Source organism: Flavobacterium taihuense (assembly GCF_019351435.1).
Classification (GTDB): domain Bacteria; phylum Bacteroidota; class Bacteroidia; order Flavobacteriales; family Flavobacteriaceae; genus Flavobacterium; species Flavobacterium taihuense.
Map to the genome: position 1 here is coordinate 115,344 of NZ_JAHWYN010000002.1, position 57,671 is coordinate 173,014.

Consider the following 57,671-nt stretch of genomic DNA (forward strand, 5'->3'; position numbering starts at 1 on the left):
GGTGGCCAATACTGTTTACACGGATTATTTCATGATGTTAATTGGACCAGCTTCTATTTTGTATCTGTTGTATGAGATGAAAAACTTTTCGGCTACCGAAAATAAAAAATTATTTGCCGCATTGATATTCATCATATTCTCGATTTTCTTTTGGGCATTTTTTGAGCAAAGTGGAGGATCTTTGAGTTTGTTTGCAGTGAATAATTTAAATAACACCATTCTTGGAGTGTCATTAAGTCCAAATGGAGTGAACAATTCAGCTAATTCATTTTTTGTAATCGGGTTTGCAGCCCTAGTGGGATTGGTTTGGTTGTGGATGGCCAAAAGAAAAATTGAGCCTAATACCGTTATTAAATTCGGTTTGGCATTTTTATTTTTGGCGGCTGGTTTCTGGATTTTTTATTATACTAAATTCTTCGCAGGAGCTGATGGTAGAACATCTCTGGGATTGTTTACTTTCGGTTGGTTTATCATCACTTTTGGGGAACTTTGTTTGTCACCAATTGGTATGTCAGCAATGACAAAACTTTCACCTTTAAAAACTCAAGCCGTAATTATGGGGATGTGGTTTCTGGCTAGTGCATATGGTCAGTATTTTGCTGGATTATTAGGCGCTAATATTGCTGAAGCTTCAGAGCATGCCACTAATCTTGAAAAATTAAATGTTTATGCTGATGGGTACAAGCAATTGGGTGTTTATGCTTTGATTGCGGGAATAATTTTAATAGCAATTTCTCCTTTGGTTAAAAAATTAATGCAAGAAGTAAAGTAGCCGACATATTTTGGTATTATTTTTGTTTAAATTTGTAAAAGACAAAAACATTAGGGGGCATGTAAAATCAAGATTTTAAACTTTTTGCAATCCTTTTGACTTAAAAACTAATAAACACTAAAGATGAAAAAAATAATTTTAGTTGCATTTTTCTTTATTGGGCTAAGTGTTTCTCAAGCTCAAGAATTAAAATGGTACACCGATGTAAAAGAAGCAATAACAGTTTCAAACAAAGAGAAGAAACCGTTGATGTTATTTTTTACCGGTAGTGATTGGTGTGGATGGTGTATTCGTTTGCAAAAGGAAGTGCTCAAAACGCCTGAGTTTAGTAAGTGGGCCAAAGAAAGTGTTATTCTAGTGGAATTGGATTATCCTAGAAGAACAGCTCAATCGGATGAAATTAAAAAACAAAATAACGAGTTGCAACAAGCATTCGGAATACAAGGATTTCCAACTGTTTACTTCGCAAATGCAACAGTTAAGGACGGAAAGGTGAATTTTGAAGGTTTGGGAAGCACTGGTTATGTAGCTGGTGGACCGACTGCTTGGTTGGCAGTTGCGGACCCTTTTGTAAAAAAACCGGTTTTGAGTCCAGAACCAGCAAAAACAAAAAAATCTAAAAAAGCTTAAGAAAGTACAATTAATTAATTTTATAGAATCCCTTTTCACTCGTTGCGTGAAAGGGGATTTTTTGTTGGTCACAAGTCATTTTCCATCTTTTTTGAATTGATTTGTAATTGGAAGCATCAGCAACAACAATTTTGGGTTTTATGGTTTGTAATAGCCTATCGAAGTTCATTTTTGGGGATTGGGTTATTATTAAAATATCGGGCCGTATGCTTTTCGGATATGCCATTGAACTGTCGATCAAAAGTATTTTGTTTCCTTTAAAATACATCAGATTATTCAGTCTATGTTTTTCTTTCAATGTACTAAAGTTGGCTGTGAGATAGGAAGATAGTAGCATATTTTTTTTGGAATTTTTCAAAAGACTGTCATTGGCAAATAATGTTGCTGCAGTTCCATTTCGTTCTACGAGTTGGGTGTTTTTTGAAGTATTTAAAACAATAAGTTCGTCTTGATTTTGAACTTCCCATTTTGTTACTAGTGCCGATAATTGTAGCATTATGGTAGCCGATAGTGCCCAAACTAAATTTTTGAAACGTTTCTCTTCGAATGAAATAATGGTCGTGATAATTACTAAATAACTACTTATTAAGAGTGGCGCGTTTAAAGGAATGTCTTTGATAATGAATTGTTCCAATGAGGCAATGGAACCGATTATTTTGTCCAAATAAAAAATACTTATTTCCAGAATTTTTGCTAGATAAAAAGGAACCCAGTTGAAAGAAGCAAAAACCATTACCAGACATCCAACTCCCATAATAATACTCAGGAAGGGAATCACAATGACATTTGTGACAAAGAACAATCCTGGAAACTGATGAAAGTAATAAATGCTAAGAGGCAAAGTGCCAATCTGCGCCGCAAATGAAACGGTTAAGATATCCCAAAAGTAGTTAAGGATTTTGTTTTTTGGTTGCCAAAGTTTTGCCATCAAAGGCTGCAGCCAAACGATAAAAAACAGGGCAACATAACTCAACTGAAAACCAACATCGAATAAGAATGAAGGCTGAAATAGCAAAATAAGTAAAATCGATACAAGAAGTGTGTGATAAATATTGACGCTTCTTCTCAAATATTGCCCAATCGCAACAAAAGAAAACATCGTTACCGAGCGTACCACCGAAGGAGCCAAACCTGCTAAAATTCCAAAAAGGAGCAAGGCAGCGAGCGTAATTAGGAGCTTGATAAAAGCGCCTTTCCGGGTGTTTGGAAAAGGTTTTAGCAGTAAAGTAATAAACAGTAATATAAATCCAATATGCAATCCCGAAACCGATAAAATATGTACCGCTCCAGCATATTGATAATCTTGTATGATTTCGGGGTCAATCTCTTGTTGTTGTCCCATAATTAGGGCAACAGCTACGTTTAGTTCCTTATTGTGGAATTTGTTTTTTTCTAAATTTTTAATAATTCGACTTCTCAATTGTGCAGTATAATACCAGATGTCTTTGACTATTTCTGAGCTGAGCTGTATTTCGCTTGGTTCAGCATAGAGTTGGGCATATATTTGTTTGTTTTCAAGATATTTTTGGTAATCAAATTGGTTTGGATTTTTTTGCGGAGTATTTTTATATAATGATGCATTGATTTTTAATTGATTGCCAATGGCCAAAGAATGTTTTAAACTGTCTTTGCGTATGTTGAGTATAATTCGGCCAGTAAATTTTTCTTGGTCAATAGAATTGATAATGGCAATATAGCGTTCATTAAAAGCAGAGTTTTTTAGTTTTTCTCTTAATGTGAGTGTGAAGGTGTAGTTTTGATCAAAAATGTTTCGGCAATGGGTGTAGTTGTTTTGTTGATAGGAATCGGTATGGACAGTTTGTGTAATATTTCCGATGGAAAAGGCTAGGAGATAAGTTGCTATGCCAAAATGGAATTGGAACTTTGTATTTCTCTTATTTGAAAAATATGCTGCTATGAAAATAGTAACTGGTATCGCAAGAAAAACAAACAAAATAAAAGGAGTTAGTTTTAAGAAATAACTAAACAATATTCCTGTAATAAAGACAATTGTAATTCTGGTAAGAGGGAATTGAAGTACTTTCATAAATCTAAAGTACAATTATTTTGTAAGAAATGTGCTGTTTTGTAAATATTACAAGTTGCTATTTTTTGATCGTGTTACGTACAAGGATTACTTCACTATGCTTTTTTTTATAGACTTCAATGAATTTAATTTGTATCAAGCTACCCTAGTAGGCTGATAGCCTTATCAAATAAAGGAAAAGGCCCGACTAAGCGGTTTGCAAAGTTGGGCCTTTTTTTTATAGGACTACGCCACACGAGTTTTTTAGCGAACAGGCGAAGCAGACTATGTTTAAATTATTTTAGGGCACCAACAATTAATTGTGCTGTTTTTTTACTGGCTCCTATTCCGCCGAGTTTTTCTTCTAGTAAATCGTAGTTTTCAAGAAGTGTTTTGCGGTAATTGGGTTCCAGAACTTTGGTTAATTCTTCTCGAATGCGTTTGGTTGAGCAATCGTCTTGAATTAATTCGGTTACGACTTCTCTGTCCATGATTAGGTTTACGAGTGAAATGTATTTTAAAGTGATGATGCGTTTGGCAATTTGGTAGGAAGCCCAACTGCCTTTGTAGCAAACGACTTCGGGAACTTTGAAAAGCGCCGTTTCTAGTGTTGCGGTTCCTGAGGTCACCAATGCTGCGGTCGAATTGCGCAATAAAGCATAAGTTTTGTTCGAAATGAATTTTATGTTTTCGCCAGATATGAATTGTTGGTAAAATGATAATTCCTGACTTGGTGCTCCCGCAATTACAAATTGATAATTGGGAAAATCGTTAACAACGCTTAGCATTACGGATAACATTTTGCTGATTTCCTGTTTTCGACTTCCTGGCAAAATAGCAATAATTGGTTTTTCGGACAGATGATTTTCTGCTCTAAAAGTATCAGCATCAACACCCGATTGATTGTGAATGGCATCGATTAATGGATGGCCTACAAATTCAACTGGGAAGTTATGTTTGACTTCATAGAAATCTTTTTCGAAAGGTAAAATCACGTACATTTTATCAATGTCGTGTTTGATGGCTGTGATTCGGTTTTCTTTCCAAGCCCATATTTGTGGAGAAATATAGTAATGATTTTTGTAGCCGGTTTGTTTGGCCCATTTGGCAATTCGCATATTAAAACCTGGATAATCAATATAAATGATGATGTCTGGATTGAATTGCGTAATGTCGTTTTTGCAAATTTTAATATTATTTAAAATAGTTTTTAGGTTGAATGCTACCTCAATAAATCCCATAAAAGCTAACTGACGATAGTGTTTCACCAAAGTACCGCCTACATTTTGCATTAAATCACCACCCCAAAAACGGATGTCAGCCTTTGGATCTTCTTCATAGATTGCTTTCATTAAATTGGATCCGTGTAAATCTCCTGAAGCTTCTCCTGCAATAATATAGTATTTCATTTGTATGATTTTTTTGGTGAACAAATATAGTATTTATTCTTTTTTAAAGGAACAAAGTGACTATAGTGAGCATTATGACTGCCAAAACGACACCTCTTGCCATAAGTTCTTTATTCATTTTTAGTAAAACACCAAAGATGATTAAATCAAGTATGGAACCTAGGGCGACTATTTTTCCTAGGTGGCCTTCGCTTTTCATGGATTGAATCCCAGTTATAAACTCGGAATGGACAACAAGAGTAATGTAGAGAAACATTCCCAATAGAGAAGCCAAGATTCCTATTACGAATCCGAAGAGTAAGTCCATTTTATTCATATATTGATAATATTTGTTTTTATTAGAGCATGGTATCGACATCCTTTCAGAATTTATTTATGTTTTGGAATCATGTCGATTTAATTCCAATCTCTTTTGGTTAAGTTTTGTATGGCGTGGTGCGCAGTTAGGTCAAATTGTACTGGGACTATAGAAATAAATCCATTTAGCAAGGCCCATTCATCAGTGTCTTCGCCTTTATCCTGGTTCACAAATTCTCCAGTAAGCCAATAATAATCTTTGCCTTGTGGGGTTTTTCGCTTGTCAAATTTTTCCATCCAAAGTGCATTCGCTTGACGACAAATTTTGATTCCTTTAATTTCTTTTTCCTTTAATTTTGGGAAATTAACATTCAAAATAACGCCTTCTGGAAGTTTATTGTTTAAAACTTCGAGGGTAATGGTTTTGATGTAGGATTTGATTTGTTCGAAATCGGCATTCCAATCGTAGTCTAATAAAGAAAAACCAATAGCTTGAATGCCTTCGATTCCTGCTTCTACAGCAGCACTCATCGTCCCGGAATAAATCACATTTATAGAGGAGTTGGATCCATGATTAATACCCGATACGCAAAGATCCGGTTTTCGTTTCAGAATTTCATTTACAGCAATTTTAACGCAATCAACAGGTGTCCCAGAGCAACTGTATTCTTGAATTGTATCCTTTTCTTTTGAGATTTTATTAAGATGTAAGGTATTGTTTATGGTGATGGCGTGACCCATAGCACTTTGAGGTTTGTCTGGCGCGACAATAACAACATCTCCTAATGTGGCCATTACTTCAATTAAAGCTCTTATTCCCGGAGCAGAAACTCCATCGTCATTTGTAATTAGTATTAAAGGCCTTTCATTTTTCATTTGATAACTGTTAAAAAAAAAGAATTGTTGTTAATTTTTGTCTTCGTAAACAAATGTACTAACACAAAATCTTATATTGCGAACAAATAAAAAATATTTTTTTTGAGTTTTTTTTTAAAACTCAAAAAAAGACTATTTACTACCTTTAACAAAAAATTATGTAGCATACTAGGGGGCTGGCATAGTTTTTAATGTAACTTAGTTAAAAAAAATTGATGAATTCTATTATTAGCTTTATGAAAAGAAATTATAAAATACTCATAGCTGTGGTATGCCTTTCGGTGACCTTATTTGCCTTTAATATTAATTCAAAGAAATCAGTCGATCCAGAAAGAGATAAACTGCTTTTGGAGTTGTTGACATTTGTAATTGAAAAGGGACATTATAATCCTGCAGTTATCGATGATAATTTTTCGAAAGGGGTTTACAAAGATTATATTGCTGCACTAGATCCGTCTAAGCGTTTTTTCCTGCAGTCTGATATTAGTGAGTTTTCCAAATTTGAATTGGAATTAGACGATCAATTGATTAATAAGGATTTAACGTTTTTTAACCTTACCTATGATCGTTTGATGCTTCGTATGGAAGAGAGCAAAAAAATATTTAAAGACATTTTAAGCAAACCCTTTGACTATAGTGTTGATGAAGATTTTAATGTTGATTATGATAAAGCTCCATATGCTAAAAATACTGCTGAACTGAAAGAAAGATGGAGAAAGCAAATAAAGTTGTCTACATTGTCATCTTTTACAGATAAGAAAAAAAACGAAGAAGATAGAAAAGAAGGAAAACAAGTTGTGTTTTCTGGTTCTTCGTCTGCTATTGATAAACAAAAATTAGAGGAGGACAAAAAGATAAATGATTCTCAATATGTTATGAAATCTGATGAAGTCCTAGAAAAAGAAACAAGAGAAAGCTCTTTGAATTCATTGAATGAATCCTTTGGATTTATGAATGAACTAAAGAGAGACGATTGGTTTACATTATATATTAATTCTATCATGTCTCGTTTTGATCCTCACACTACTTATTTTGCTCCAGAAGAAAAAGAAAGATTTGACGTGAGTATGAGTGGTAAATTGGAAGGTATTGGAGCTAGGTTGCAAAAGAAAAATGATTATACCGAAATTTCAGAATTAATATCAGGTGGGCCAGCTTGGAGAGGAAAGCAATTGGAAGCAGGTGATTTAGTGATGAAAGTAGCTCAAGGTAATGGTGTTCCTGTAGATGTTGTAGGGATGCGTTTGGATGATGTAGTTAAAAAAATTAAGGGACCTAAGGGTTCTGAAGTTCGTCTTACCGTTAAAAAAGTTGATGGAACTATTCAAGTTATTTCCATAATAAGAGATATTGTAGAAATAGAAGAAACATATGCTAAATCTAGCGTTGTAGATAAAAATGGTTTGAAGTATGGTGTTATTTATTTGCCTAAATTCTATATCGATTTTGAAAATAAAGATGGAAGAGACGCAGGTAAAGATATTGCACTAGAGGTTGATCGTTTGAAAAAAGCGGGTGTGAAAGGTATTGCTCTAGATGTACGTGATGATGGAGGAGGTTCTTTGTCAACGGTAGTGGATATTGCTGGTTTGTTTATAGAACAAGGTCCAATTGTTCAAATAAAATCAGCGGGTAAGAAAAAAGAAATTTTGTACGATACCGATAAAAAAATCGAATGGGATGGTCCATTGGTTATTATGGTTAATGAATTTTCTGCTTCTGCTTCAGAGATTTTGGCAGCTGCAATCCAAGATTATAAAAGAGGAATTATTATTGGAAGCAAACAAACCTATGGAAAAGGAACAGTTCAAAATGTGATTGACTTAAATCAATTTGTTCGTAACAGTTCTGCAGGAGATTTAGGAGCATTGAAAACCACCACTCAGAAATTTTATAGAATTAATGGTGGTTCCACTCAATTAGAAGGAGTAAGTAGTGATGTCGTAATGCCGGATCGTTATGCTTATTTAAAAATGGGAGAACGAGATGAAGAGAATGCAATGCCATGGGATAAAATTGATCCAGCGCCTTATACCGTTTGGAATAATACTTCAAAATTTGATCAAGCGATTATCAATAGTAAAAAGAGAATTGAAAATAATATTCAATTTAAATTGATTGAAGAAAATGCTAAATGGATTGATAGTAGAAGTGCCGAAAACAACTATAGCTTAAATATTGATAAATTCAAAATAGCACAAAAGCAAATTGAAGAGACCGCTAAAAAGTTTAAGCCAATTTTAGATTATAAAAACAGTTTGAAATTCACTTCATTGCCATATGAATTAGATGGTATGAGCAAAGATCCCGTTTTAAAAGAAAAGAGAGAAAGATGGCATGAAAGTTTGGCTAAAGACATTTATGTTGAAGAAGCTTTGAATGTGTTGGATGATTTACAAACAAAATCAATTGTAAAAACTAGCCTTCCAGGTGATAAAAAAGGGAAGTTAGTTAAGTCATAAAATTTTTCTTTATTTTTAAACAATAATAAACGAACGCTTCAATATATTTTGAAGCGTTTTTTATTGGTATTAATTGTTAAATAATGGGGTAAACAGTTTTCTATCAATTGATTTGTTTAAGTTGATAAAACTAATTTATATCTTTAGAAAGTATTATGTGGAAACTTTATGGCGATATAGATTTTAATGTGTTTTAAACCTATATATTAGCCTTATACAAGTAAAAAATCAGTAAATAAGAATTGGACAGCAACTGTACAAATGGCGATCAGGGAAATTAAAAATAATATATCTACTTATGAAAAATAATTATAGAATACTCATAGCGGTAGGATGTCTTTCAGTTACTTTATTTGCCTTTACAGCTAATTCAAAAAAAGCAGTGGATCCAGATAGAGATAAATTGTTATTGGAATTATTAACATTTGTAATAGAGAAAGGACATTATAACCCAGCAGTTATAGATAATAATTTTTCAAAAGGAGTTTACAAAGATTATATAGCTGCTTTGGATCCTTCGAAACGTTTTTTTTTGCAGTCAGATATCAATGAATTTTCAAAATTTGAATTGGAATTAGATGATCAACTAACTAATAAAGATTTGACTTTCTTTAATCTTACTTACGATCGATTGATGCTTCGTATGGAAGAAAGCAGTAAAATATACAAAGACATATTAAACACCCCTTTTGATTATAGAATTGAAGAAGATTTTAATGTAGATTATGATAAAGCTTCGTTTGCCAAAAACACAGCAGAGTTAAAAGAAAAATGGAGAAAACAAATAAAGCTAACTACTCTTTCATCACTTACTGATAAGCAAAAATTAGAAGTAGAAAAAAGAATAAAAAATCCAGTCTACGTTATGAAATCGGACGTAGTATTGGAAAAAGAAACAAGAGATAGCTCATTAGAATCATTGAATGACTCTTTTGGATTTATGTATGATTTAAAAAGAGACGATTGGTTTACATTGTATATCAATTCTATTATGTCTCAATTTGACCCGCATACATCTTACTTTGCACCCGAAGAGAAAGAACGTTTTGATACCAGTATGAGTGGTAAATTTGAGGGTATTGGTGCGCAATTACAAAAGAAAAACGATTACATAGAGATTTCAGAACTTATATCCGGAGGCCCGGCTTGGAGAGGAAAGCAATTAGAAAAAGGAGACTTAATTATGAAAGTGGCTCAGTCAAATGGTGTTGCTGTAGATATAGTTGGGATGCGTTTGACCGAAGTTATCAAAAAAATAAAAGGACCAAAAGGCTCTGAAGTTCGCCTTACGGTAAAAAAAACAGACGGAACTATACAAGTCATTTCTATCATAAGAGATATTATTGAGATCGAAGAAACGTATGTAAAGTCAAGTGTTGTTGAGAAAAATGGTTTGAAATACGGAATTATTTATTTGCCAAAATTTTATATTGATTTTGAAAATAAAGACAGAAGAGATGCAGGAAAAGATGTTGCTTTAGAAGTAGATCGTTTGAAACAATCAGGTGTTAATGGTATTGTTTTAGATGTTCGCGATGATGGCGGAGGGTCTTTGTCTACAGTTGTTAATATTGCAGGTTTGTTTATTGAAGAAGGACCAATAGTTCAAATAAAAACAGCAAGTAAGAAAAAAGAAATTTTGTATGATACCGATAAGGAGATAAAATGGGATGGTCCATTGGTAATCATGGTAAATGAATTTTCAGCATCGGCTTCAGAGATTTTGGCGGCAGCTATACAGGATTATAAAAGAGGTATAATAGTCGGCAGTAAGCAAACTTACGGTAAAGGAACGGTTCAAAGAGTAATTGACTTGAATCAATATGCAAAGAATAGTGTATTCGGGGATTTTGGGGCTTTGAAAACAACTATTCAAAAGTTTTATCGAATTACTGGAGGTTCTACTCAGCTTGATGGTGTAAGTAGCGATATCATTATGCCAGATCGCTATGCCTATTTAAAGATGGGAGAACGTGATGAAGCACATGCATTGCCTTGGGATAAAATTGATCCAACTGCTTATACAGTTTGGAATAATACTTCTAAATTTGAGCAAGCGATTATTAACAGTAAAAAGAGAATTGAAAAAGACATTTATTTTCAACTGATTGAAGAGAATGCTAAGTGGATTGATAGCAGAAGTGGCGAAAATAACTATAGTTTAAATATAGATAAATTTAAAGGAGCCCAAAATCAAATTGAAGAAACGAGTAAAAAGTTCAAACCAATTGTTGATTATAAAAATAATTTAATATTTACTTCATTGCCTTATGAATTAGAAGGGATGACTAAGGATCTGATTTTAAAAGAAAAGAGAGAAAGATGGCATGAAAATTTATCAAAAGATATTTATGTTGAAGAAGCTTTAAATGTATTGGATGATTTGCAGCCAAAATCAATTGTAAAAACCATTATTCCTATAGATAAGAAAGGTAAGTTAGTTAAAAGGTAAAAGAACTGTTCCTGTCTCTGACCCTGAAAAATAGATAGAGATTAATAAAAACCAAAATGATAGTGTTTCAACTTATAGAGTTAGTGAAATACGATCTTTTTGGTTTTCAATATCAATACTAAATTAGGTACTCGTCTTTTTGAATAAGTTGCTAATTCGTAGCAAATTGATTGTAGTCAAACACGCCATCCCATAGTTCGTCTATTTTAATGAGTGCCTTATCCAAAGGAATAACTTCCCATTTGCCATTGGTCTCTGAGCCAAGACCTGTATTTTTTAATTTTATCAGCGCCTCTTTTACATCAAAATCAAGGTCGGTATTGTGCTTTTTTTTGAACCAAGATTCAATTTGATGATCAAGTTCTGCTTCTGTTAACGGGGTTTTGCTTTGGCTTAAAAAAGAGTAAGCCAAGATGGTTTCTTTAAGTACTTCTTCTTCCGAAGAGTTCAACAAAGAATAAAAAGCGCCACTATTATTTCCCAAATTCTTAAAATAAAGGCTGTCCGAAAGCATTTTCGAATATTTGATCTTCTTGTTTACAAAGTTATTGTACTGACGAAACAAGTAGGCACCCAAAAATCCAAGGGCAATTAAACCTTGATTTAACGACGTTTTACTGTTTAGCAAATCGATTGTTTCGCCAGATTCAACAGCTGATTGCATTTTAATCAGTGCCGGAATTACTTTGGCACTCAATAGTGAAATACCACCCACAAGACCTGGTACCCACAATAATAATTTGTCGGTTAGCGACATTTTAGGAATCGCATTTGGGAATATAGTTTCAAGATCGTTTTTTGGAACGCGTTTGAAGATTTTTAATACGATAGTGCCCGGCTCAATTGGCCTTTTGTCTTTAGGAGTCTTCTTTTTTTTATAGTAATTGGCATCATGATATTTGAGATAAATCATTACACGATCATAGTATTCGACCTCAATTTTTTTCTTCCAAAAAAAGAATTTGCTGATTTTTTCGGTCGTGGTATGTTGACCTCTTACATATATTTCATAATCATCATACGTTTCCAAGTCAATGGCTAATTTTAAACCAATCAAATCAGAGTATTTAAACGCTTTGTCTAATGTTTCTTGATTGACCCGACTATAATTACTTAGTTCGAGAACTTTAAGTAAGGTTTCTTTGAAAAGGGAAAAGTTGCTTTTGTCTCTAAAAGTTGCTCTTTCTTTTGGATTTAAATCAGGGTCAAAAAAAGCGTAGTTCTGTTTGATATTACGAATTAGGTTAAAAGCTTCGTTATGGTAATAATGTTCAATGATATCGAATAACTTTTTGAAATCTTCAACTTTCTTTTCATCTCCAGAGAATTCCGCCAGTTGTTGTTCGAGCAAGAATTCCTTATCAAATGGGATGTAATGTTCTCGTTTCATAATAAAATTGGGACCTTTAACTTTAATGAAATGTTCTTTTTAAAAGTTTGGCAAAGGTAAAGCACAAAAAGGGAAATCTTTTGTTTTTGAATATCAATTCTTTTTTTGTTTTAATTTTTTTTGACACAAACGATTTCTAAATTATGAGATTCTAAAGGCTCTTGATTTCCTGATGCCCGCGTAAAGGATAGGAGTAAGCTACCGAAGTAGAACGGATTCCCGATAGCTATCGGGAGACTGCATTAGGGAAAGGGGCCAAATAAACGCAAAGTAGGGAAGGCCTCTTTTCCCTAATGGGGTTACGCCCAAATCATTTTAATATCAAAGTTCTTTGAAACCAAAAAACCACTCCATTCTAATAGTTAGAAAGGAGTGGTTTTTTATATTTTTGAGTTGGATTCGGATTTATTCTTCCGTTACGATTCTTCTGTTTTTTCGGTCTCTTAACCAATATTTAGTTCTTTTCACCAAATAGAACATTACGGGTACCATTACCAAGGTTAAAACCGTTGCATAGGTCAATCCGAATATGATGGTCCAGGCCAATGGACCCCAGAAAACAACATTGTCTCCACCCATGAAGATGTGCGGATTTAAGTCGGTTATCAAAGAGAAGAAGTCAAAATTCAATCCAATGGCCAGCGGAATCAATCCCAATACCGCCGTCAAAGCGGTTAACAATACTGGACGCAATCTGGATTTTCCAGACTCGATGATTACTTCTTTGATCTCCTCAATGGTTAGATCATCATGACTTTCTAAATGCTTATCTGCTACTTTTTTGTCCAATAATAAAACGAAGAAGTCCATTAATACGATTCCGTTTTTCACCACAATACCCGCCAGCGATATGATTCCCATCATGGTCATCAGTATTACGAAATCCATGTTGGCAATGACGTATCCGTAAAACACTCCACTGAAACTCAGGATTACTGTAAATAGGATTACCATAGTTTTGGATACCGAATTGAATTGCAAGACAATAATAATGGTAATTCCTGCCAAGGCTAAAAATAAGGCATACAATAAGAAACTTTGGTTTTTGCCTTGTTCTTCCTGTACTCCCGAGAAGGAATAGGTAATTGTTTTAGGTAATTGATATCCTTTTAAATCGGCTGCGATTTGTTTGGTGATTTCATCGGCATTGTAACCGGTCAAGACGTTGGAGTAAACCGTCATGATGCGTTTTTGATTCTTTCTCTTGATTTGATTGTAAGTGCTGGTTTTCTGTGTTTCGGAAACAGCAGAAATAGGCACTTGCATCATTTGCCCATTGTTCTGGTTTCGGAACGTCAAGGACTGATTGAATAATATGTTTTCGTTTTTGCGTTGGTCGTCTTGCATACGCATGGTGATGTTGTAATCGTCATCGCCTTCTTTGTAGGTCGAGATTTCTTGTCCATAAACGGAACGACGCAAATTGAATCCCAATTGTCCTGTCGAAACACCCAAACTTCCCGCACTTACACGATCGACTTTTACTTCCAATTCCGGACTTTCTTTATTGACATCAATGCTCAATCTTTCGATTCCGGGAATGTTTTTGGCATTGATAAACGTAATCATCTTATCTGCTTCTTTCAGCATTTCGTCATAATCGATTCCTGTCAGCTGAATGCTGATTGGATAACCTGCAGGTGGCCCATTGGCGTCTTTTTCTACCGTTACTGTGGCACCGGCAATTCCTTTTACTTTTCCTCGAATTTCTTCCAAGATATCGGAGGTGTTGATGCCTCTTCTAAATTTAAATTCCGAGAAATTCACCGTCACTTTCCCTTTGAAAGGAGTTTCAGAAGCCGATCCCGCATCTACGTTTGGATTCCCTGCACCAACACCCACTTGTGAAACGATTGATTCGGCTAAGAAATTTTTGTTTGTTTTTGGATCTACGTATTTGTTTAAAATAGAAATCACCTGTTTTTCTACAAATAGGGTAGCCTTATTGGTTTTTTCGATATCGGTTCCTTGTGGGTATTCAATATAAGCGATTACCTGATTGGGGATATTATCTGGAAAAAACAATACTTTTCTAGGGAATATTCCCAAGAGGATGAATGAGAAAAACAACAGACCGATAATTCCAACCAAAGCATACCAAGCTCTTCTTTTGGTTAAAATTTTGGCTAAAAAGCTTTTGTATTTGTCTTCCATTCTTGGGAAAAAACTGTGTTGGAAATCTTGTGTCCATTGGTACAGTTTTAACTTGTACAACCACATTAATCCTAATGAAATGATGGCCAAGTGACCAATGGCTTTTGCGAATTTGGAATCATAAATATTTCCGAGAAGCACAAAAATAACCGCAATTATGGTAAAAATGATTGAATACATTTTTGCTGATTTTTTGGTCACATTTTTGTCTTCAATTTCCATCGATCCCCCCGTCATAGCCGCATTGACAACCATCGCGACAAATAAGGAAGCCGATAATGTAACGGTTAATGTCATTGGGAAATATTTCATGAATTTACCCATTGTTCCAGGCCACAAGGCGAAAGGCAAGAATGCCATTAAAGTGGTAGCGGTTGAGGCAATTACAGGCCAAGCGATTTCGCCAATTCCTATTTTGGAAGCCTGAACACGAGGCATTCCTTTTTTCATATTGGCAAATACATTGTCGACCACCACAATTCCATCGTCCACCAACATTCCCAGTCCCATAACCAATCCGAAAAGCACCATTGTATTCAAGGTCAATCCGAATGCCGAAAGAATACTAAACGCCATCAACATCGATAATGGAATAGCCGCTCCCACAAACAAAGAATTTCTAAGTCCCATAGTAAACATCAAAACGATCATTACCAACACAATCCCGAAGATGATGTGATTCGACAATTCATCTACTTGGTGTTCTACACGTGAAGATTGATCGTTCGTCAATTCAATTTTTAAATTGGATGGTAAATACGATACTTTGGCTTCTTCTATTTTTTCTTTTACCTGTTCGATTGCCGAAATCATGTTTTGATTCGAACGTTTCTTTACGTTCAACATCACAACTTCAGATCCTTTCTCACGGGCATAGGTTGTTTTTTCTTTTTCTTTGAAACTAACCACAGCAATGTCTTTCAAGTAAACGGTTCCTCCATTGTGTTTTACAATGATATTTTCCAATTCTTTCGGGTCTTTGATTTCCCCTACAATTCGGATGTTGTTTCTGGAACCTTGTGAAATTAAATTTCCTCCCGAAAGCGTCATATTTTCATATTTCACGGCATTTTGAATGTCATCAAAAGAAACTTGGGCTGCCGTCATTTTGAATATGTCAACGGCAATTTCCACTTCTTTATCATCAACACCCAGAATATCCACTTTTTTCACTTCGGGGATTTCCTCAATATCGTCTTGAAGCAATTCTCCGTATTTTTTAAGTTGTTGAGTCGTGTAATTCCCTTGTAAATTGATGTTCAGAATGGGCACTTCCTCCGAAATGTTCAATTCGAATACGCTTGGTTCCACTTTACTGCCATTGTCAAGATTAGGCCAGTCGGTATCTGCTTTTACGATATCAACTTTGTCCTTAATCTTGGTTTTAGCATCCAGAATGGTAACTTTATCTTCAAACTCAACGATAATCATCCCATAATCTTGGAAAGAACTGGACGTTATTTTATCCACGCCACTAATGTTCTTGATTTCCTTTTCAAGAGGTTTGATGATTAATTTCTCTACATCTTCAGCTGAGTTTCCTGGGAAAACGGATGAAATGTAAACCTTGTTTTCTATAATTTCCGGAAAATCCTCTCGAGGCATCGTAACGTAGGCAATAACTCCCGTGATTACAATCAATAAAGTCAAGATATATACTGTAACTCGATTTTCGACAGCCCAACTTGATATTCCGAATTCTTTACTTTGGTGTGACATATTTTTAAAAGTTTATTGTTTATTGTTGATGGTTGATAGTTCGTGGATTACCATAAACTTTCAACCCTCAACCATCAACTTTTTTAGAAGTTAAGTTTCATCCCATCGGAAATGGTGTTCATCCCTTCGGTAACTATTATGGCATCAGTGTCTAAACCGCTCAAAATCTCGGTTACATTATCCGAAGATTGCCCGGTTTTAACAATCACTTTTTTGGCAATGCCCGTTTTTCCATTCGAGTTGGCCACTGTGTATACAAAACTGTTTTTCTGAGAATCTTGTTGAATCACATTCGTAGGAACAACCACAGCATTTTTGCTCACGTAATCAATCACTTTTAGTTTTGCGACTTGGTTCGGGCGCAATAAATTTTCTGGATTGGGAACGCTAACTTCGATTCCGAAACTTCTGTTGTTAGGATTGATGAAGTTCCCTATTTGACGCACTTTTCCTTTGTAGGTTTTGCCTAATGAAGTTAAGTAAACATCTACTTCAGTACCAATTTTTAATTTACCAATATACGTTTCAGGAATAGACGTAGAAACATACATATTCCCTAAATTCACAATACGCATTAATCCTTGCGGACTTGCAGAAACTACTTCGCCTTTTTCTACGAAAACTTCGTCAATAGTTCCAGAGAACGGTGCTCTGATTACTGTTTTTGCTATTTGTGCTTTGATTTGTGCCACTCCTTTTTGAGCCGAAATCATTTGTGTTTGTGCTTGAAGATATTGTATTTCAGATCCAATTTTTTGACTCCATAGGTTTTTTTGACGTTCAAAAGTAGTTTTGGCAAGCGCATATTGATTTTCGGCACTAGCTAGTTGTTGGCTCATACCACCATCATCGGTGCGCCCTAAAACTTGTCCTTTGCTTACTTTTTGCCCTGCTTTTACATTTAATTCGACTAAATTTCCTGGAAATTCAGGTTGAACTAATACATTTTCATTGGTGTTGATGCTTCCTTGTACTTCAAGATAGTGATTGAATAGGGTGTCTTTCAATTTCACAGCGGTAACCAATGCTTCTACTTCCTTGTTTACATCCAATGTTGCTAACGCTTCATCAATTTGTGTGAGTTGTAATTGCAGTTCTGCTTTTTTTGCAGTTATCGCTTTTACATCTTTGGATGCAATAATGCTGTCAATCGATTGATTTTTTTCAGATGAATTACAGGCAATCAGCACAATGGAAAGGATGGTTAGGATAATTATTTTTTTCATAATTTGGCTATTTAATAGGAGTCGTTATTTAGTGATGATTTTTTCTAAGCTGGCTTTTTTGTTTACGATGTTAACCATCGTTTGCAAGTATTTTTGTTGAGCGGTGTATAATTGACGTTGCGCATCATTAAAATCAAAACTGGTTGAAAGTCCTTCGGTGAATTTAATTTGTTGTTTTCTCTCGATCCTTTCGGCCAGATTCAAATTACTTTTGGCAGTTTCATAATCGGCGATGCTGTATTCATATTCGCTTTTTGCTGTAGCGTATTGCAATTTCAATTTTTGTTCGGTTTCACTTAACTGTGTTTTGGCTTGGTCTAAAGCAATTTTGGCTTGTTGTGTTCTAGAACTTCTCGCCAAACTGCTAAATATGGGGACATTTAAGCTTACTCCAACATTAGAGTAATTGAACCAGTTTTGATTTTGTGTAAAAAATTGAAATTCATCTTTGAAAGCGGTGTATCCAAAATTGACATTAGCCGATAAAGAGGGCAATGCTTTACTTCTTTCAAGTTTGTATTCTAATGTTCTTTGTTCTTCAAAATTGGTGGCTATTTTATAAGTGATATTACTGTTTACATCAAATTCCGATTTTGAAAAAGCAAGATCCATGTTCTGGATGGTCAAATTGTCCAAATTGTCGGTTAAAGTGATTTCATCATTGATGTCGATCCCCAAATTAATTTTCAACATTTTATAGGTAATATCCAATAAACGCTTGTTATAATTTAAAGTGCTTTCAAGTGAAGCAAGAGTGATTTCCAATTGTTCAACGCTTTCTTCTTCGATTAAACCATTTTTGTAAATGGCTTTAGTATCGTTTAATGTTTTTTGTAGGGAAGCAATGTTTTTTTCTAAGATGGCAATATTTTCTTTGGCCAATAAAACATTACCATAGGAGTTGACAACCATTTCTTTGATGTCAATATCGGTTCTTTGTTTAGCGTTTTCGTAATATTTCAAATAGGTTTTCGAAGCCTGAAGTGCTACAATATAGGAACCGTCAAAAATAAGTTGGCTCAAAGTGGAATGGGCCACCATATTGTATTTGGTTCCAAAAGCCACTTCGGCATAAGTTCCGGGTTCACCACCAAAAAATTCTGCTGGAACAACCGATTTTTGTAAAACAAAATTATCTGTAAAATCTACTCCAGCATTAATTTGGGGTAACCCCATAGCGGTAGTTTCCCATTTTTTTTCTCTGGCGGCTTCGATATCACGTCCTGAATTGATAGCTGAATAATTGTTTTCTAGCGCATGGTCAATAGCTTGCTGCAATGAAAAGGAGTAACGCTTAGCAGAGTCTTGTGCATTGACGCTCAAAGCCAAAAGTGTTAGGGTTAGAATGAATATATTCTTCATTATATATTGGTTTTAAGTAATTGTTTTTCAAGCTCGGCTATTCCTTTTGGAGTGGCCATTGCTCTGGTATGGTATTCCAATGCCTGTAATTCTAGCTTTGTTGATTCTCTTTCGGAAATAGTGTTCTCTTTGATACTAAAAATTAACGAGTAGTAAAATTTGACATAAACATCAATATCGAGATCATTTCGGTATAAATCTTGTTCAATTCCTTTTTCGATATTTTGTTTAAAACACATATTGCATTCGTTCAATTCTCTATTCATTACTTTTTGATAAATCTCGGGATAATGTTTTTTTAATTGGTATAAGGGAGAAGTGTCTGTGGCCTGAAACATTTCCTTAAACATTTTTCGAATCTCAAAATTCTCTTCAATCGCATTGTAATTTTTGGCAACAATAGTATTTATAACTTCATGAACGGTTTTATGGACCAATTCAGTGCTTTCTTCAATCAGGATTTCTTTATTGCAAAAGTACTTGTAAATGGTTTTTTTCGAAATGCACATTTCGCAGGCGATATCATCCATAGTGACACTTTTAAAACCAAGTTTTAAAAATAAATCACTTGCTTTGGATATGATTTTATCTTTCATTTTTATTGTAACGTATTGTTAGTTAATTTGTTGCTGTAGGTGTAAATAGTAAATGTCTAATTTCAAATCATTCCCTTATTGTTTTTTATGACAAGTAAATTCATAATTAGGAATCGGTTTAACTCCAACAATCTACTGTTTTATATTCGGTTGCTTGTTTTTGTAATAATTTTGTAGTGCAAATATAGCAAGGAAACGTTAAAAACAAAATGAGTTTCCTTAGTCTTTTTTTTAGATTGTATTTATAATTAAGTAATTAGCTTTTTAAAGCGTAGTATATTGCATTTAACTCCGAAAAAAAAATAACTTCCAAATTATTGAAAGCTCTTTTTCTATTGTTTCTGAAAAAACATTTCAACCCTATGCTTCGGATTAAAATCAACCTCGCTTCGTTCTTTGTGATCGGGAACCATTTCTTTTTGCTTTAGAAAGCACTTGATTGCGCGGTTTTATGGTTTAAATCCACGCAACCAAGACATTATTTTTTTCTATTGATGTTCTTTTTGTAGTTTTTTACCATTTTCCCAAAAGCCTTGTCTTTTTTTCGCTTTTCTTCAATGGTTGATTCAAAATGTTTTTTTTCGCTTTCTATTTTTAAATAATTTTCGTACGAATCTTTTTCTAGTTCTCCATTCTTGATTGCTTCAAGAATGGCGCAGCCTTTTTCGATAGTGTGTGTGCAATCTTTGAATTTGCAATTATTAGAAAGTTGGACAATCCTATCAAAAGTAGTTTCAAGTCCGCGTTCCGTATCTGCAATACCAATTTCTCTCATCCCTGGGGTATCAATTAAGATTCCGCCATTTTCAAGAACTATTAATTGTCTATGACTTGTAACGTGTTTTCCTTTGTTTGTACTTTGGCTTATTTCATCGGTTCTCATTAAAGATTTTCCCGAAAGATTATTTAAGAGTGTCGATTTTCCAACGCCAGAAGATCCAAGCATGCAATATGTTTTTCCTTGCTCAATGCATGAATTTATTCTTTCGTATCCATTCTTTGTTATATTACTGATTGGAATAATGGGTGTGTTTTTAATTCTTGTTTTAATCCTGTCCAAAATTTCATTGATTCGGTGCTCATCAATTAAATCTGTTTTGGTAAGTACAATTATCGAATTGATATTAGATGAATTGCATATTGTTAAGTATCTTTCAAGTCGATTGATGTTGAAGTTGTTATCAACAGCTTGTATTATAAAAGCATAATTAATATTTGTTGCAATAATTTGAACCTCTCCAAATTGACCAACAGCTTGACGTTTAATTATTGAGAACCTCGGGAGTATATTGTGTATTATTGCAAAATCAAAATCGTTTGTAGTTAGTGCTACCCAATCGCCTACTGCTGGGAAATCTTCGCGACTTTTTGCAGTGAAACGGATATTTCCAGTTATCTCAGCTTGAAATTCTCCCTTTATTGTTTGGACAGTATATCGTTCTCTATGCTCAGAAGTAACGCGACCTATTTCTAAATTGTTCAAGTCGTGTTCAATTCTGAACTTTTCAAGAGTATCATTATATCTTAAATCCTCTAACTTCATTTTGATATACGATTGAAATAGTTTTTTTAAATTCTCACAGGAGTCTTTTAGCTTGATTATTAGTGTTCTACCACTAAATTAAGCTTATTTTTGGATTAATCAAATTCTCATAAATACAAAAGCAACTTTTATTAAGACAATTATCCGTTCTCTGAAGGGGTTTTTTGTAAGCGCTCCGCAAATGTTTCATAATCATGAAAACCCATCCGAAGCTCGTATCAGGGCATCGTTTTTTCTTCAGATGCCTTATTTTTTTGGGCGGAGCATAAAAATTCGTAAAATGAACAGGATTTACACTTTGTAGGTTTGTGACTATTATTTTTTATATTTGGGAAAAATACTATAAATAGGTATTCAGGGTAAAAATTGGGAGACTTTGCCACAGCCTGGAATTACTTTTACAAACGAAATATAAAATAGGAGCAATGAGATTATCATTCCAGACGAAATTATCAGCAGTAAAATTTATTTGATAAGAGAACAAAAAGTGATGCTAGACAAGGATTTGGCAGAGCTTTACGCAGTAGAAACCAAACAACTCAAAAGACAGGTTCGTAGAAATATGGAACGATTCCCTGAAGATTTTATGTTTGAACTTAGTCCGCAGGAGTTTGAAATCTTGAGGAGCCAATTTGGCACCTCAAACTGGGGAGGCACAAGATATATGCCAATGGCATTTACAGAACAAGGCGTGGCGATGTTATCGGCTGTATTAAACAGTCCGATAGCTATAAAAGTAAGTATTCAAATCATTCGGGTATTTACCAAAGTAAGAGAAATGCTTACTGATAGTTTGGGAGTGAAATTGGAAATCGAAGAAATTAAAAAGAAACTCACCAATCACGGTAAAAATATAGAACTGGTATTTAGCTATCTCGATGAATTGATTGATAAAAAAGACAATACAGAACCAAGAAAAAAAATAGGTTACAAATAGAAATCAAGGAGCTGAAAATGTTCCTTTTTTTATGTTCAAAAATTAAGTTTCAAAAGAAGCATTAAGGTAAACAAACAGCAGCAGAGACGGAAGCTCGTATCAGGGCATTGTTTTTTCTTTGGATGTTCTATTTTGTTGGGCGGAGCGTAAAAAAGGTTGAAATGAACAAAATTTACACTTTGTAGGTTTGTAACTATTATTTTCTATATTTGGGAAAAAGGTATAAAGAAGCATTCGTCACACAAAGAAACCCGAATTAGGATCGACTGTAGTGATTTTGCCACACACACATAAATAAGTTATGCAAAATGCTTCCAAACAACAACTGAAGTTTACGATTTATGAATTTCGAAAAACCAAAAATCATTTATAAATATTGCTCATTAAATGTGGCAGAATCCATAATAAAAACTAATACAATAAAGTTCTCAGATCCTGCCAGTTTTAATGATCCTTTTGATTGCGATGTTGACTTATTAGAATTCAAACTCCCGAACAAATTGGACGAACACACAATTTATGAACTAGAGACAATTAAAGGAATGTTTCAAAATTATCCTGGATTTGATGATTTGATTAAAGAAGAAGGTTTTATTGAAGAAATGTATCGAAAAGCACAAATTGAAAAAGTAAAAGGTGCAAGAGTATCTTGTTTTTCCTTAATTGAAAATAATATTTTAATGTGGTCACATTATGCTGACAAACATAAAGGAATTTGTTTAGAGTTTGACAGCGATTTAACATCGCATGGATTCACAAATTTGGCTGAAGAAGATATTACCGAAGGCGAAGTTGGATATACAGAATATGAAAAAACAAACTATTTAAGCTCAAACAGGATTTTCGCAGTTTATAAAATGTTTTTATGTAAATCTAATGCTTGGAGTTATGAAAAAGAATTCAGGTTAATTACGTTAAATAAAAAGCCAGAATTACAGGAGTTTAAAAAATCATTTTTAAAATCAGTATATTTCGGTTTGAACATGACGCCTTCGGAGATTGCGAAGTTCATTTCATTATGTTCAGAATGCAATTATGAAACGCTGATGTTTTTCAAAGCAGAAAAAATAAATTCGTCTATTGAGTTTAAACAACTGTAGTAGCACTTCGCATAACAGCTGCTATTGCGGCTTTGGGGAATTAGTTTAATGGAAAGTTGGTTTTGTATTTAGAATACATACCTGTCTCTTTCAAAAAAAACACATAAAAAAAGGGCTTTCAAACATCTTGAAAGCCCTTTTTTGAATTAGTAAGCAACCTATTTTAAACTGTATGCTTCGGATTGAAACCATCCTCGCTTAGTTCTTTGTGGTCATAATCGGCAATCATTTCTGCTTCATAATCCACTTTTTCTCCTTTAGATAATTTGGCTTTGATTTTCTCCATGATTTCATAAATCACAGGAACAATAATCAAGGTTAGGAATAATGATGAAATCAATCCACCAATAATTACCCAAGCCAAACCATTTTTCCATTCGGCACCAGCTCCAGAAGCCAATGCAATAGGGAACATACCGAAAACCATCGCAATTGTCGTCATCAAAATAGGACGCAAACGAGCGTGATTCGCCTGAATCAATGCTCTTCTGATAGATTCTCCTGCGGCTCTTCGTTGGTTGGTGTAATCCACAAGCATAATCGCATTTTTACACACCAGACCAATCAACATAATGATACCCAAAATGGTAAATATATTCAAAGTATTATTCGTCAAGGCCAAAGCCAGCATCGCTCCAATAAACGAAAGTGGAATAGCAAACAATACCACAAACGGGTGCATAAAACTATCATACAAACCAACCATTACAAGGTAAACCAAGACAATAGCGGCCAATAAAGCGATTCCTAAAGTACCAAAACCTTCGCTTTGATTTTCTTGGTCTCCACCCCAAATGTAATTTACTCCAACTGGTTTCTTCAATTTGTCAAGTTTGGCTTGCCATTGTGTTACAATTGTTCCTGTTGGAACCCCAACGTTTTGACCTTGCACCGTTACCGAAGCTGATTTGTCACGACGCTCCAATTGGCTAGGTCCTGAACCTTCCTTAATAGCTGCAAATTGAGACAATTTAATTTGTTGACCCGCATTGTTGATGAAAATTAGATTACTAACGTCAGTAATATTTTTTCTGTCAAAAGCATTGTATTTAATATTGATGTCATACTCGTATTCACCGGCTCTAAACTTTCCATCAGTGTTACCGCTATAAGCAGTTTGCATCGTCATACCCACTGTTTGAAGTGTTAGTCCTAATGCAGCCATTTTATCACGATCCACCTGTACATTGATTTCAGGATTTCCATCTTCAACGGTCAATTTGATTTCGGTTGTTCCCGGAATGGTGCGCAATTCAGCTTCGGCTAATTTGGCGAAAGCCATAGCAGCTTCAGTAGAAGGACCTGTTACGATCAATCCAAGTTTTGCATTTTCGGCAGTACCTAAGATACCAACCGGAACTGTTTTTACTTTGGCTCCAACCAATACTTTCTCCAATTTACGTTTGATTTTTGCAGCATATACTGAAGCATCATCAGAACGTTCTGCTTGGTCAATCATTTTTACGTCAATCTCCGCTTTGTAGGCAGTAGCTTGGGAAGCACCCATACCTTCACTGGTTTGTCCTACAGTCGTAATCTGGCTATGAACATACTCTTGGTTTTTCAAGAATGCTTCTGCTTTTTGAGTCATAAAGTTGGTCTGTTCCAAAGAAGCGTCTTTTGGCATTTCAATTTGAACTAAGAACTCCCCACTATCTGATGAGGCAAAGAATTCTCCACCAATAAAACCACCACCCATTAATCCGATAGTTGATCCGAAAAATAAGACTAGTACAACAGCAATTGTTTTGAAATAATGATCCAAACACCAGTTTAATAATTCGGTAACCCAGTTTGTAAAACGAGTTAATAAACTTTCGAATCCAAGTATAGATTTTCCGAACAAGTTTTTCCCTTCAATATGTTCCAATTTTCCAAAACGAGAAGACAACCACGGAATAATAGTAAACGAAGCCAACAATGAAAATAAGGTTGAAATAATTACCGTAACACAAAATTGCGTAATAATATTCGATACCAATCCAGAACTCATTGCTATTGGTAAAAACACCACCACAATTACTAAGGTAATAGAAGTTACAGTTCCACCGATTTCGGCAGTACCGTCAAAGGCGGCACGAACACGGCTTTTACCCATTTCCATGTGCCTGTAGATGTTTTCAAGAACCACAATCGCATCATCGACCAGAATACCAACTACCAACGATAGTCCTAATAAACTCATCAAGTTTAGCGTATATCCCATTAGGTAAATCCCAATAAAGGTGGCAATTAACGAAACAGGAATCGAAACCATTACAATCAATGAGTTTCTAACACTGTGCAAGAAGAACAACATTACAAATGCAACCAATACTACCGCAATCATTAAATCGTGAATTACAGAATCTGCAGCTTCTAGGGTATAAATTGTACTGTCTTTGGCAATTGCCAGCTTTAAATCTTTGCCTTTATAATCGCTTTCTAATTTATTAATACTTTTGTGCAATAGTTCACTTACCGCAACGGCATTCGCATCTGATTGTTTAATTACCTGTAAAATAATAGCGCTTTTTTGATCGACACGAGATATTTTCTCGGCAATTTTTTGAGCGTCTTGTACATCGGCAATGTCTCTCAAACGAATTTCAATTCCGCCTTTCGAAGAAACAACCAAGTTTCTTAGTTCTTCAACATTCTTGTATTTTCCGGCAAGACGAATTAATATTTTTTGGTTACGCGTTTGAATGTTTCCGGTTGGGAAATCCAAGTTCGAAGTCAGAATAACTTGTTGTACCTGCGGAACCGAAAGTCCGTAACCTTGCATTTTTACGGCGTCAAGATTCACTTGAATCTCTCTTTCCTGACCACCAATAATGTTTACCTGTGCAACACCGGTTACACGGGATAAAACGGGAGCGATTTTTTTATCGATCAAATCATAAAAAGCAGCTTCGTCCATTTTTCCGTTGGCACCAATAGTCATAATCGGTAAATCGCTCAAAGAGAATTTAGATAATGACGGTGTTTTGGCATCATCGGGTAAATCACTTATCAAAGCATTGATTTTTCGCTGTGCGTCATTCATCGAAATGTCCACTTTTGCTTGTGTTGTTAATGTAACCGTAACTACAGACAAACTTTCGTATGATTTGGAATCAATTTTTTTGATGTTTTCCAAAGAGGCGATTCCGTCCTCAATTTTTTTGGTAACCGTATTCTCGACCTCACTTGGAGAAGCTCCAGGATAAACAGTCGAAATGGTAATTACGTTTTGTTCGAATTTAGGAATCAATTCATAGCCCAATTGGCTATAGCTGAACAGTCCGCCAAGGGTAAGAATCGTAAACAATACAATTATCAACGACGGACGTTTTATGGATATTTCTGCTAATTTCATATGTTTTTATTGTTGACTATTAAAATCAATTATTTAATAATTTCTACTGTATTACCGTCTTGCAAGTTAATTTGCCCTGTAACAATTACAGTTTCTCCATCAGATAATCCGTCAACTATTTCTACTTGTTCTCCTATAATTCTTCCAGAGGTTACTTTTTTCAATTTAGCGATACCGTTTTCTACAACAAAAACCTCATTACTGCTCACACTTCCTACGAAAGCATTTCTAGGAACTACTTTTAATTGTTGTTTTTGTTTAGAACCAAAATTGGCAGTTCCGTACATTCCCGCTTTTAAGCTTTTATCAGCGTTGTTTTCGATTTCAAGTTCCACTGGGAAATTCAAACTTTCATCAGCTTTGGCAGCAATAAAAGTGATTTTACCTGCAAATGTTTTATCAGGAAATACACTTGAAGTAACATTAATAGTGTTTCCTAATTTTAAACTGGCTACTTGACTTTCGTTTACGGTAACTTTTAATTTCAATTTAGAAACATTCACAATGTCAAACATTGCTGTAGCTGGCATTCCTGCTAAAATAGAACCTGGCTCAATGTATTTTTTATTGATGAAACCTTTAATTGGTGCTTTTACTTTGGTATCTCCAACGTTGATGTTTGCTTGCTTCAAGTTGTTTCCGGCATTGGTCAAAGCCAATTTTGCCTGATCCAGTTGTTGTTTGGTAACACCACCTGATTTATAGGCATTTTCATAACGGTCATAATCCGATTTTGCATTGTCATAAGTTGCTTTTGCCGTTTGGGCATTTACGTTTATAACGTCGCTTCTAACGATTACCAATGTTTGTCCAACATTTACATAATCACCTTCTTTTACCAAAACACTGATTACTTTACCTGATTTTTCAGCAGAGAAAGTCAATTCTTGAATTGGTTCAAAACTTCCGTTGGCTAAGAAATCCAATGAAACATCTTCGGTTTTTACCTGTGCAGTTTTTACGGATACAGCTGCATTTTTTTCGGCAACAATATCAGTTTTAGCTTTGTTCTCCGCTTTATTCTTATTTAAAGTAAAAGCAATAAGTCCTAATGCTCCTAAAATTACGGCTATGGTTATTATATTCTTTTTCATCTTGTTTTAGTTTAATAGGGTTTTAAGTTCTCCTTTTGATTTGATTAATGATATTTCTGCTATTTTGTAGGCTAGTACTGCTCTGGTATAATTGTTCTGTGCTTCAAGTGATGCGTTTTCGGCATCCAATAAATCAGTTAATGATGCTAATCCTTGTAGATAATTGTTTTTGGTGTTTTTCAAAATCTCTCCAGCCAAACGCATATTTTCTTTTTGATTTCCGATGGTTATAATGTTGTTCTCGATTTGAGTTTTTGCATTTCTGTAATCTAAATCAAGGGAAAGCTGTGTGTCTTTAATATCTTCTTGAAGTGTTCTGATGTCAACATCAGCTTGTCTTACTCTGGCGCGGGTTCCAAAACCGGTAAAAATAGGTACTCTCAAATTCAATCCAATTGCAGAGTAATCCGACCAATAAACACCATCAGCAGGTTTTGCGAAAAGCGGCATCTCTGGTCCTTGTCCTATGTAGTTGTATCCAGCCACCAAAGAAAGTGTTGGGTAATATTCGGCTTTAATGGCAGTTTTTTGAAATTGCAATAATTCTTCTTGTTTTTTCAAAAGCAAATATTCCGTTCTGTTTTCAGTATTTGGTGCTTCAGATAGTGCTGCAGGGGTTGCTTCAAATTCTGTTTTTGGAATCACGATTTCAGTTTCAATAGGCATTCCCATAAAAAACTTCAATGCATTTTCCTGTAATTGAATTTGGTTTATGATTTGTTGACGATCCGTATCAATGTTTGACATTTTTACAATGATTCGGTCCAAGTCAATTTTTTTAGCCAAACCATTATCAAATTGCCCTTTTACAATGTCGCGAACCTTTGAGGTATTCACATAATTGCTGTCCAATAAAGCCAATCTTTCGCGTTGTACATAAACAGAGTAGTAATTGTTGGCTACTTTTTCAATTACCTGTTCTTCCGTTAATTGATTGTTGATTTGATAAAATTCACGAGTGGTTTGCGCCGCTCTCAATCCTGTAAAAACAGATTGGTCAAAAATCGTTTGGCTCAATGAAACTCCTGCACCGGATGTCCATTTTTGACCAAAAGAAGCCTGAATGGTAGTTCCTGGTGCGCCAAAAGCAGATCCGTCGATTACATTGGTTTGTAAAATAGGATTATAGGTTAAGCTTCCGTTTGCATGTATTTGTGGTAAAGCTCTTGAACGAACTTCTTCGATTTGGTATTCACTGTTTTCAACACTTAATCTTGCTTTTTTAGCATCGGCTTTGTTCTCAAGCGCATAGGTAATTGCCGCTTTTAACGTAAGCGGATTTGTTGCTGTTGTGCTTACCACTTGGGATTGTGCAGTGAGAGCAAAGGTTAAGAATGTTAATAAAAGTATTCTCTTCATGATAAAGTTGGATTTTGTAATTGTTTTTCTAGTTCTATTATTCCACTAGGTGTTGCCATTGCTCTAGTGTGATATTCTAATGCTTCTAATTCTAATTTCTGTGATTCTTTTTCGGAACTCGTCATTCCGTGAATGCTGAAAATAAGGTTGTAATAAAATTTAACATAGATGTCGATATCCAAATTTTCTCGGTACAAACCCTGTTGAATTCCTTTTTCAATGTTTTGTTTAAAGACCGTGTTGCATTCGTTTATTTCCCTGGACATTACCTTGTCATAGATTTCAGGGTAGTGCTTTTTCAATTGATGCGCAGGCGAAGCTTCTCCAGATTTAAACATTTCCTTGAACATCTTTTTGATTTCAAAATTTTCTTTGATTGCATTATAATTTTTTGCTGCGATCGTATCAATGCTTTCATGAATTGTTTTATGGACCATCTCAGTGCTTTCCTCAATCAGAATTTCTTTGTTACAAAAAAATTTGTAAATCGTTTTTTTTGAAATGCACATTTCACAGGCAATATCATCCATGGTCACACTCTTAAAACCAAGTTTCAAGAAGAGTTCTGTTGCTTTAGAAATAATTTTTTCTTTCATTTTATGGGTAACTTATTGTAATTAATATTTTGAAATAATACAGGAAAAGTTAGTTATCAAATGAGACTTAGTTTGTTATTATGCTTTATAAGAACTGCTTATTCTTAATGTGAAAATTCCAAGTTGGCAATAAGTTTAATGTCTCTGCCGATCGGGTGACCCCCATTTGGTGAAAGAATATTGTAATTCAGTCCAAATTCTTTACGGTTGATGTTTCCCGTAATTTCAAAAGAGGCTTTTTGAACACCATTGTAATTATTGAATCCAATAAACTCAGTGTCCAGTTCAACAACTTTCGTAATGTTCTTAATAGTCAAAAAGCCTTTTAGAAAATTGATGTTTTTATTGATTTTCTGGAAAGAGGTCGATTTGAATTGAATTAAAGGAGTTTCATCTTCTTCAAAAAGGTCGGTAAATTTTGGATCTTTATTTTTTTGAATCGAATTGGATTCTTTGTCATTTACATTTAATGAAAATTCAATGGAGGCGTCTTCCACTTCGTCGTTTTGTATCGCCACGTGTCCTTTGAAATTGTTTTTGTTTCCAGGCATGTACCCGATTAGAGAATGTCTAGATTTTATTAATACGTCTGATTGGTTTGAATCAATTGCCCATTCATTTTCCATGGTTCTTATTTTTAGTAATGTTATTTCCTGATGTTTTGTTTTATAAAATTTTGATAGTGCAAATACAATGGAAACTTTAAACACTAATATAGTTTCTTTTGTTTTTGATATCGCAAATGTAAGTAGGAAACTTTAAATACCAATAAAGTTTCCAATGTTTTTTTATAATTATTTTATAAGGAAAAACTATGAGGTAATTTTTACACTGATTTGCAATCTGATAATTAAGATTTGAATTGTATCTTTGAGCCTTTATATTCGAGACAAAAGACTACGAAAAAGTAAACTAGACCTTATTTTATGCACGCTATTCATCAGTATCAAGAATTTTTTATAAGCTATTTAGAAAATCAAAAGATTAATAAAGAACCCAAAAATCTATACGAACCTATAGACTACATATTGAGTTTGGGAGGAAAAAGAATGCGTCCAGTCTTGACATTGATGACTACTGAGGTGTTTAATGCCGATTATAAGGAAGCACTTCCAGCTGCTATGGCTGTCGAGGTTTTTCATAATTTTTCTTTGGTACATGATGATATTATGGATGGCGCACCTTTACGAAGAGGTTCACCAACCGTTCATGAAAAATGGAATACCAATACAGGAATACTTTCGGGTGATGCCATGTTGATTTTGGCTTATCAATATTTTGAGCAATATGAGCCAGCTGTTTTTAGGGACTTGGCTAAGTTGTTTAGCAAGACAGCTCTCGAAGTTTGTGAAGGTCAACAATGGGATGTCGATTTTGAAATTCGAAAAGATGTTACCATTCCGGAATATCTCAAAATGATAGAATATAAAACGGCTGTTTTGGTAGCGGCAGCGATGAAAATGGGTGCTATTATTGCCAATGCATCCGAAGAAAATGCCAATTTGATTTATGATTTCGGACTTCATCTGGGATTGGCTTTCCAATTGCAGGATGATTATTTAGATGCTTTTGGTGACCCGGAAACTTTTGGAAAACAGGTGGGAGGTGATATAATCGAAAATAAAAAAACCTATTTGTATTTGAAAGCAGTCGAGTTTTCGGATTCCAAACAGGCGCAGCAATTGAATGATTTATTTGCAGTTCATTCTGATGACAATGACTCAAAAATAAACGAGGTTAAGACTATTTTTAATCAATCTGGAGCATCCGCAGCTACGCAAGACGCCATAAAAGAATATACCTTTAAAGCATTTGAAACTTTAAAAAAAATGGATATTGAACTTTCTAAAAAGCAGATGCTAAGAGCTTTTGGTGAAAACCTAATGGGAAGGAAGGTCTAGGATTTAAGATTTTAGAATGCAGATTTTAAGATTTTTGAAATTCTGCATTTCATTAAGCGAAATTATTTTTAAATCATAAATCGTCACAACGAGCCTGAAATGCGAATAGGCGAAACAATCATCATCCTGAAATCTGCATTCTAAAATCTACAATCTAAAATCACCATGTTTATAGAACCAAAAAATACTGATTTACTACTCCAGGAAGCGGAGAAAGAAACGCTTTATGTTAATTTGATTGTTCAATTGAATAAGGATTTTAATTTGGCAAACGAAGCAGTGGATTTTCCTGTAAGTCTGAGTCCAGACGAATTAAAAATACAATTACACGAGAAGGTATACCGACTTATTCAGTATAAATTCGCAGAGTATCTCAATTTGCTATACATCATTGATGTTTCTGAAGAAGAAGTTAAAAAACTCGATGGTTCTGATTTAGTCATTCTTGCAGAACAAGTCGCTTTTTTAATCTTAAAAAGAGAATGGCAAAAAGTATGGTTCAGGAATAAATATAAGTAAAGATTCTAAGTTGTTGCTAAACTGAGATTATAAGAGTTTGAGAATGATTTGGTCTTAGGAACTCAGTATCTCATAACCTTAGTTGTTTTTTAATATACCGTTAGTACTTTAGTGCTTCAGAATATCAGCAACTTTCAAAATTAAAAATAAGCTCTCACAAAAGGCATAAGAGCATCGCCATATACATTGTCATTTTCGTCGTACAATACATTATAAGCAAGCCCTACTGTTACGTTTCCAGTACGATAACCCGCTCCAAGAAACAAAGCAGTATTCCAAAACTGATCAGTAAAACCACTTTGTCCATAATAGGATTCATAATGATTGTTAACGTAGGATTCATTCAGGTTTATTGAAAATTGGATTTGTGGAATCGGATTAATGAAGGTGAGTATGCTCGCACCATAGATTCCTGAATCGTAATAATTTTTAGAAGAAACATAACTGCCTTGAAGGCCTAAGCCAGTAGCCAAGTATGGATTTACATTATAAATGGCACTCGGAGCGACAGAGATTTCGGTATACCCACTACCAAAACTTAACCCTAATCCACCACCAAATTGTACATTTTCCCAAAACGGACTCCTCGATTGTGGAGTTTGCTGGTATTGAGCTATTACGTTTTCGTAAAAAAACAAGGTGAAAAAGATGAAAAGGTACTTTGTTAGGGAGGAAAAGGTTGATTTTTTCATGCTAGAAGCTTTTTTTAACAAATTTTTACGTAAAAGTACGTAAAAAAATAGATTTAAATAATTTGCTTTATCGTATTTTTGCCGGACTATTTAACAAAAGTATATTCAATAACAATATTATGGATAGGTTTTCATTTTTAAACGCAGCTCATACCGAATTTTTCTCGCAATTATACGATCAATATTTAGAAAATCCAGATAGTGTAGAACCTAGCTGGAGAAGTTTTTTTCAAGGTTTTGACTTTGGAATGACGACTTATAATGATGAAAATCAAGTTGCCTATACTACAAACGTTGCGCCGAGTACAGCAGTTTCAAGTGCAGTTGAATGCGCTCCAATTTCGGATAAACTTCAAAAAGAATTTAAGGTTATTAAATTAATTGAAGGATACCGTAGTCGCGGTCACTTATTTACAAAAACCAATCCTGTAAGAGAGAGAAGAATATATTTGCCTTCACTTGATCTTGAAAATTTTGGCCTTTCAGATTCTGACTTAGATACTGTTTTTGATGCAGCCAAAGTAATTGGTGTACAACCAACAACGTTGAGAGATATTATCGGACATTTGGATACGATTTATTGTCAACACATTGGAATTGAATATATATACATTCGTAAGCCGGAAGTCGTAGAATGGATTCAAAAGAAATTGAGAATCAACGATAATAAACCAAGTTTTTCTGCTGAAGAAAAGAAAGCTATTCTTTATAAATTAAATCAAGCAGTTTCTTTTGAGAACTTTTTGCATACTAAATATGTAGGTCAAAAACGTTTCTCGCTAGAAGGAGGTGAATCTATAATTCCGGCACTTGATGCTTTAATTGAAAAAGCTGCCGATAAAGGTGTAGAGCAATTCGTTATGGGAATGGCTCACCGTGGTCGTTTGAACGTTTTGGCCAATATTTTCGGAAAATCAACTCAAGACATTTTTGGTGAATTTGACGGTAAAGATTATGATCAAGAATATTTTGATGGTGACGTAAAATACCACCTAGGTCTTACAGCTGATAAAGTAACAAGATCCGGTAAAAAAATCAACATTAATTTGGCTCCAAATCCTTCGCATCTTGAAACAGTGGGTGCAGTTATCGAAGGTATTACAAGAGCAAAACAAGATAAATATTTTCCAGATGATTTTTCCAAAGTTTTACCTATCGCCGTTCACGGAGATGCTGCAATTGCAGGACAAGGTATTTTGTATGAAATCATTCAGATGGCTCAATTGGATGGGTATAAAACCGGAGGAACCATTCATATCGTAATTAATAACCAAGTTGGTTTTACAACTAATTATCTTGATGCACGATCCTCTACTTATTGTACCGATGTAGCCAAAGTAACTTTGTCACCAGTATTACACGTAAATTCAGATAATGCAGAAGCTGTTGTTCATGCCATGGCGTTTGCGTTGGATTTCAGAATGGAGTTTGGTCGTGACGTATTTATTGATTTATTAGGATATAGAAAATACGGTCATAACGAAGGGGATGAACCTCGTTTTACGCAACCGGTATTGTATAAAATCATTTCAAAACATCAAAATCCACGAGATATTTATGCCGAAAAATTATTGGCAGAACGTGTTATAGATGCTTCTTATGTAAATGCATTAGAAAAAGAATATAAAAAAGATCTTGAAGAGAACTTAGAAGCGTCCCGTAAAAAAGATTTGACTATTATTACTCCATTTATGAAAAATGAATGGAACGGATTTAAACAAGTTACTGATAAGAAAATGCTTGAAAAAGTGGATACTTCTTATCCAAGAGAAGAGTTGACTAAGATTGCAGATGTAATTTGCAACTTGCCAGCCGATAAAAAGTTTATCAGTAAAATCCAAAAATTAATCAACGATAGAAAAACAATGTTTTTTGAAAGCAATAAGTTAGACTGGGCTATGGCCGAGCATTTAGCTTATGGTTCATTGTTGAAAGAAGGGTACGATGTTCGTATTTCGGGACAAGATGTCGAGCGTGGTACTTTTTCACACCGTCATGCGGTTGTAAAAGTAGAGGATTCTGAAGAAGAAGTTACATTATTAAGTAATTTAGAAGGTGCGACAGGTAAGTTTCATATCTTCAATTCACTATTGTCGGAATATGGAGTTCTTGGTTTTGACTATGGATATGCTTTGGCAAGTCCAAAAACCTTGACCATTTGGGAAGCACAATTTGGTGATTTCAGTAATGGAGCCCAAATTATGATTGACCAATACATCTCTTGTGGAGAAGACAAATGGAACAATCAAAACGGAATCGTATTGTTATTGCCTCACGGTTACGAAGGGCAAGGAGCAGAACACTCCTCAGCAAGAATGGAGCGTTATTTGCAACTTTGTGCCAGACAAAATATGTATGTTGCCGATTGTACAACACCTGCGAATTTCTACCATTTGTTGAGAAGACAAATGAAAACCAATTTCCGCAAACCACTTATAGTTTTTACACCTAAGAGCTTGTTGCGTGATCCAAGAGTAGTTTCGCCAGTAGAAGATTTTGCCACTGGAAGTTTTCAGGAAACATTCGATGATGTGACCGTAAATAAAGCGGATGTGAAAAGTCTAGTTTTCTGTACAGGTAAATTCTATTATGATATTACAGCCGAACGTGAGAAAAATGGCCGTAATGATGTGGCTGTTGTTCGTATCGAACAGTTGTTCCCATTACCAGTCGAGCAATTAAAAGCCATCATCGCACAATATCCAAATGCAGACGATTATGTTTGGGCTCAAGAAGAACCTAAAAACATGGGAGCTTACAGTTATATGTTAATGAATTTTGATTTGGTAAAATGGAGATTGGCTTCGCTAAAAGCCTATGCTGCACCAGCTGCAGGAAGTTATACCAGAGCAAAACGCCGCCAGGCTGATGCTATCAGAATGGTATTTGACAAGAATTTATTTAGATAGAAAAAATTGTTTCAGGTTTAAAGTTTCAGGGTTAATAACAATTTGAAACTTTAAACAATTTAAACTTTTAAACAGAAATTGTATGATTTTAGAAATGAAAGTCCCATCACCAGGGGAATCAATCAAAGAAGTAGAAATTGCAACTTGGTTAGTAAAGGACGGAGATTATGTAGAAAAAGACCAAGCTATTGCTGAGGTTGATTCAGACAAAGCAACTCTTGAATTACCAGCAGAAGTAAGCGGAATTATCACGCTAAAAGCGGAAGAAGGAGATACTGTTGCTGTTGGAGCAGTAGTTTGCCTTATAGATACTGACGGAGCTAAGCCAGCGGGTGTCACACCAGTTGCTGAAGTTGCCAAAGCGGTGGAAGCACCAAAACCGGAAGTAAAAGCAGAAGCGCCAAAGGCGGCTCCTGTTGTAGCTTCTTACGCAGCGGGAACGCCATCTCCGGCGGCTAAAAAAATATTAGAAGAGAAAAACATTGCTCCAGCTGCTGTTACAGGAACTGGAAAAGCAGGAAGAATCACCAAAGAGGATGCGGTAAATGCAGTACCATCTATGGGAACTCCTACTGGAGGATCTCGTGGTACCGAAAGAACGAAGTTATCTATGTTGCGTCGTAAAGTAGCCGAAAGATTAGTGGCTGCCAAAAACGAAACAGCGATGTTGACTACTTTCAACGAAGTAAACATGACACCTATCAATAACTTGCGTAATGAATACAAAGATGCGTTCAAGGCAAAGCACGGTGGTGTTGGTTTAGGATACATGTCATTCTTTACCAAAGCGGTTACAAGAGCATTGCAATTGTATCCAGACGTAAACTCTATGATGGACGGTGATCATAAAATTGCTTTCGATTTTTGCGATATTTCCATTGCGGTTTCAGGGCCAAAAGGATTGATGGTTCCTGTAGTTCGTAATGCCGAAAATTTGACTTTCCGTGGAATTGAAGCAGATATCAAACGTTTGGCTATCAAAGCGCGTGACGGACAAATCACAGTTGATGATATGACTGGAGGAACATTCACGATTACCAATGGTGGTGTTTTTGGAAGTATGTTATCTACGCCAATCATCAACCCTCCTCAATCAGGAATTCTTGGAATGCATAATATTATCGAGCGTCCTATTGCCGTAAACGGAAAAGTGGAAATTCACCCAATGATGTATGTTGCACTTTCTTATGACCACAGAATTATCGATGGTCGTGAGTCTGTTGGTTTCTTGGTTGCTGTAAAAGAAGCTTTAGAAAACCCAGTAGAATTGCTTTGTGATAACAATCCTAAAAAAGCATTTGAATTGTAATTCAATAAATTCATAAATAGCAAAAACCGTTTAGAAAATTTTCTAAACGGTTTTTGTTTGTTTATTTGTCTTAACTAACCAATTCTATTTATGGCATCAAATAAAAAACAAGCCGCTATCAGCTTTATCTTCATCACAATGTTAATCGATATTACGGGTTGGGGAATTATCATTCCGGTCATTCCAAAATTGATTAAAGAATTAATACATGGAGATGTTAGCGAAGCAGCAAAATACGGCGGTTGGTTGACATTTGCGTATGCGATAACCCAATTTATGTTTGCGCCTTTAATTGGTAATTTAAGTGATAAATTTGGGCGAAGACCCATAATCTTGATTTCGCTTTTTGCTTTCTCATTGGATTATTTATTGTTGGCATTTGCTCCAACGATTACATGGTTATTTATAGGAAGAATAATGGCAGGATTAACAGGTGCAAGTATTTCGACTGCTTCGGCGTATATAGCCGATGTGAGTACGCCGGAGAATAGAGCCAAAAACTTCGGAATGATTGGTGTGGCTTTTGGACTAGGATTTATAATCGGACCCGTTGTGGGAGGTGTTTTGGGGCATTACGGATCTAGAATCCCGTTTTATGCTGCGGCAGTTTTGTGCTTGCTGAATTTCTTGTACGGTTATTTTATTTTACCCGAATCATTATCAAAAGAAAATAGAAGATCGGTGAATTTAAAAAGAGCTAATCCAATTGGGGCCTTTATGAATTTAAAAAAATACCCTTCGTTATATGGACTATTAATTGCTTTGTTTTTGATTTATGTTGCATCACATGCAGTAGAAAGTAACTGGAGTTATTTTACAATGTACAAATTCAGTTGGGACGAAAAAATGATAGGAATTTCACTTGGTGTTGTTGGCGTTTTGGTTAGTCTTGTTCAAGGAGGATTGATACGATGGACAAGTAGAAAATTAGGGAATGAAAAAAGTATTTATATCGGAATGGTATTGTATACGATTGGAATGTTTTTGTTTGCTTTTGCTTCGGAAAGCTGGATGATGTTTCTTTTTTTGATTCCATATTGTCTTGCAGGAATCGCTGGCCCTGCATTGCGAGCTATAGTTTCAAATCATGTTTTGCCAACAGAACAAGGCGAAATCCAAGGAACAATTGCTAGTTTAATGAGTGCTGCAACCATTATTGGGCCACCCGTAATGTCAAGTCTTTTTTATTATTTTACTCATAAAGGTGCACCTTTTGAATTTGCAGGAATGCCATTTATTCTTGGTGCTTTTTTGATGATGATTAGCGGTATTATTTCTTATTTTTCGTTGAAAAAATACGCTGCTTCAAATACAAACAATTATTGAAATAATCAATGATCCCTTTTCCTTTCATTAAAACATCGGCACCAATGATGCCATGTACTGGTTTTACCTTATAATGATTTAAGGCTTCATTGACGTGTGATAAATCAAAGATGACGAGATCCAATTTATTATTTTTCCATTTTCCCAATTGGAGTTGGTTCTTAGAAGACATTTGAGTCAGCATGCCCGTCGCTCCCGCACCAGAAGCTTTGGTTTTGGATTTTTTAGCATCTAATGTAAAATATTCAACACTTTCAAATCCGACACAACTATTGGAAGCACCGGTATCCAGTATAAAATTTCCCTTTACCCCATTGATTGATGCTTTGATCAAAAGGTGTTGTGTTTTGGTAATTTTAAACTTAACTTTTTTGTAATCGGCCTTCTTTAGTTTTGCGTGTAAGTTTTTCATGTTGAGGAGGAGTGTTTTGCGTGGTAAAAATAATGTTCTTACGGATACTTTTTCTTTTTCGACTTTATTTTTTTATTCGCTTAGTAATCAATTTGAATAATAAAAAGCCACCAATAAATGTTGTGAAAATTACAAATCCTATTAGTAAGTAGTTAGTTTTTTCTTTGTTTTCCAAACTGCCATAATAAACAAAAGCGGCCCAATAATATGGCGATTTTTTTGCGTTTGATATGTTTTTGTTTTTTAAAAAATCAAGTTTGGCTTTGGCATTGGCTTCAAAATAGGAGTCGTTTTTCTTAACGTATTTGTAGAAATCCCCCATGAATACCGATGTCGTGTAATCATTTACTTTCCATAAAGAGAATAACAAGTTTTGAGCTCCTGCAGATTGAAATCCTCTGGCGACACTCATCGCTCCCTCGGATTTATAGAGTTTGCCAATGCCTGTTTCGCAGGCACTTAGAACAACTAAATTTGGGTTTATGTTAAGATGGTATAACTCGGAATAAAGCACTTCGCGATCGTAAAATTTGATACTGGCAGGAATGTCAATATTGCCGGCAGTGGCATGGGTTGATAAATGCAATATAGAATAAGCGGCAGCGTTATTTTTGAAATTTTGAAAAGAGGCAGAATCAAATTCAAAAAAGCGTCCTTTGAAACTGTTTTTTATAGATTGTAATTCGGTTTTAGAATAGGTTAAAGCATAATTTGTTTTTTCAAATACAGGAAAAATACCTAAAACTGTTTTTTCTTTGGGTGAAAAGGGCTTGGCATTCAGATAAAAGCTTGCCGAATTGTTGTAGACAATGTTGAAATCACGTAATAAATAATGCATTTTTTCAAAATTGCTAGTGTTGGATTCTTTGGTTATTAGGGCTTCAAATGGCAGAAAGTCGAGCGCACCATCGGGAATAATAATCAGATTTTTAAATGAGATTTTTTGAGGTAAATGTAACTTGTCATAGGCTATTTTCCCAAAATGATTGTATCCTTTTATATCATTGGTAATGGCATTGGCATCATTAAAATAGCGAATAAATTGCCAAAAATAAACAGAATAATGTGCATCATTACTAAAGGAGTTTAAAACTATTTTTGGGTTTTGACTGCCACCCAAAGTGAAATAGTACATTTTCTCATAACCTGAAAAATAATATATCATTAGTGCATTGTCTGATTCGAGTTTGGAATACAATGCATTCAAATCTAAAGGTTCTTCTTTAAAACTGTTGTAACTAGCCTGAAGTTCTTTTAGCAAAAGCATGGTTTCGTTTTGTTTTTTTATTGCTTTGTTGATTTTGTAAATATTGGCTAATTCACCTTTCTGCTGTTCTTTTACAATTTCATTATTCCAAAATTGCAGTTCTTGAATTTTTTGTTTTTCTTTTTTTGAAGCGCTTCGGTTTCTGGAAAGCGCACTTTTTAAAACACCCGATTTAGTTTTTTCCGCGAGTTGAAAAGCTTTTTCTATATAAATGATTTTGTTTTCTTTTTTATATAAATTAGCATAAATGGCAATACATTTTTCGGTTCGATTGCTCATTCGCAACTGATTGATAATTTTGGAATTTTCAAACAGCAACAAACTGTTCATTATTTCTTCGATAGGAAAGCATAGCGAATAAACCTGTAATGCCTTTTGAGGTAGGTTTTGCAGGTTATAAATGTCTGCCTGTAAATCTAGCGCGTCGAGTAAAACCGTTTCGGCATACAAGGATCTTTGTAATGGAACATTTCTTTTTTGACTGCTGTACAACGGAATTAAGGTTTGATAAACGTGTTGTATGGATTGAAGCGCTTGAGGCATTTTCTTTTGTTTGAAAAGTAAAAGGGCTTCTTCATAATATAATTTTGCAATGGCACGAACTCCTTTATTTTTCGAGGAAAAGAAAAGAGTTTTTGCTTTTTCGAAATAGCTGTTTGCTTTTTCAAAATCGCTTCTTTGTCCATTAAGGGATGCTAGGTTTCGATAGCAATTGGATAAAGCTTCAGACTGACTTTTTTCATTTTTTAAAAGCTGAATGGCTTTTTCATAACTTTCTTCGGCTTTGTAATATGTTTTTGGATAATAGCCCAATTCTTTAGCACTAAGCAAATAATTATTCCCCAAATTATTCAATAGACTTCCTTTTTGAATCGAGGAAAGTTTGGTTGTTTTTAAAGTGTTTTCTAATAAATTAATGGCTAAGGTATTCTTGCCAGAACTTTGATAAACATTAGACAAATTGAGAATGGCCGCTATTTTGTTGCTTTCATTTTTTTCTATATTGGCAATGAAATAATAGTGCTTGATGGTGTTTTCGGCATTGTCATAATCGCCTATTATGGTGTAGAGATTACCCAATGGTTTTAAGCAATATTCGACAATGTCATAATTAGTGAGTTGGTAGGTTTGGTATATTTTCCAAGCTTTTTCATAACTGGTTATGGCTTGGTTTGTTTTGCCGAATTCATTTTCGAAATAAGCTTTATTACAGTCCAAAACTACAATGGACATCAATTCCTCTTTTGATTTTTTGTCTTGATTTTTCCAAAAACGGGCTTCAATGGTGTTGAGTTTTTTTATTCCTTCTTGCGACGGATTAGCAACAAAATAATCTATGGCATTATAAGTGATGTCTTCTGAGAGGTTTTTTTTTTGCCCAAACACTGTTAGAGATGCAAAGAGGTAAAAGAAAATAATATTTTTTAGCATAGCATTTTATCTTACTTGTATTTGCTGAGATTTTTTAAAGTTGAAAGAATTAGATAATGAAACTGTACCTTTCTTAAGGTAGGCTCTAAAACTTCCAAATACAATACAACTGAAAATAATTAAAATTATTGTCAAAGTTAAGCACATAACGCGCTCCCAAGCTAGGGCCAATTCGTGCAAAACCAGCTGTAAAGTCAAATAGTAATCCTGATTTTAGTTCGGGTGAAGCGTTTTTTGTTGTGATGCTAGAGTATTCTGTTCGTAATAAAAGTTTGTCGGATGTTCCTTCGTACACATCAGTTTTTATGTTTTGTGTTTGTTCTTCGGAAATATTCATATTGACCTGAAAACCTGCCCCGACGCCAAAATAAGTTGAAATGTTGTATCGGAACAATACTGGAATTTCCCAGTTGATATTTTTGTTCTCGATGGATGTGGTGATTTTTTTTAAATTCACTGTGCCTGCACTTTGGTCAACTTTTTCTGAGAAAGTAGTTGCTCCATCATAAGAAGTAAAACTATTTAAAAATTCAGCTTGCCCATAATAGCGATACGATTTAAAAGGGGAAATGGTTGCGCCTACAAAATAGCTTTTGGAATTGTCCAGATTTGGGTAAAAATTATAACCCGCTTTGGCTCCAATGGATATACCGGGAGTGAATCGGGTAGTAGCATAATTGGTGATAATGGGGTCGTTTTTGTCAAAAATAATAGCAGTTCTACTTTTGGTTTTTACTTTGTGAAAGTCTTCATTGAATTTCATGGAGTATTTTACAAAACCTTTGGTACTGTCAATTTCTTTTACGTTTTTTTGGTTGGTTCCGGGCAAATAGATATTTCTAAAAACAAAAAATATTTGGGTCTCTCTCTCGATAACGTCCAAACAACTGGTTGTGGCTACTTCGCCTTTGGGACAAATAGGACATTCGGGATACATACTCTCAATTTTCAAAGAGGTTTTGTCGAACATATCCGGAATATCAGTTTCAAGCTGAATTTTTCGGGCTGGTCCTTCACCGTTGTTTTGGAAGCTGGTTTTGAATTTGACTCTTTTGTAACGTACCAATCTATAATTCATAAAGCTTCCGTTGGAACCCATTTTGTTGGGATCGTGGGAAGTGACGATTTCCATTTCCAGACTTTTTATTTTATGATTTTTAAAAGTTCGGTTAGGAACATAAATAGAACGCATGGTGATTGTCGCACTCGTGTCTTTGATCATTTGCGGAGTGGTTTTGAAAGTGTAAAAAACATTTCGGGTTTCTCCTGGATTATGGTCGTCTATTTCCAAAATGGAAACATCTTTATACATGTTTTTTGCTGCTAATAAAGTCGAATCCAAGTCGGTTTCGTTGGTTGTTTCTCTATATTTTTTGGCGAAAGCCAAAGTGTCATTCGATGCCAAATAACGGTTTGAATTATCGATATCATCTGCTGAAACAACATTGTTTTCTTTTACGGTTCTTTCATTGGCATAAGATCTTACTTCCTGTAAATCGAAATTGTTGTTTTTGAATTGCTTTTCATTGAAAAAAAGATAGAGTTTTCCGTTGGTTACATAGTTTTCCAAATTTTCATAACTCACCACTACTTGTATTTCCTGTTCCGGGATGGGATCGCAGTTTTTGAAAATTGACAATCCATTTTGATCGGCAATCGATGCAATGTCTTTGTAATTGGTGTCTTCAATATCGTTTATAACTACTTTTTTCGGACGGGTAGCTGGTGGTTTTCCGTTGTCATAATTGTTGGTTACAGCAAGTCGTGCAGTATAAACTCCTTTGTTTTTATAGACATGTTTGGGTTCGGCTTCTTTGCTGTAATGGCCATCCCCCAATTCCCACAAATAGGAGTAACTTGGTTTTGGTGCTCCTGCAATAGGAATCAATGGTGGCGGTTCAGGCTTGAAACTGACTAGATTTCCTTTTTGGTTGTATCCAATATTAGCTCTTCGGGTAATGGTGTCTTTTACTTTTACCTGTGCATAAAAAGGGAATGTAATGATGAGAAAAAAGACGACTAACGATTTGTTCATAATTGGTTATTTGGTTTAGTCAATATAGCTTTGGGAACGTTTTTAAACGCAATTTTGATTCAAATTATTTTTAAATGTAGAAAAAAGCGGTGAGCAAATCACCACTTTTTTTTATTTATTTGAATTTGTAACTTATTGAATAGCATTGATTGCGGCTATTAATTGTTCTTCGGTGCCTACTGTTGTTTCGGCTAATGTGAAAGTGTAAACATCATTTGCCGCGACTGTAACTGCTTTGATTGCCCATCGCCATTGTCCGTTGTCTTCGGTGGCAAAAATTATGTGACAAGCCAATCCAATTGGAATTTGACCGTAGTGCTCACTGAATAATCCTGCGGCAGTATATGTGTCTAGTTTGGCTAGAGCGTTTTGACCTTCTCCATCGTAAGATAGATAAATGGCACTGTTGGTGTTGTCGTAACCTTCAGGAGCGTCGGCAAGAATGGTAGTTTTTGGTCTTGGATCACTGTAGAATTTATCTACGTTTGTCCATCCAAAGTTTCCAAAAGAAACATAGTAATTGTTTCCTTCTCCTTGTACTCCGCCTTTTCCGCCATTGGTGCCAGCCGCATCAGCAACGTTTTTCCAAACTAAGTTTTCTGGGTCTTCTAAATTACCTGTCCAAAGCAGCATTCCTGTTTCAAGACCGCCGGTTAAGCTTGCTGGGACAAGAAGGGTCATTGTGGCTAACGATTCAAGTGCTACTCCGTCTTGGGTTGCTTTGATGTAGAATTCTCCGCCAGAAATCAGTAGGTTTTTCTTTCCATCTGTTGTTAATCCCATGGTTGGTTTGTTGGCCGCCAGCATGTGTCCTTTGTCAAATAATTCAACATATTCGATGTTGATAGCACCGGTCACTGCGGCTCCATTTTTTCTAAGGTAGTCTCTGTTGATTATTAATTTCACCCCTTTCACGGAAGTTAAGGTTACTGATCCAGAAGCTTCTGTGATGGTGAATGTTTGTTTTAATTTAGTTAGCGCTTCGGTTCTTACATCTTTCAATTCAGAGGCCGTTGGTGGAATATTTTGAATTTCATTGTCATCGGTAGTGTTGTCGTTTGTACAGCTTACCATTGCAATTGTTCCTAAAAATAAAAGAGCGATTGATTTTAAATTTCTGTTCATGATTTCTAGTTTGTTTTAAATCTGTCTTGGAAATGTCCAAGAGGTTGTTTCAGATTCTGGTTGTTAATTATAGTTTCTTTTTGTCTATATCAATTAAGGTTTGATATTGTTACCTTTGTTTTTGAAATTTCTTTTTTAATTCTAATTTCATTCTTATATCAACTTTAGTTTTGATTTGTTACCCTTTTTTTGATTTTTTTTATCATCGAGTAATTAATGTCCATAGTTTATTGATATAAGTGATTCCTATTCTTTTTAAATTTCCCATAATCTAAAAGTTTTTAAATTTTCTAATTATTGATTTATATAGTTATATCAACTTGGTTTTATAATTGTTACCCCTGTTTTTAATTTTATTATAAATATCTGGTTTTACGTAGTGCGCGTAAGGGATAGCAGTAAGCTACCGAAGTAGCACGGATAGCCCGACCGCATTATGAGAAGAGGCCGAATACGCGCAAAATAAAGTAGGCCTCTTTTCATAATGGGGTTACGCCCAAAGGGTTATTGTTATTTATAAAAGAGGTCGGGTAATGGTTTTCTCTCTTTTTTTAGTATTTTCGGTAAAAAGTTTTTTTATGACTCCAACGACTGTTCATCCTGATCAAATGTATATTGAAGGATTGGCGAATAATGATTCCGCGATTATTCATGCTATTTACAAGAAGTTTGTGCCAAAAGTGGTTCATTATATAAAGAACAATTCGGGCGATGAAGATAAAGCGCAGGATGTGATTCAGGAAGTGATGATTTTGCTTTTTAATCAGGCGAAATCGGAACAACTTCGATTGACGTGTCCCTTTGATGCATACTTTTTTTTGTTGTGCAAACGTAAATGGCTCAATGAGTTGAAAAAACATTCGAATAAAGGGGTAACAATTAAGGAAGAGTTGACATCTATACATGAATCTGCAGATGAGATGGTTTTGCAAACGGAGCATTTTGACAAGAAGCAACAACTGTATGATGCGATGTTTCAAAAACTAGGGGAGAAGTGTCAAGAGTTGCTGAAACTGAGTTTTGCGCTATCATCGATGGAGGAAGTTGCCGAAAAACTGGCGGTAACATACGGTTATGTCCGCAAGAAAAAATCGCTTTGCATTGGTCAATTGACACAGTGGATTCAAGAAACCAATCGCTTTAAATCTATAAAAAATACCTAGCCATGAACGAGGAACACTTTTTGGAATTTGATGAATATCTTCAAGATGAAATGGCCGTTGCCGATAAATTAGCTTTTGAACAACAATTGGAGGAGCAGCCTGATTTAGCTATGGCTTTTGAAACCTATAAAGAATTGCAGCTGCATTTAAAAAATAAATTTGGGCAAGCCGATGAATTAAACGCTTTCAAAAAGAATTTGAAAGGTATTTCTAAGGAACATTTTAGAAAGCCCAAACCTAAGGTGATAGCGTTGAAACCATGGTATTATGCGGTGGCAGCATCGGTTGCAGTTTTGTTTGGATTGTTCTTTTTGAATCAGAATTCGAATCCAACGTTTGAGGATTACAATCAGCCTGAAATGGTGTTTTTTACGGAACGAGGGGATGCAGATGCTAATTTAAAATTGGCGCAGGACGCTTTTAATGCGAAAAGATATAAAGAGGCGATTTCGCTTTTTGAAACTATTTTGGAAGCAGATAAAAGTGCAGAGATTCAGTATTTTTATGGAGTGGCATTACTGGAGGAAAATAAATTACCAGAAGCCGAAGTGGTTTTTACAAGTTTAGAGAAGGGGAATTCCATTTATAAAAATAAGGCGATTTGGAGTTTGGCTTTGAGTAAATTAAAGCAAAAAGATTACAAAGCATGCAAGGAACTCTTGCTGATGATTCCTGAGGATTATGAAGGAAATGATCAGGTTGATGCTTTGCTGAATGATTTGGATTGATATTTCGTAACGGTTCTTTCGCGAAGATTCGCAGAGGATTACACGAAGATTCATAAAGTTTATTTTTAAAGATTCACTGAGATATTAAATTCTTTGCGAATCTTTTTTTCTTTGGGAATCTTTGGGAAATGATTTTTGCGTAACTCCATTTTTGGTAAAGCCCGTTTTTTCGAGTAATTTTGCGGCATTAAACTTTACTCTTGGAAACAAAAACAATACTTACCGATACCCATACTCATTTATATTCAGAAGAATTTGATTTGGACCGAAGCGAAATGATGCAACGCGCCATTGATAATGGAGTCACACGCTTTTTTGTCCCTGCGATAGATTCTACCTGTACGCAGAGCATGTATGATTTGGAACGAGATTATCCTGATAATGTGTTCTTGATGATGGGTCTGCATCCTACTTATGTCAAGGATAATTATCTCGAGGAATTGCAGCATGTTGAAACTGAATTGGCGAAAAGAAAGTTTGTCGCTATTGGTGAAATAGGGATTGATTTGTATTGGGATAAAACCCATTTGGCAGAACAGCAAATTGTTTTCAGAAAACAAATTCAGTTGGCGAAACAATACAAACTTCCCATTGTGATCCATTGCCGTGAGGCATTCGACGAAATATTCGAAATTCTGGAAGAAGAAAAATCTCCAGAATTGTTTGGGATTTTTCATTGTTTTTCGGGAACGTATGAACAGGCTTTACAGGCGATATCCTATAATATGAAGTTGGGAATAGGCGGAGTGGTCACCTTTAAAAACGGAAAAATAGATCAATTTTTAGATAAAATAGATTTAAAACATATTGTTCTGGAAACGGATTCTCCTTATTTGTCTCCAATTCCGTATCGTGGCAAACGCAACGAAAGCAGCTATTTGATAAATGTTGCCGATAAATTATCGCAAATTTATGGTCTTGCAGTCAATGAGATAGCAGCGATAACAACCGATAATTCTGCAAAAATTTTCGGTATTTAATATCGATTTTCTGTAACTTTAATATTTTTTTTGTTCTTTTGTCCAACTAAATTGAAAACCAAAATGAATAAATTTGATGCGATTCGGTCTTTTTATGATTCCGAAATAAACGAAGGGATAATAAAAGTTATAGATCATCCGATGATGAAAGCTTTAATGAACTTTTGTTTTCCAGGAGTAGATGATGAAATTTGGAAAGAACAGCTTCGCAAAACGCATTCAATTCGTGATTTTCAATGCAACTTTATTTATTATGGAGTGCAACAGGTATTGGAGAAAAGCTCGGAAGGGTTAACCACTTCAGGCTTTGAGAAGTTAGAAAAAAACACGGCTTATCTTTTTATTTCAAATCATAGGGATATTGTTTTGGACACTACCTTATTGAATTCTTCTTTGTTTGAACATGGTTTGGACATGACTTCGTCGGCTATTGGTGATAATTTAGTAAAAAAGTCATTTTTGAAAACATTAGCAAAGCTCAATAGAAATTTTTTAGTGCAACGCGGACTATCTCCAAGGGAATTGTTAGTAAGTTCGAAATTGTTATCTGAATACATGGCGCAGCTGTTGTTGCATGAAAATCGTTCGGTTTGGATCGCACAACGCGAGGGAAGAACCAAAGACGGAAATGACGAAACTAATCCAGGGGTTTTGAAGATGATTGCTATGGGGTCTGATGAGTCTAATATAATGGATTACTTTAAGAAAATTAAAATCGTTCCGGTATCTATCTCCTACGAATATGATCCTACAGATGCTTTAAAAATGCCTCAACTATTGGCGGAAGCAAATAATGAAATTTATAAGAAAGAAAAAAACGAAGATTTCAAGACTCTGTTGAGTGGCATTATTGGACAAAAGAAAAGAATACACATTCATGTAGGAGATGTTCTCGATGCTGAAATCGATGAGATTAAAAGGAACGTTGATACAACGAACAAACAAGTACAAGCTCTGGCACAGGTAATTGACGACTCCATTTTGAGTAATTACAAATTGTGGACAACTAATTTTATTGCTTACGATATTTTGAATTGTTCAAATCGATTTGCTCATTTGTATACCGAAAATGAAAAGTTGCTTTTTGAGCGACGATTAGAGATGCGAATAGATCACGAACATCCTATTGCCAAACAAGGATTTTTGGATATGTATGCCAATCCCGTTGTCAATAAATTGAAGTATGTTGATGAACTCTAAGCCTAAAATTCTATTGATTTATACCGGTGGTACCATTGGTATGCTTAAGGATTTTGAAACTGGAGCTCTCAAAGCTTTCAATTTCAACAAACTTCTTCATAATATTCCCGAGTTAAAATTATTGGATTGTGAGATAGATACTTTTTCTTTCGAAAAACCTATCGATTCGTCGAATATGAATCCCAAACATTGGGCAGAAATGGCTCGTGCTATCGAAATAAATTACTCAAATTTTGATGGTTTTGTTGTACTTCATGGTTCGGATACCATGTCGTATTCGGCATCCGCTTTGAGTTTCATGCTTGAAAACCTTTCGAAACCTGTGATATTTACAGGATCCCAATTACCCATTGGAGATTTGAGAACCGATGCCAAAGAAAATTTAATCACGGCGATTCAAATTGCTTCTTTGCAGGAAAATGATCAACCTTTAATCCAAGAAGTTTGCCTTTATTTTGAATACAAATTATACCGCGGTAATAGAACTACCAAGATAAATGCGGAACATTTTAGAGCCTTTATTTCTCCCAATTATCCTTTCTTGGTTGAGTCTGGGGTGCATTTAAAAATAAATTCACAATTGTTTTTACCTGCAAAGGGTAGTGATACGTTAAAAGTTCATACTCGCTTAGACAATAATGTAACCATCATCAAAATGTTTCCAGGAATAAGTGAAGCCGTTCTTTCTGCCATTCTGAATATTGAAAACCTGAAAGGGATTGTACTCGAAACTTATGGAGCAGGAAATGCACCAACCGAAGAGTGGTTTTTGACACTTTTGCAAAAAGCAATATTTAGAGGGTTACTCATTGTAAATGTTACGCAATGTTCAATAGGAAGCGTGAGTATGGGACATTATGAAACAAGTACCACGATGAAAAAACTGGGGATTATTTCTGGGAAAGACATCACAACCGAAGCTGCAATCACCAAATTAATGTATTTATTGGGGCAAAATATTGCACAAGAAGATTTCAAAAGTGTCTTCGAAACTTCATTAAGAGGAGAAATGCAATAATTTGAATTTTTCCTTTCAAAATTCATTTTTTTTAGTGTTCTTTGCAGACCAAAATAAAATAGAGAGGTGTCCGAGTGGTTGAAGGAGCTAGCCTGGAAAGCTAGTATATGGGTAACTGTATCGAGGGTTCGAATCCCTTCCTCTCTGCCAGAATAAAAACAAAGGAATACAAAACCCACTAAATTCAAGGATTTAGTGGGTTTTTTCGTTTCTAGGATAATCAAATTATTCAATTAATCTCAAAGTTTTGGTGTCTTTCGAGGTGTCACTAAATTATAAAAATTTAAGTGACACCTCTCACAGGAAGTCACCAGTACAACAAGGAGTTCAATACATATTCAAAATATGTACATCTTGTTTGTAATTATTAGAAATTTTAAATTTAATAATAACTAAAAGGTTACCACTTATGAACACTATAGTATCCGTTCTCTTTTATATTAAGAGATCAAAAGCCAACAATGAAGGTATCTGCCCAATTTATGTCAGAGTTACAATTCAATCCAAACGTTTTGAGTTCAGTACCAATAAATATATAAATCCCAATAGATGGTCTAGGGAAGGCTCTAAAGTTAAGGGGACAAATGAAGAAGCTAGAACAATAAATAATCATCTTGATTATTTAAAAAACCAAGTTCTGGAAGCTGAAAAAAAGTTATTCAAAAAAGACATAAAAGTTACATCTGAAAATTTGAAAAACGAACTGTTGGGTGATAACGAAACTAAACGAATGCTCATTCCAATCTTTCAAGATCACAACAACAAAATAAAAGAATTGGTTGGCAAAGAATATGCACTAGGAACATTAGAACGTTATAAGACATCGTTAAGCCACACAATAGAATTTCTGCAATGGAAATTTAAAGTGACCGATATTGAAATAACCAAAATAGATCACGCATTTGTAACCGATTACGAATTTTGGTTAAGAAGTGTCCGGAATTGCGCGAACAATACAACTGTTAAATATCTTAAAAACTTTAATAAAATAATCAAAATATGTTTGGCCAATGAATGGATAACTAAAAATCCTTTTGCTAATTACAAATCGAAAGTAAAAGAAGTGGAACGCGTCTATTTATCCGAAGAGGAAATTCAAAATATTATCAATAAAGATTTTAAAATAGAACGACTATCACTAGTGCGTGATATCTTTATTTTTAGCTGTTTTACGGGTTTGGCATACGTTGATGTCAAAAACTTAACAAAGTCGCATATAAGCCTTGGAATTGACGGACAGAAATGGATCTTTACGCATCGTCAGAAAACAGAGAGTGCTTCTAAAATTCCAATCCTTCCAGTAACGCAAATGATTATTGACAAATACGAAAATCATCCACAGAGCAATAATCAAGAAAAATTGCTCCCAATTTTAAGCAATCAAAGAATGAATGCCTATTTAAAGGAAATAGCGACCGTTTGTGAGATTGAAAAAGAATTAACTTTCCACATTGCTCGACATACTTTTGCAACTACGGTAACGCTTACAAATGGTGTTCCAATAGAAAGTGTAAGTAAAATGCTAGGGCATAAAAATTTAAAAACTACGCAGCACTATGCTAAGATACTTGATAAAAAGGTTGGTGAGGATATGATGATTTTAAGAGACAAATTTGCAGCTAAAAATTTTAATCCAAATTCCAATGTTGAGGTTGTATAAAGGTATCATCTTCTAAAAACATCCCGAAACTGATATAACAATCGTTCTGTCAACCTTAAATCTTCCGTAACAATTTCAGCACTTCCAGACATTTCTTGTTGAAATGGAATTGTTTTATGATAAGAAGTTTCCAGTTTTTTGGGCAAAACTACATCAATCCATAAATTCCCGTCTTTATCGGGGGTCAATGAAATATTCTTGATTTTACCATTCAACATTCCGTATTGACTATCAGGAAAATTAGTCAATCGAATATTTACTTCTTGACCTACTTGTATTTTTCCAGAATTGAGAGCTGGAGCTTTCAATTTTCCAATGTATCCCTTTTCCAATGTTGGAATTACTGCAAAAATAGCATCCCCAGCAGTAATCGTTTGATTGGCAGTCCAGATTTGTAAAAAAGATACTTTTCCCGTAACAGAAGATTGCAATACATATGCTAATTCCCAATCTTTTATTACTTTCTTTAATTGGTAAAAAGCTTGAATTTTATTGCTTTCCAAATTAGTTTCTTCCTTGGTGCCGTTAATTTTAGTGCTTTTACTATTTTTAGAATTGTCAATCAAAGCCGATTTCAATTGCGAAATAGTGCTCAACAAACTTCTATAACTTTTTTCCGCTTGAAGATAACTTAGTTTTTTATTCTCAAAATCCTGAGTCGAAATTACTCCTTTATTAAATAAGGTCTCATAACGGTTTACATCACTTTTCTGCAATAAAAGTTCGCTTTCATTCAAACTTTTTTGTTGTTGTAAAATAGCCAAGCGAGCCTCAATTTGAATACTTTCTGAATTTTGAGCATTTCCTTCTACCTTATACGGTTGTAAATCATCGTTTAATTCATTGGCAATATAAGCGGCATGAAACCCTGAATATGCACTTTCGATATCTCCAAGTTGAACATTTTCCAATTGTTTAAAATCGAAATTAGTTCCATTGGCATGCGATTCCAACATTTTTTTCAATAAAAAAACATCTCGATAATTGGCTGTATTTTGAATAATCGCAAGAGGGGTATTTTCCAATACGATTGCTTTGTCCTGAACCAAAATAGTTTCAATCTTACCAGTAGTTTTCGCTATTACTTTTTCTGGAGGAATATTGGTCGTTATCAAAATTGGAGCCGAAACAATATCTGGGTATTTGATAAACCAGGTGGCAAAAAGCAACATAAAGATAATCATAGAGACAACAATCGTGCCCCAACGAATCATCCAACTCGGAATTCGAGTAAGTATCTCTTGAACTTCTTCGCTTCTCAATTCTATTTCTTTTTCGTCTGGCATTATTCTATTTATTAAATATGAAATTCTAACTCCCTAACTGCAACTGGTTTCGAACCAATTCATAATAACTACCTTTTTGTTTTACTAATTCTTGATGATTGCCTATTTCAATGATTTTGCCTTTTTCAAGAACTACAATTTGGTCTGCATTCATAACGGTACTTAATCGGTGGGCAATAACAACAACAGTTTTATTCTTAAAGAAAATGTCTAATTTTTCCATTATCGTCTTTTCATTATTAGCATCTAATGCCGATGTGGCTTCATCAAAAAATAACATTTCCGGGTTTTTATAGACAGCTCTGGCAATAAGCAATCGCTGTTTTTGTCCAGTACTCATTCCTACGCCTTCCATTCCTATTTTTGTATTATAACCCAAAGGCAAGCCATTGATATATTCGGTAATATTTGCTACATCAGCAGCATAAATCAACCTCTTTTTATCAATTGAGTCGACCCCAATAGCAATATTATTGGCTATGGTATCATTAAAAATAAAACCTTCCTGCATTACTGCTCCTATATTGGATCTCCAAGTTTTTTGAGATAGATTTCCTAAATCAATTTTAATCTCCTTTTCATTGGATGAGGAGTTGGTATTGAGGTTAATGTTCCCTCCATTGGGTTCGTAAAACTTCAATAATAATTTCATTAAAGTGGTCTTTCCACTTCCGCTGGTTCCCACAATAGCAGTTATTTTATGAGCTGGAATTGTTAAATTTAAATTTGTGAGGACAGGAATAGCCGAACCAATATAACGAAAGGACAAATCGTTGATGACAATATCACAATCTTTGGGAATATCATGTGTTTGATGTGCTTCTTGTTGTGTTTCATCTTCCTTTTCATGGATTTCAGACAAACGGGCTAGTGATATTTTTGCATCTTGTACTTCCCGAATAAAAATGATTAATTGAACAATTGGTCCATTCAAACTTCCCACAATACTGCTTATGGCCATCATCATCCCTAGAGTTATTTCTCCATCGATAACTAATTTTGCCGAAAGGAAAATAATGATTATATTCTTTAGTTCATTGATGAAATTAGACCCTACCGTTTGGGTTTGTTCTAACACCAATCCTTTCATAGAAACTTTGAATAGTCGTGCCTGTACGTACTCCCAGCCCCAACGTTTTTGTTTCTCGGCATTGTGTAATTTAATTTCCTGCATTCCATTGATAAGTTCAATTACTTTGCTTTGCTCTTGACTCGTCTCCGTAAACCGTTTGTAATCGAGTTTCTCTCTGCGTTTCAAAAAAAGAATTACCCAAAGAAAATAAAGGAAACTTCCAAAAAAGAAAACCACAAAAATCTGGATATTATAATAGGCCAAAACCCCTCCCATAATAACCATATTGATTAATGAAAACAAAACATTGAGCGATGATGTAGTCAAAATACGCTCAATACGGTGATGATCGTTAATGCGCTGCATAATGTCACCTGTCATTCGCACATCAAAAAACGAAATAGGCAAGTTCATTAATTTGATAAAGAAATCCGAAATTAATGAAATGTTGATACGAGCCGAAAGATGTAATAAAATCCAACTCCGTATTAATTCTAATGCTGTTTTTCCAAAAAACAAAAACAATTGCGCAAAAAGAATTAAATAGATAAAATGGATGTTCCTGTTTTGTATCCCAACATCTACGATACTTTGCGTCAAAAAAGGAAAAATAAGCTGCAAAACACTACCAGCAAATAACCCAATGATTAATTGTGTTATAAAGGATTTATAAGGCAAAATGTATTGGGCTAAAAGCGAAAAACCAAATCGATTATTCTCTTCTTTTTCAAACTCATTATGATAGAATTTTGGAGTAGGTTCCAATAATAAAGCAATTCCTTCTTCTGTATTTTCATTGGCATTATTACCAATCCATATCTTACGAAATTGACTTTCATCATATTCAAGTAATCCAAAAGCAGGGTCAGAAACAAAATATTTGTTGTTTTTTATTTTATAAAGTACCACAAAATGCATTTTGTTCCAGTGTAAAATACAAGGAAGCGGAACCTCTTCAAGCTTTATACAATTTGCTTTAATACCCAATGTTCTAAAGCCTATTTTCTCAGCGGCATCACTTAACAATAATAAATTGCTACCATCCCGATTCGTTTCACTATAATCACGTAGTTCTTGGATATTTATTATTTTGCCATAATACTTGGCTATTATTTTAATACAAGTTGCTCCGCAATCTTTGCTGTCGGCTTGAATATAGTTTGGAAATTTTTTCAAGTTAGTTATAAATACTTATTATTTTTAATTTGATGTAATTTTCTATCTTATTGTTCATCACTTCCAATAACTCTGTTCTTGATTCTTGATCATCCTCCTCTTCCAGATAAGATTCCATTTTTTTTACAAGATCAAAATATTCAACCGGATTAATTAATTCACTAATAAGAATTTCGTCAACTTCATCTATTTCATAGACTCTTGGCAAACTATTCATTTCTTCTATTTCTAAAAATGCAATATCCATTTCATCTTTTTTTGACATTGATATCTGGAAACCTATAAGTTTGGTTATCCAAAAATTTTGATTCTGTCTAAAAAAAGTATCTAATAAATTAGTTAATCCAACATTATTGAGATCTCTTTTTAATAAAAATTTTTCTTTTGCAAAATCATTCCTGCTAATTTCATTGTCAAATTCAACCAATAATTCATTTACATGCGTCGAACTTAAATAATCACCCCTAACATTATGATTATTTTCAGTATCAAACATTTTTAGCAATTTTGAATAATAATCGGGATAGTGTTTCATGGTATATATCTCCATTGACTTGCAGATATTGGAATTCCTCTTAAAATCACCTAATAAATGTAAATAATTTCTTTTATGAGGTATATCATGAAATTCTCCAAAACCAACGTAAAGGTTATCATCCCATATTTCATCAAATAGAAAACTCACTTTTTTACATTCTAAAACTGACAGTTCGAAGAAAAGAACCTGTTCAAAAAAAATATTAAAATTAAACAGATTGATTTCATTTGCTATGCTAACATTTTTATTTACGAATTCAAATGCTTTTTTTGCAAATTCCTTAATAAAAATCAAATCATTTCCTCCAATAATACCCATGTTGGCACACAAATTAGTTTTTGCATTATGAAAAGGCACCAACTCCTCAGGTAAATACTTTAATTTAGGAGATATTTGTCCCCACATACTTCTATAATAATCCGTTGTTTGTTCTAGATTTTGAGTTATTAAATTCGCGTTAATTAGATCATCTGGAAATTTATCCCAAATAAAAACATCTCCGTCTACATGAATGAATGGTTCATTCTGTAAAGAATACACTTTGATTTTTGCGATTGCCCATAAATCTTTTGGATAAACATCCAATTCATTCAAGACCACATGAACTTTTGTATAAGGCAATTGAAGTTTATTAATTAATATTTCAAATCCAAAATCGTCTGTATAAAGCTCTACCTGTTCATAATGTTTTACTAATTGATGACAACTTAAAATCCAACTGGTCCAATTGTATTTTGGCTCAAACCAGCCATAACCATTATTTATATCCTTCTGGTTTCCTGACCAAAAACTTTGTATTATTTTCATTTTTATAGGGTATAATTTTTTAAATTTCCATCGGGGAGGATTAAAGAAATACAATGATTGGTATTAAAATTTTGTACAATGAAATATTGCTTTAATTCAGGTATAAAAAAAATGTTTTTAAAAATAGTTAAGAACACTATTTTAAATCCGATCTCTCCTTTAAAGTTTAAATGCAGATTATCGTTTTCAAAATATACAAACAGGCTTAAATCCATATACTTATACTCGCCTTCTTTAAGTATTTTTGTATTTCTGTAATTTAATCTATCACTAATTAAATAATCCATCTTTAGTACTATCCTTTTAAACAGAGGAGCAAACTTTTCGTAGATAGTATAATAAAATATTGAAATCCCATTATTTTTATAAAATGAAAACTCACCTATTAAATAGGAGTTTAATTCTCTCTTTTTTAAACTATTATTTTTAAAAAAGATATTATTTTTAATAGCTGTTAAATGATATAAAAGCACTTCAAATTCGTTTTTATAAGTTAAAACACCATTATCATACTTAATTTTTCCGGGCGTTCCTTCTATTGAATAAAACTCATACAACACATTGATAGAATCTTTATTTCTTTCCAAAATATGGTGCATTGAGTCAATAACATATTTTGTATCTAATATATTGACCCCACTACAAACCTGACTGTAATTACCACCACATTCATCAAATAAAAGTAATTTTTCATCTTGAAATACTTTAATATAATCCTGACTACTTCTATATAATGCATTTATATATTTCTCGTTTTTATATATGGCAAAAAAACCACTCGGATAATCTGGTTTCGTGAATATAACATCATTGGTCTCCAAAACCGAATCATCCAGAAAATAGCGGATTCTACCAAAAATAACATCAACATCACAATACCCCCAAAAATCATAATCCTGGATCAAGTCCTGAAATACTTCTCCAAAGGAGGGTCTGATATCGCAAAGTTTAATTGGATGTCGTATATTCAGTTCGAAACTAAAATAATTACTAATTGTTCTGCTGAATTCTTCAAAACCTATAGTAATAATTTGAATATTATTTCCGATAAATTTAATACCCTGAATGTCAGTAAAGAAAATAAAATCTACATCTTTATTATCCACACACGACTGTATAAAATAGTCTAAATACCACGGTGATTTACCAAAATAGAAAGTTAAAATAATTATTTTTTTCATTCCAAAATTTTATCTATTAGCTAGATTCGCCTGCAAAAGGTCCAGTTTTTTTTATATCTTCCTTCTAAATTCTAAATTTTTTTAAAAAAAATACAATTTCACGATAAACCAAAAACTAAACCATAACTTCAGACTTTACAGTAGGATTATTCATGAATTTAATTTGATTCAAATAACATTTTGTCAGATAGTAAGACTTAAATTCATTAAATCTTTGTTTTACATTAAAATGTCTATTCATACTCATATGAATCAAAAGCCAAGTGTAAGAGAATTTATTCGTTTCACTTTCATCTAATTGCTTTAAGAAAGCTTCCTTTAAAAATTCATCTTTGAAAAAACTTCTGTACTCACAAGTATCAATTTCAGATCTAATACTTGCATATTCCTTGTTAAATTCCTTCCGTAATTGAGAAGTCAATTCAAATTCTTTTGAATAGTTATTTATAGAAGTATCACAGTAAAGAATCATTTCATCCAACGAATAATCTAAAAAATCAAGATAGTTTTTTATTTTAAGTATTGAGATTATTCGAGACGCATTATCATCCAAATCTTTGTTGCTAATATTACTCAGAAAATCTCTACTGTCAATA

The 57,671-nt window shown here is 34.3% G+C and carries 42 protein-coding genes and 1 tRNA gene (2 of these 43 cut by a window edge); 18 read left to right on the forward strand and 25 right to left on the reverse strand.

The genetic code is table 11. The annotated features are described in order from the left end of the window. Nucleotides 1-772, forward strand: partial view of a peptide MFS transporter gene (locus tag KZH69_RS02180; protein WP_219315823.1) — the 3' portion only. 740 nt of this gene lie to the left of the window's left edge; 772 of the gene's 1,512 nt are visible here — the last part of the coding sequence; the start codon falls outside the window, past its left edge; it ends in the stop codon at nucleotides 770-772. Between the two features lie 123 nt (nucleotides 773-895). Then, nucleotides 896-1,402 (forward strand): thioredoxin family protein, encoded by a 507-nt coding sequence (locus KZH69_RS02185; protein ID WP_219315824.1) that lies wholly within the window; start codon nucleotides 896-898, stop codon nucleotides 1,400-1,402. Nucleotides 1,403-1,412: 10 nt separating this feature from the next. On the opposite strand, the gene KZH69_RS02190 is transcribed toward KZH69_RS02185, so the two are convergent. The 4 genes from KZH69_RS02190 to surE form a co-directional block, all read right to left on the reverse strand. Then, nucleotides 1,413-3,449: a ComEC/Rec2 family competence protein gene (locus KZH69_RS02190; protein ID WP_219315825.1), complete on the reverse strand. Its 2,037-nt coding sequence runs from the start codon at nucleotides 3,447-3,449 to the stop codon at nucleotides 1,413-1,415. Nucleotides 3,450-3,724: 275 nt separating this feature from the next. Beyond that, nucleotides 3,725-4,837: a lipid-A-disaccharide synthase gene (lpxB, locus tag KZH69_RS02195; RefSeq protein WP_219315826.1), complete on the reverse strand. Its 1,113-nt coding sequence runs from the start codon at nucleotides 4,835-4,837 to the stop codon at nucleotides 3,725-3,727. 43 nt (nucleotides 4,838-4,880) lie between these two features. Beyond that, on the reverse strand, nucleotides 4,881-5,144 hold the full coding sequence (locus KZH69_RS02200; RefSeq protein WP_369410630.1) for a hypothetical protein: 264 nt from the start codon (nucleotides 5,142-5,144) through the stop codon (nucleotides 4,881-4,883). An 89-nt stretch (nucleotides 5,145-5,233) separates the two neighbouring features. Beyond that, entirely contained in the window at nucleotides 5,234-6,010 is a 777-nt protein-coding gene (surE, locus tag KZH69_RS02205) for a 5'/3'-nucleotidase SurE (protein ID WP_219315827.1), read from the reverse strand. Nucleotides 6,011-6,225: 215 nt separating this feature from the next. Here surE and KZH69_RS02210 point away from each other — a divergent pair, with 215 nt between their 5' ends. Further along, nucleotides 6,226-8,472, forward strand: a complete 2,247-nt coding sequence (locus KZH69_RS02210; protein ID WP_219315828.1) for a carboxy terminal-processing peptidase — start codon at nucleotides 6,226-6,228, stop codon at nucleotides 8,470-8,472. Between the two features lie 298 nt (nucleotides 8,473-8,770). After that, nucleotides 8,771-10,924 (forward strand): carboxy terminal-processing peptidase, encoded by a 2,154-nt coding sequence (locus tag KZH69_RS02215; RefSeq protein WP_219315829.1) that lies wholly within the window; start codon nucleotides 8,771-8,773, stop codon nucleotides 10,922-10,924. 151 nt (nucleotides 10,925-11,075) lie between these two features. Here KZH69_RS02215 and KZH69_RS02220 read toward each other — a convergent pair whose 3' ends face one another. From KZH69_RS02220 to rsgA, 6 genes are all read right to left on the reverse strand, one after another. Continuing rightward, complete coding sequence (locus tag KZH69_RS02220; protein ID WP_219315830.1) at nucleotides 11,076-12,314, reverse strand: TMEM143 family protein; 1,239 nt, start codon at nucleotides 12,312-12,314, stop codon at nucleotides 11,076-11,078. Nucleotides 12,315-12,719: 405 nt separating this feature from the next. Further along, on the reverse strand, nucleotides 12,720-16,187 hold the full coding sequence (locus tag KZH69_RS02225; protein ID WP_219315831.1) for an efflux RND transporter permease subunit: 3,468 nt from the start codon (nucleotides 16,185-16,187) through the stop codon (nucleotides 12,720-12,722). 83 nt (nucleotides 16,188-16,270) lie between these two features. Further along, nucleotides 16,271-17,413 carry an efflux RND transporter periplasmic adaptor subunit gene (locus tag KZH69_RS02230; protein ID WP_219315832.1) on the reverse strand — a complete coding sequence of 381 codons (1,143 nt, stop codon included), beginning with the start codon at nucleotides 17,411-17,413 and terminating at the stop codon, nucleotides 16,271-16,273. A 24-nt stretch (nucleotides 17,414-17,437) separates the two neighbouring features. Beyond that, nucleotides 17,438-18,775, reverse strand: a complete 1,338-nt coding sequence (locus tag KZH69_RS02235; protein WP_219315833.1) for a TolC family protein — start codon at nucleotides 18,773-18,775, stop codon at nucleotides 17,438-17,440. Further along, nucleotides 18,775-19,371, reverse strand: coding sequence for a TetR/AcrR family transcriptional regulator (locus tag KZH69_RS02240; RefSeq protein ID WP_219315834.1), 597 nt, complete (start codon nucleotides 19,369-19,371; stop codon nucleotides 18,775-18,777). The genes KZH69_RS02235 and KZH69_RS02240 overlap by 1 nt, the downstream gene beginning before the upstream one ends. Nucleotides 19,372-19,849: 478 nt before the next feature. Beyond that, nucleotides 19,850-20,914, reverse strand: coding sequence for a ribosome small subunit-dependent GTPase A (gene rsgA / locus KZH69_RS02245; RefSeq protein WP_219315835.1), 1,065 nt, complete (start codon nucleotides 20,912-20,914; stop codon nucleotides 19,850-19,852). Nucleotides 20,915-21,383: 469 nt separating this feature from the next. On the opposite strand from rsgA, the gene KZH69_RS02250 reads away from it, so the two are divergent. After that, the gene (locus KZH69_RS02250; RefSeq protein WP_255557623.1) at nucleotides 21,384-21,851 is read left to right on the forward strand and encodes an ORF6N domain-containing protein; all 468 of its coding nucleotides are present in this window, start codon (nucleotides 21,384-21,386) and stop codon (nucleotides 21,849-21,851) included. A 341-nt stretch (nucleotides 21,852-22,192) separates the two neighbouring features. Further along, the gene (locus KZH69_RS02255) at nucleotides 22,193-22,951 is read left to right on the forward strand and encodes a DUF2971 domain-containing protein (RefSeq protein WP_219315836.1); all 759 of its coding nucleotides are present in this window, start codon (nucleotides 22,193-22,195) and stop codon (nucleotides 22,949-22,951) included. 163 nt (nucleotides 22,952-23,114) lie between these two features. Here KZH69_RS02255 and KZH69_RS02260 read toward each other — a convergent pair whose 3' ends face one another. The 5 genes from KZH69_RS02260 to KZH69_RS02280 all read right to left on the reverse strand — a co-directional run bounded on the left by KZH69_RS02260 (nucleotide 23,115) and on the right by KZH69_RS02280 (nucleotide 29,966). Continuing rightward, nucleotides 23,115-26,291, reverse strand: a complete 3,177-nt coding sequence (locus KZH69_RS02260) for an efflux RND transporter permease subunit (protein ID WP_219315837.1) — start codon at nucleotides 26,289-26,291, stop codon at nucleotides 23,115-23,117. 29 nt (nucleotides 26,292-26,320) lie between these two features. Next, entirely contained in the window at nucleotides 26,321-27,385 is a 1,065-nt protein-coding gene (locus KZH69_RS02265; protein WP_219315838.1) for an efflux RND transporter periplasmic adaptor subunit, read from the reverse strand. A 6-nt stretch (nucleotides 27,386-27,391) separates the two neighbouring features. Beyond that, the gene (locus KZH69_RS02270; RefSeq protein WP_219315839.1) at nucleotides 27,392-28,744 is read right to left on the reverse strand and encodes a TolC family protein; all 1,353 of its coding nucleotides are present in this window, start codon (nucleotides 28,742-28,744) and stop codon (nucleotides 27,392-27,394) included. Next, nucleotides 28,741-29,340 (reverse strand): TetR/AcrR family transcriptional regulator, encoded by a 600-nt coding sequence (locus KZH69_RS02275; RefSeq protein WP_219315840.1) that lies wholly within the window; start codon nucleotides 29,338-29,340, stop codon nucleotides 28,741-28,743. Before KZH69_RS02275 ends, KZH69_RS02270 begins: the two co-directional genes overlap by 4 nt. 104 nt (nucleotides 29,341-29,444) lie before the next feature. Further along, nucleotides 29,445-29,966: a YceI family protein gene (locus tag KZH69_RS02280; protein WP_219315841.1), complete on the reverse strand. Its 522-nt coding sequence runs from the start codon at nucleotides 29,964-29,966 to the stop codon at nucleotides 29,445-29,447. A gap of 300 nt (nucleotides 29,967-30,266) precedes the next feature. Here KZH69_RS02280 and KZH69_RS02285 point away from each other — a divergent pair, with 300 nt between their 5' ends. Together KZH69_RS02285 and KZH69_RS02290 are read left to right on the forward strand one after the other, a co-directional pair. Then, nucleotides 30,267-31,241 carry a polyprenyl synthetase family protein gene (locus KZH69_RS02285; RefSeq protein ID WP_219315842.1) on the forward strand — a complete coding sequence of 325 codons (975 nt, stop codon included), beginning with the start codon at nucleotides 30,267-30,269 and terminating at the stop codon, nucleotides 31,239-31,241. A 165-nt stretch (nucleotides 31,242-31,406) separates the two neighbouring features. Then, entirely contained in the window at nucleotides 31,407-31,760 is a 354-nt protein-coding gene (locus KZH69_RS02290; protein WP_219315843.1) for a hypothetical protein, read from the forward strand. A 140-nt stretch (nucleotides 31,761-31,900) separates the two neighbouring features. Here the strand turns inward: KZH69_RS02290 and KZH69_RS02295 are convergent, their stop codons facing one another. Continuing rightward, the gene (locus KZH69_RS02295) at nucleotides 31,901-32,452 is read right to left on the reverse strand and encodes a hypothetical protein (protein ID WP_219315844.1); all 552 of its coding nucleotides are present in this window, start codon (nucleotides 32,450-32,452) and stop codon (nucleotides 31,901-31,903) included. A gap of 119 nt (nucleotides 32,453-32,571) precedes the next feature. Between KZH69_RS02295 and KZH69_RS02300 the strand changes: the two genes are divergently transcribed. From KZH69_RS02300 to KZH69_RS02310, 3 genes are all read left to right on the forward strand, one after another. Then, entirely contained in the window at nucleotides 32,572-35,361 is a 2,790-nt protein-coding gene (locus KZH69_RS02300; RefSeq protein WP_219315845.1) for a 2-oxoglutarate dehydrogenase E1 component, read from the forward strand. Nucleotides 35,362-35,443: 82 nt separating this feature from the next. Next, nucleotides 35,444-36,670 carry a 2-oxoglutarate dehydrogenase complex dihydrolipoyllysine-residue succinyltransferase gene (gene odhB, locus KZH69_RS02305; protein WP_219315846.1) on the forward strand — a complete coding sequence of 409 codons (1,227 nt, stop codon included), beginning with the start codon at nucleotides 35,444-35,446 and terminating at the stop codon, nucleotides 36,668-36,670. Between the two features lie 90 nt (nucleotides 36,671-36,760). Beyond that, nucleotides 36,761-37,996, forward strand: a complete 1,236-nt coding sequence (locus tag KZH69_RS02310) for a TCR/Tet family MFS transporter (protein WP_219315847.1) — start codon at nucleotides 36,761-36,763, stop codon at nucleotides 37,994-37,996. On the opposite strand, the gene KZH69_RS02315 is transcribed toward KZH69_RS02310, so the two are convergent. From KZH69_RS02315 to KZH69_RS02330, 4 genes are all read right to left on the reverse strand, one after another. Continuing rightward, a complete protein-coding gene (locus KZH69_RS02315) occupies nucleotides 37,941-38,408 on the reverse strand; it encodes a retropepsin-like aspartic protease (RefSeq protein WP_219315848.1) in 468 nt (155 codons plus the stop codon). The genes KZH69_RS02310 and KZH69_RS02315 overlap by 56 nt on opposite strands. A 64-nt stretch (nucleotides 38,409-38,472) precedes the next feature. Further along, entirely contained in the window at nucleotides 38,473-41,106 is a 2,634-nt protein-coding gene (locus KZH69_RS02320; RefSeq protein ID WP_219315849.1) for a CHAT domain-containing protein, read from the reverse strand. Between the two features lie 85 nt (nucleotides 41,107-41,191). Continuing rightward, entirely contained in the window at nucleotides 41,192-43,141 is a 1,950-nt protein-coding gene (locus tag KZH69_RS02325; protein ID WP_219315850.1) for a DUF7849 domain-containing protein, read from the reverse strand. 132 nt (nucleotides 43,142-43,273) lie between these two features. Further along, nucleotides 43,274-44,266, reverse strand: a complete 993-nt coding sequence (locus tag KZH69_RS02330; RefSeq protein WP_219315851.1) for a hypothetical protein — start codon at nucleotides 44,264-44,266, stop codon at nucleotides 43,274-43,276. A gap of 578 nt (nucleotides 44,267-44,844) precedes the next feature. Between KZH69_RS02330 and KZH69_RS02335 the strand changes: the two genes are divergently transcribed. The 7 genes from KZH69_RS02335 to KZH69_RS02365 all read left to right on the forward strand — a co-directional run bounded on the left by KZH69_RS02335 (nucleotide 44,845) and on the right by KZH69_RS02365 (nucleotide 51,015). Beyond that, complete coding sequence (locus tag KZH69_RS02335; protein WP_219315852.1) at nucleotides 44,845-45,429, forward strand: RNA polymerase sigma factor; 585 nt, start codon at nucleotides 44,845-44,847, stop codon at nucleotides 45,427-45,429. A 2-nt stretch (nucleotides 45,430-45,431) separates the two neighbouring features. After that, nucleotides 45,432-46,157, forward strand: a complete 726-nt coding sequence (locus KZH69_RS02340; protein ID WP_219315853.1) for a tetratricopeptide repeat protein — start codon at nucleotides 45,432-45,434, stop codon at nucleotides 46,155-46,157. A gap of 200 nt (nucleotides 46,158-46,357) precedes the next feature. After that, a complete protein-coding gene (locus tag KZH69_RS02345; protein ID WP_219315854.1) occupies nucleotides 46,358-47,137 on the forward strand; it encodes a TatD family hydrolase in 780 nt (259 codons plus the stop codon). A 63-nt stretch (nucleotides 47,138-47,200) separates the two neighbouring features. Next, on the forward strand, nucleotides 47,201-48,337 hold the full coding sequence (locus tag KZH69_RS02350; protein WP_219315855.1) for a 1-acyl-sn-glycerol-3-phosphate acyltransferase: 1,137 nt from the start codon (nucleotides 47,201-47,203) through the stop codon (nucleotides 48,335-48,337). Next, on the forward strand, nucleotides 48,327-49,355 hold the full coding sequence (locus KZH69_RS02355; protein ID WP_219315856.1) for an asparaginase: 1,029 nt from the start codon (nucleotides 48,327-48,329) through the stop codon (nucleotides 49,353-49,355). The genes KZH69_RS02350 and KZH69_RS02355 overlap by 11 nt, the downstream gene beginning before the upstream one ends. Before the next feature lie 60 nt (nucleotides 49,356-49,415). Then, nucleotides 49,416-49,505 (forward strand) — tRNA-Ser (locus KZH69_RS02360). A gap of 259 nt (nucleotides 49,506-49,764) precedes the next feature. Then, nucleotides 49,765-51,015: a site-specific integrase gene (locus KZH69_RS02365; RefSeq protein WP_219315857.1), complete on the forward strand. Its 1,251-nt coding sequence runs from the start codon at nucleotides 49,765-49,767 to the stop codon at nucleotides 51,013-51,015. A 5-nt stretch (nucleotides 51,016-51,020) separates the two neighbouring features. On the opposite strand, the gene KZH69_RS02370 is transcribed toward KZH69_RS02365, so the two are convergent. The 5 genes from KZH69_RS02370 to KZH69_RS02390 form a co-directional block, all read right to left on the reverse strand. Continuing rightward, nucleotides 51,021-52,301, reverse strand: a complete 1,281-nt coding sequence (locus KZH69_RS02370; RefSeq protein ID WP_219315858.1) for an HlyD family secretion protein — start codon at nucleotides 52,299-52,301, stop codon at nucleotides 51,021-51,023. Between the two features lie 25 nt (nucleotides 52,302-52,326). Continuing rightward, nucleotides 52,327-54,549, reverse strand: coding sequence for a peptidase domain-containing ABC transporter (locus KZH69_RS02375; protein WP_219315859.1), 2,223 nt, complete (start codon nucleotides 54,547-54,549; stop codon nucleotides 52,327-52,329). A gap of 1 nt (nucleotide 54,550) precedes the next feature. Continuing rightward, complete coding sequence (locus KZH69_RS02380; RefSeq protein ID WP_219315860.1) at nucleotides 54,551-55,894, reverse strand: DUF6734 family protein; 1,344 nt, start codon at nucleotides 55,892-55,894, stop codon at nucleotides 54,551-54,553. Between the two features lie 2 nt (nucleotides 55,895-55,896). Beyond that, nucleotides 55,897-57,075, reverse strand: a complete 1,179-nt coding sequence (locus tag KZH69_RS02385; protein ID WP_219315861.1) for a DUF6625 family protein — start codon at nucleotides 57,073-57,075, stop codon at nucleotides 55,897-55,899. Between the two features lie 115 nt (nucleotides 57,076-57,190). After that, nucleotides 57,191-57,671: the 3' end of a lantibiotic dehydratase gene (locus KZH69_RS02390; RefSeq protein ID WP_219315862.1), read on the reverse strand. Its footprint extends 2,399 nt past the window's final position; only the last 481 of its 2,880 coding nucleotides appear in the window; its start codon lies beyond the right edge, outside the window; its stop codon occupies nucleotides 57,191-57,193.

What these genes read in the sequence shown, in the direction of transcription:
- KZH69_RS02185 (WP_219315824.1), top strand. Translation starts at nt 896, where the DNA reads ATGAAAAAAATAATTTTAGTTGCATTTTTCTTTATTGGGCTAAGTGTT.
- KZH69_RS02190 (WP_219315825.1), bottom strand. Translation starts at nt 3,449, where the DNA reads ATGAAAGTACTTCAATTCCCTCTTACCAGAATTACAATTGTCTTTATT.
- lpxB (WP_219315826.1), bottom strand. Translation starts at nt 4,837, where the DNA reads ATGAAATACTATATTATTGCAGGAGAAGCTTCAGGAGATTTACACGGA.
- KZH69_RS02200 (WP_369410630.1), bottom strand. Translation starts at nt 5,144, where the DNA reads ATGGACTTACTCTTCGGATTCGTAATAGGAATCTTGGCTTCTCTATTG.
- surE (WP_219315827.1), bottom strand. Translation starts at nt 6,010, where the DNA reads ATGAAAAATGAAAGGCCTTTAATACTAATTACAAATGACGATGGAGTT.
- KZH69_RS02210 (WP_219315828.1), top strand. Translation starts at nt 6,226, where the DNA reads ATGAATTCTATTATTAGCTTTATGAAAAGAAATTATAAAATACTCATA.
- KZH69_RS02215 (WP_219315829.1), top strand. Translation starts at nt 8,771, where the DNA reads ATGAAAAATAATTATAGAATACTCATAGCGGTAGGATGTCTTTCAGTT.
- KZH69_RS02220 (WP_219315830.1), bottom strand. Translation starts at nt 12,314, where the DNA reads ATGAAACGAGAACATTACATCCCATTTGATAAGGAATTCTTGCTCGAA.
- KZH69_RS02225 (WP_219315831.1), bottom strand. Translation starts at nt 16,187, where the DNA reads ATGTCACACCAAAGTAAAGAATTCGGAATATCAAGTTGGGCTGTCGAA.
- KZH69_RS02230 (WP_219315832.1), bottom strand. Translation starts at nt 17,413, where the DNA reads ATGAAAAAAATAATTATCCTAACCATCCTTTCCATTGTGCTGATTGCC.
- KZH69_RS02235 (WP_219315833.1), bottom strand. Translation starts at nt 18,775, where the DNA reads ATGAAGAATATATTCATTCTAACCCTAACACTTTTGGCTTTGAGCGTC.
- KZH69_RS02240 (WP_219315834.1), bottom strand. Translation starts at nt 19,371, where the DNA reads ATGAAAGATAAAATCATATCCAAAGCAAGTGATTTATTTTTAAAACTT.
- rsgA (WP_219315835.1), bottom strand. Translation starts at nt 20,914, where the DNA reads ATGAAGTTAGAGGATTTAAGATATAATGATACTCTTGAAAAGTTCAGA.
- KZH69_RS02255 (WP_219315836.1), top strand. Translation starts at nt 22,193, where the DNA reads ATGAATTTCGAAAAACCAAAAATCATTTATAAATATTGCTCATTAAAT.
- KZH69_RS02260 (WP_219315837.1), bottom strand. Translation starts at nt 26,291, where the DNA reads ATGAAATTAGCAGAAATATCCATAAAACGTCCGTCGTTGATAATTGTA.
- KZH69_RS02265 (WP_219315838.1), bottom strand. Translation starts at nt 27,385, where the DNA reads ATGAAAAAGAATATAATAACCATAGCCGTAATTTTAGGAGCATTAGGA.
- KZH69_RS02270 (WP_219315839.1), bottom strand. Translation starts at nt 28,744, where the DNA reads ATGAAGAGAATACTTTTATTAACATTCTTAACCTTTGCTCTCACTGCA.
- KZH69_RS02275 (WP_219315840.1), bottom strand. Translation starts at nt 29,340, where the DNA reads ATGAAAGAAAAAATTATTTCTAAAGCAACAGAACTCTTCTTGAAACTT.
- KZH69_RS02280 (WP_219315841.1), bottom strand. Translation starts at nt 29,966, where the DNA reads ATGGAAAATGAATGGGCAATTGATTCAAACCAATCAGACGTATTAATA.
- KZH69_RS02285 (WP_219315842.1), top strand. Translation starts at nt 30,267, where the DNA reads ATGCACGCTATTCATCAGTATCAAGAATTTTTTATAAGCTATTTAGAA.
- KZH69_RS02290 (WP_219315843.1), top strand. Translation starts at nt 31,407, where the DNA reads ATGTTTATAGAACCAAAAAATACTGATTTACTACTCCAGGAAGCGGAG.
- KZH69_RS02295 (WP_219315844.1), bottom strand. Translation starts at nt 32,452, where the DNA reads ATGAAAAAATCAACCTTTTCCTCCCTAACAAAGTACCTTTTCATCTTT.
- KZH69_RS02300 (WP_219315845.1), top strand. Translation starts at nt 32,572, where the DNA reads ATGGATAGGTTTTCATTTTTAAACGCAGCTCATACCGAATTTTTCTCG.
- odhB (WP_219315846.1), top strand. Translation starts at nt 35,444, where the DNA reads ATGATTTTAGAAATGAAAGTCCCATCACCAGGGGAATCAATCAAAGAA.
- KZH69_RS02310 (WP_219315847.1), top strand. Translation starts at nt 36,761, where the DNA reads ATGGCATCAAATAAAAAACAAGCCGCTATCAGCTTTATCTTCATCACA.
- KZH69_RS02315 (WP_219315848.1), bottom strand. Translation starts at nt 38,408, where the DNA reads ATGAAAAACTTACACGCAAAACTAAAGAAGGCCGATTACAAAAAAGTT.
- KZH69_RS02320 (WP_219315849.1), bottom strand. Translation starts at nt 41,106, where the DNA reads ATGCTAAAAAATATTATTTTCTTTTACCTCTTTGCATCTCTAACAGTG.
- KZH69_RS02325 (WP_219315850.1), bottom strand. Translation starts at nt 43,141, where the DNA reads ATGAACAAATCGTTAGTCGTCTTTTTTCTCATCATTACATTCCCTTTT.
- KZH69_RS02330 (WP_219315851.1), bottom strand. Translation starts at nt 44,266, where the DNA reads ATGAACAGAAATTTAAAATCAATCGCTCTTTTATTTTTAGGAACAATT.
- KZH69_RS02335 (WP_219315852.1), top strand. Translation starts at nt 44,845, where the DNA reads ATGACTCCAACGACTGTTCATCCTGATCAAATGTATATTGAAGGATTG.
- KZH69_RS02340 (WP_219315853.1), top strand. Translation starts at nt 45,432, where the DNA reads ATGAACGAGGAACACTTTTTGGAATTTGATGAATATCTTCAAGATGAA.
- KZH69_RS02350 (WP_219315855.1), top strand. Translation starts at nt 47,201, where the DNA reads ATGAATAAATTTGATGCGATTCGGTCTTTTTATGATTCCGAAATAAAC.
- KZH69_RS02355 (WP_219315856.1), top strand. Translation starts at nt 48,327, where the DNA reads ATGAACTCTAAGCCTAAAATTCTATTGATTTATACCGGTGGTACCATT.
- KZH69_RS02365 (WP_219315857.1), top strand. Translation starts at nt 49,765, where the DNA reads ATGAACACTATAGTATCCGTTCTCTTTTATATTAAGAGATCAAAAGCC.
- KZH69_RS02370 (WP_219315858.1), bottom strand. Translation starts at nt 52,301, where the DNA reads ATGCCAGACGAAAAAGAAATAGAATTGAGAAGCGAAGAAGTTCAAGAG.
- KZH69_RS02380 (WP_219315860.1), bottom strand. Translation starts at nt 55,894, where the DNA reads ATGAAAATAATACAAAGTTTTTGGTCAGGAAACCAGAAGGATATAAAT.
- KZH69_RS02385 (WP_219315861.1), bottom strand. Translation starts at nt 57,075, where the DNA reads ATGAAAAAAATAATTATTTTAACTTTCTATTTTGGTAAATCACCGTGG.